The sequence below is a fragment of the Terriglobales bacterium genome (genome assembly GCA_035651655.1).
In the GTDB taxonomy this organism is placed as follows: domain Bacteria; phylum Acidobacteriota; class Terriglobia; order Terriglobales; family Acidobacteriaceae; genus DASRFG01.
Window position 1 is genome coordinate 230,685 of the sequence record DASRFG010000002.1, and the last position, 57,671, is coordinate 288,355.

Below are 57,671 nucleotides of genomic sequence, written 5' to 3' on the forward strand. Positions count from 1 at the left end.
AATAGTGAGAGATCGTAAGAGGTAGTTGGTAGCGCTACCGGGAATCGAACCCGGGTTTGAAGATTGAGAATCTTCCGTCCTAACCCCTAGACGATAGCGCCGCTCAGAAGTAGTGATTATAACAAAGCAGTTGCGGCCGATCGGCGCTCAAAAGTTCGACAAAAGTGTGGCAACGCGGCTCACCACGCGGCAAGCCGGCCGTAATAGATCTTGGTTTCATACTCAAACCCCACTACGCCACCAACCGCGTGCCGCTCAAAAATTTCGCTAAGCGCGCGTAGTGCTTCTTCGTGCCCTGTCTCGCCCTCCACCGGAACATAGGAAGAGGAGAGGAGCCGTCCCTTCAAAGCCGCGAAGTCGAAGCGCTGCCGGTTGGGCAGGATCGCCGACGCAAAAGATCCCGGATGATAGAACTCTGCCAGCACCGGCCCGGTGATCTGACGATGGTCCACGTGTTCGTAGTCTTTTGAGTAGCGCTGCAGCATCTCTTCGTAGGCGGCAAGAAATGGAGTCAGGGTCAGCCGCTCGTTCCATACCAGCACCACCCACCCCCGCGGTTTCAGAATGCGCTCGAATTCCTGGCGCGCCTGGCTGCGATTGAACCAATGGAAGGCCTGTCCGGCGATGACGAAATCCATGCTCTGGGACTCAAGCGAAGTGGCTTCGGCCGTGGCCGCCACGCTGCTGAAATTCGGATATTTGGACAAGAGCCTTTCGCCGGCCTCCCGCATAGCGTCGTTGGGCTCGATCCCAAAAACGCGGTTGCCGTTTTCGAGGAAAAGTTCCGCCAGCTTGCCCGTGCCTGAGCCCACATCGGCAATCCTGGAGTTTTGGGTGAGGCCACAATTCTGGCGCAGACAATCCACCAACTCCGACGGATATCCCGGCCTGTAGCGGATGTAGTTTTCCACCCGATTGGAAAAGCGTTCCGTAGGCCGCAAATCAGGTTTTGGATTGTTCTTAGGCGGTGTTTCCATCTTCAGCAGAATAAATTATTTCAATTCGTCGGGTTGATTGCGGAATCGGGTAATTGGGAAATTGAAGAATGGATCGGTTTGACAACCCGCCCTCCCAGGAGCAGAATCCTACTAGGCGAATAAAAAGCGAAAGTACCTGGTTACTCCCGCCGTCACCCCTGGGAGCGTTGGCCGGATACCCGCTCCAGTTGCCGATTCCGAGGTCCTCATGTCGTCCGCCGTCATATCCGCCGTAGCCGTCCCGCAGCCATTTACTGCTGAAATTCTAACCAAGCCGGCGCCTCATCCGAAACCAGCTCGCGTCATTCAAATCCCAACCGGAGTCACCATTGCATCGCGCCTTAAGCTAAGGCCCGACCCCGCACTGGTGCCCACTGGCATCGCGGAACTTGACGCTCAAATTGGCGGCCTGCCGCGCGGCGCGCTCACCGAAATTTTTGGGCCGACTTCTTCCGGACGAACCAGCCTGCTGCTCGCGTCTTTGGCCGGAGCTACTCGACGCCAGGAAATTTGCGCTCTGGTGGACGCTGGCGATGCCTTCGATCCCCAATCCGCCGTGGCTGCCGGCCTCGATCTCGAGCGGCTGTTGTGGGTACGCTGCGGATCTTCTAGCCAACGCTCCGGTGAAAAATGCCTGGAGCAAACCCTCAAGACTACCGACCTGCTGTTGCAGAGCGGCGGCTTCGGAATGGTGGTGGTGGATTTAGGTGACATCCCGGCGCAGGTCGCGCGCCGTATCCCACTGACCTCATGGTTTCGCTTTCGCCGCGCGGTTGAAAACACTCCGACCGTGCTGCTGGTGCTCGAGCAGGAGCCCTATGCGAAAACTTGTGCGTCGCTGGTTTTAAGAATGAATGCGATGAAGACGCAGCCATTAGCATTCAGCAGTCAGCATTCAGTCACTCAGCAATCGGAAACTGCGGCGGACCAGCCGGCGCATGCGCAAATCCTGCGCGGAATACCCGTACAAGCGGAGGTCGTCCATGCCCGCATTCAGCGCAAACCGGTACGCTCCGCGACTATCGCATTCGAAGCTCGCACAGTCTGGGCAGGTTGAACACTGAGAACTGCGAACTGGGTACTGAGTACTGCCGTCAAAATGTCTTTCGCTTGCATCTTCGTTCCCGATTTTCCTGTGGAGGCGGTGGTGCGCGCCGAACCTCAGTTACGTGAACAGCCGGTAGCGGTGCTGCACGGCACCCCGCCATTAATAAAAGTTTTCGCCGCGAACCAGGCAGCCCGCGATCACGGGGTTGAACTTGGAATGACCAAGCTGCAGGCTGAAATTTGTCCGCAAGTAGCGCTGCGTAGCCGCTCGCCGCTGGCGGAAGCTGCCGCGCACGCCGCGCTGCTGGACTGCGCGCAGTCGTTCTCGCCGAACATTGAGGACACCGCTGACGACACCGTCCTGCTCGACCTCGACGGATTGGAACGCCTGTTCGGCCCCGTGGCCGCGATTGCGCGCGATCTAGCCCGCCGCGCCTCCGATCTGGGCGTGGAAAGTACTGTGGCGGTCGCTTCCAATCCCGACGCTGCCATTTGCGCTGCCCGGGGCTTTCCCGGCGTGACCGTCATTCCTACCGGCAAAGAGGCAGAGCGGCTGGGCGATCTGCCGCTGGAGGTTTTGCTCTCCCTTCGCCAATTTCCCGGCGACTTCGAGCCGTCCGAAATACTAGAGACTTTCGATCGCTGGGGAGTGCGCAACTTTCGCACTCTCGCCGCTTTACCTCAAATTCCGCTCAGCGAACGCATGGGCCAGCAAGGCGTTCGCCTGCAGACACTCGCACGAGGTGCTGCCAAGCGCACGCTGTCATTGGCCGAGCCGCCACTTCACTTTGAAGAAGCCGTAGAGCTGGAGTATCCGGTGGCGCTGCTCGAGCCGCTGGCATTCATCCTCAATCGTATGCTCGAGCAACTCTGCGGACGTCTTGGCGCGCGCGCTCTCGCGACCAACCAGCTGCGTTTAAAGATGGAACTGGAGAGATTGAGCGATGAAATCAATTTACCACCGAGGCACGGAGACACAGAGAAACCAAAGTGTTCTCAAGAAAAACAATTCTCCGTGACTCCGTGTCTCCGTGGTGAAGAGATTTATGACCGCTCGCTCCACTTTCCCGTCCCGATGCTGAACCCGAAAACTTTCATAAAGCTGCTGCAGCTCGAGCTACAGTCGCATCCGCCGGGAGCCCCGGTGGCTAAAATCTGGTTGTCGGCCGAGCCAGTAAAACCTCGCGCTGCGCAGACTGGGCTTTTTCTGCCGCTCACGCCGGAGCCGGAGAAGCTGGCGCTCACTTTGGCGCGCATCAGCGGTGTGGTAGGCGAGGGTCGCTGCGGCGCGCCAGAAATTTTGGACACGCATAGGCCAGAAGCATTTCGCATGCGAAGCTTCGCTCCAGCTGCGCCCAAAACAAATCCGCCGCAGCCAGCATCGTCTCCGTTTCCCATGGCTGCGCTGCGCGTGTTTCGACCGCCGCTGCACGCGTCGGTCATCCTGCACGCCGGCGCCCCGGTGCGGCTGTCCGTCACCATGCACCAAATCCTGCGCGGCGAAATCATGTGGGCCGCTGGCCTTTGGCGCGCTTCTGGCGATTGGTGGACAGAAAATGCCTGGGTCCGCGAGGAATGGGACATCGCGGTTCACAACCAAAATAGCGTCACGCTTTGCCGGCTCTATCGTGACCTGAGAAGTGGGCAGTGGTTCGTCGAGGGAACCTATGACTAAACAGTTTCCGGTTTCGAGTTTCACAACTGGAAACCTGAAACCGAAACTTCGCTACTGAGAACTGACAACTGAGAACTGATGTACATCGAACTCCATTCCCGCTCTGCGTTCAGCTTCCTCGAAGGCGCCTCCTTGCCCGAGGAACTGGCGGGAATGTGTGCCGAACTCGGCATGTCGGCGATGGCGCTGCTCGACCGCGATGGCGTATATGGCGCGCCCCGCTTCCATCTGGCCGCAAAAAAGCTTGGCGTGCGGGCGCACATCGGGGCAGAGATAACCTATTCACCACAGTTTCAAGTTTCAGGTTTCAAGTTTCACAAACAGCCAGCCCGACCCGAAACTCGAAACTTGAAACTTGAAACTCTCCCCCGTCTTCCGTTACTCGTCGCTTCCCGCACCGGCTATCAGAATCTCTGCCGACTGATTACGCGCATGAAAATGCGTGGCCCAAAAGATTCTCCGCCAAACGTCATCGCTGCTTCTGAAAAAGACTTGGCAGAGCATGTCGAAGGCCTCATCTGCCTCACCGGCGACGAGCAAGGGCTCCTCGCAGACGCTCTCGCCCGCGGCGGCATCGACGAGGGTCTCCGTTGCGTCGAGCAGCTAATCGAAATTTTCGGGCACGAGAACGTCTATGTAGAACTGCAGCGGCATTTCCATCGTGAAGAAGAAGCGCGCAACCAGGCTGCTATTGAGATCGCGTCGTCGCTCGGCTTGCCGCTGCTCGCGACCAACGGCGTGTGCTATGGCGCGCGGGTTCGCGGGGTGGGCGATGGCACCCGCAGCCTGGAAGAACGGGAAATTCTCGACGTCTTCACCTGCATTCGCAACCATCGCACTCTGGAGACCGCCGGCCGGCTGCTCGCCCGCAATTCCGAGCGTTACCTGAAGACGCCCGCAGAAATGGCAAATCTTTTTTCCGATCTGCCGCAGGCCATCGCCGCCACCCCAGAGCTTTCTTCGCGTCTCGAATTCACGCTCAACGATCTCGGCTATGAATTCCCGCGCTATCCGGTGCCCGATGGCGACACCATGATGTCATTCCTGCGCAAGCGCACCGAAGAAGGTTTTCGGGCGCGCTACGGCTACGCCGATCAGGACATGCGCCAGCGCGCCAAACGGCAGATCGAGCGCGAGCTCGCGCTGATCGATCGCCTCGAATTGGCGGGATATTTCTTGATTGTCTGGGACATCGTTAGCTTCTGCGGCAAACAAGGCATTCTGGTCCAGGGGCGCGGCTCGGCCGCGAACAGCGCCGTCTGCTACTCGCTCGGTATTACGGCTGTAGATCCTGTCGCCATGGACCTGCTCTTCGAGCGTTTTCTCTCTGAAGAGCGCGGCGAGTGGCCCGACATTGATCTCGACCTGCCCAGCGGCGACCAGCGCGAGCGTGCCATCCAGTACGTGTATCAGCGATATGGCCAGCTCGGCGCCGCGATGACCGCCAACGTCATTACTTATCGCGGACGCATGGCCGCGCGCGAAATGGGCAAAGCACTGGGCTTCGATCCTGAAACGCTCAATCGCCTTTCCCCCCTGGTCGGCTCATGGGAATACAAAGATCCGAACGACACGCTTGAGCGCCAGTTCCGTGATGCCGGCTTCGACCTTCGCCATCCCCGCATGCAGAAATACTTCGAGCTGTGTCTCGCGGTGCAAGATCTGCCTCGCCATTTGGGCCAGCACTCCGGCGGCATGGTGATCTGCCAGGGCCAGCTCGATTCAGTTGTGCCGTTGGAACCAGCCACTATGCCCGGCCGTGTCGTGGTGCAGTGGGACAAAGAGGATTGCGCCGACATGGGCATTATTAAGGTTGACCTCCTTGGCCTGGGAATGATGGCGGTGCTGGAGGATTGTCTCGATCTGATTCCAGCTCACTACGGCGAAGAAGTTGACCTCGCGCACTTGCCGGCAAACGATCCCGAAGTTTACGCCGCGCTCTGTGAGGCTGACACCATCGGCATGTTTCAGATCGAAAGCCGGGCGCAGATGTCCTGCCTGCCACGACTTCGTCCCGCATGCTTTTACGACATTGTTGTGCAGGTGGCGATTATCCGCCCCGGCCCGATCGTCGGCGAAATGGTGAATCCTTATATAAAGCGTCGCCAAGGCCGCGAGGAGATTACTTATCCGCATCCCTCGCTCGAGCCGGTGCTGGCGCGCACTCTTGGTGTGCCGCTTTTCCAGGAGCAGTTGCTGCGCATGGCAATGATTGCCGCGGGATTCACCGGCGGCGAAGCCGAGGAATTACGCCGCGCTTTCGGCTTCAAGCGTTCGGAAGCTCGCATGCGCGATATCGAGGTCAAGCTTCGCCGCGGCATGGAGCACAACGGCATTGCTCCCGACGCGCAGGAGCAGATCATAAATTCAATAACTTCTTTTGCGCTGTATGGATTTCCCGAATCCCACGCTGCCAGCTTCGCGCTGCTGGCCTATGCCAGCGCATATTTGAAATGCCATTACCTGGCGGCCTTTACTGCCGCGCTGCTCAACAATCAGCCGATGGGCTTCTACGCTCCTTCGACCATCGTAAAAGACGCGCAGCGCCACGGACTGAAGATCAGGCCCATTGATGTGATGAAATCAGATTGGCTGTGCACCATAGAAGAAGTTTCGAGTTTCCAGTTTCCAGTTTCGAGTGCAATCCACCACGGAGACGAAACTCGAAACTGTCTTCGCCTTGGCCTCCGTTATTCCAAAGGCCTACGCGAAGAAGCTGCTCAGGGAATTGTGCGCGAACGTCAAAAACGTCCGTTCACTTCCATAGAAAACTTGGTACAGCGGGTGCCCGAATTGCGTCGAAACGAATTGGTGCTGTTGGCGGAAATCGGAGCGCTCAATTCAATAAAAACATCAGAAGAGGTTTCAAGTTTCGAGTTTCACGTTTCCGACCCAAAGAACTCTGTGCCTCCGTGTCTCCGTGGTGCATTGCACTCGAAACTTCACCGCCGAGAAGCTCTGTGGCAAGTCGAGCGCGCGTTGCGGCCCGCCGGCCCCCTGCTTGAAGGTGTTGTCGAACAAATTTCCTCTTCGCCCCTGGCGCGCATGACCGATGAAGAGCGCCTGGTGGCCGATTTTCGCGGCACTGGCATGACGGTCGGACCGCATCCCATGTCGTACCACCGCGCTGAAATGCATGCCCGGGGCGTGCGTGCGGCCATCGACCTCAAACAACTTCCTAACGGTAAATATGTACGCGTGGCCGGCGGCGTAATTGCACGGCAGCGTCCCGGCACGGCCCATGGATTTGTTTTCCTCAGCCTGGAAGACGAGACCGGAGTGGCCAACGCCATCATTACTCCAGATTTGTTCGAAAAGAACCGCATATTGCTGGTGCGCGAGCAGTTTTTGCTGATCGAGGGAAAATTGCAGAACCTGGATAATGTTATCTCCGTCAAAGCCGACCGTGTATTGCCGCTGCGTGTGACCAATGCTCCTACGGAATCACACGATTTTCACTGAGTCATACGTTGCCGACCATCTCACCTTAACCTTTTGCCGGTTCAAATCAGTACTTCGCTCAAGCTTGATTCCGAGAACCCGTTTGTTCGCTACCACATACACTCGCTACCCGATTTGAACTCTTCCCAACCTAAGTAGAGGATCAACAAAAAAATTTTCTATGTCAGGATTTCTCCGGCAATTCCGGTTTATAGTATTCGCATACTCACCGGCCAAACAGTTTTTAGTTGCACAGCAACTTTGGAGCTGTGGCCATATTTCTTTTTATAGGAGTTGCAACATGGCCAAAGCAAGAGCACCCCGTACCGATTCCTCCTCGGTCACCCCGATCAATCGCAAACCGAATTCAGAGTTAAGGAAATCCAATGGAAACAATGGAAACGTAGAGGAAGCGATCCGCACCCGCGCCTATGAATTGTTTCTACAGCGTGGTTGTGAGCACGGACGCGACCAGGAAGACTGGGTCCGTGCCGAGGCCGAAGTACTCCAACGAGTGAATCGTTCTGCTTAACAGGTTGCGGAGCCTGCACCTACACGATTTACGTTACAATTGTGGCGGTTGGTCCTTCCGTCCAGGAGCCTTGTTTGCGCGAAGTATTGTTGATTGATGACAACCCAGCGCAGTTGACTATCCGTGAGTTAGTCCTCCGCGACGCCGGTTTTCCGGTTTCGATTGCCACTACCGTAGAGGGAGCGCTGGCAATCCTCCGCTCCCCGGGCCTTTCCGGTCGGCTGGGGGTCATTGTCACTGACCACGTCATGCCCGGAGCCAGTGGCGCCGATTTCGTTCGCGAGCTGCGCCGGATCAACACCGTGGTTCCGGTAATCGTGGTCACCGGCATGGCCGAGGCAGAGGAGGAGTACGTCGGTCTTAATGTCAAGTTTTTGCAGAAACCGTGCCCGCCTCCGGAACTGATTCAATCAGTGCGCACGGCTCTCGAAATAAGCGCCTGAGTCCGACGCTTCCCTCCCTGGGATATCTTTCCGCTTCTGTGGGCAATTGCGGCCTATTGGATTTGCCTCAACTGATTGTTTTTGAAAGAATAACCTCAGAGTCACTCCCTAATGCCTCAGCTTGGCAGTTATTCGCTGCTTCTCGCCCTGGCGCTTAGTATTTACGCTCTCTTGGCTGGCGCCCTCGCGCTCTGGCGACCCGACGCCCCCTCCGAGCGGTTGGGTGAAACCGCACGCCGTGCCGGCATTGCCACCTTTTTTTCTATCACCCTCGCCGCTTTGGCGCTGGTAACCGCCGCATTTCAAAACGACTTCTCGGTCGCTTACATATTTCACCATAGCAATCGCGATCTTCCCGCGCCCTACAAGTTTGCCGCGCTCTGGTCTGGACAGGAAGGTTCGCTGCTCTTTTGGTCGTGGCTGCTGGCGACTTATGGCTTGGTGCTGCGTTTACGACATCGGCTGGATGCGCGCCTGTTTGCGTACGCATCGGTGATCATTGCCGGGGTGCAGACCTTCTTCTTGCTGCTGGTCAATTTCGCCGCCCACCCGTTTGCCATGATGCAGGGTCAGCTTCCGGCTGACGGTAACGGTCTGAACCCGCTGCTGCAATATCCCGAGATGGTGATCCACCCGCCCATGCTCTATCTCGGCTACGTCGGTTTCACCGTGCCGTTTGCCTTCGCCTTGGCTGCACTCGTTATGCGCTATCCGGGTGAAAAATGGATTCACATTACCCGCCGCTGGACCATGGTGACCTGGGGCTTTCTAACTTGTGGGATCTTTCTCGGCGCGCACTGGGCCTACTCGGTGCTCGGCTGGGGTGGCTACTGGGGTTGGGACCCCGTAGAAAACGCGTCGCTTATGCCGTGGCTAACCGGCACGGCGTTTTTGCATTCTGTGATGATGCAGGAGAAGCGCGGCATGCTGAAGGTGTGGAATATGTGGCTGATTTTTTCCACCTTCATGCTTTCGATCTTCGGTACTTTCCTGACCCGCAGTGGCGTTGTCAGCTCGGTTCATGCGTTTGCTCAATCTTCGATTGGCACCTGGTTCCTCATATTCCTCGGCATCATTCTCGCGGTTTGCACCTTCTTCTTTATGAAGAACCGCTCTCACTTGCGGAGCGAGCACAAGCTGGAATCGTTGGTCTCGCGCGAATCTAGCTTCGTATTCAATAACCTGCTTCTGCTGGTGGCATGTTTTACCGTTTTATGGGGGACCCTCTTTCCCGTACTGTCAGAATGGGTACAGGGACACAAAGTTACCGTCGGTCCGCCATTCTTTAATCGGGTAAATATCCCCGTCGCATTGCTGCTGCTCTTGTTGACCGCCGTCGGCCCGCTCCTTGCCTGGCGCAAGACTTCGCTCGAAAGCCTCAAGCGCAACTTCTCGATTCCCGCCATCGGTGCGCTGCTGGTGGGCGTGCTGCTCATTGCATTCGGCCTTAGGCCATGGAAAGAGAGTTCAGCCTTTTACTCGCTGATGACCATTTGCCTTTCGGCGATGGTGGCCCTCACCGTGTTCTCCGAATTTGTTCGCGGGGGACGCGTGATCTCGCGTCACACCGGACGCAATCTGCTCTCTTCCATCGTCCACCTGGTACACCGCAATACCAGGCGCTACGGCGGATACATCGTGCACTTCGGCGTGGTGGTTGTGATGATTGGCCTAGCGGGCTCCGCCTTTAATCAGGACCGCGAAAAAGAGCTGGGCTACGGCGACCGCATGAGCATCGGCGTATACACCCTGACTTGTCGCTCCTATACTCAGGACGACAAGCCCAATTACAGCAGTGAATGGGCCATCATTGATGTTTCCAAGAACGGTAAGCCGGTGGCCACTATGTTTCCCGAGCGGCGCTTTTACAAAGCCAGCCAGCAGACCTCGACCATGGTGGCAAATCGTTCAACCATGAAGGAAGACCTTTACCTTGTCTATGAGGGCATGAACCAGGACACCGGCCGTCCCATAATCAAAGCCCACCTCAATCCCCTGGTAATGTGGATCTGGGTGGGGCTGCTGGTCATGGTAGCGGGAACCGTGATTGCATTGGTTCCGAATGCTGCGGCCGTGCGCCTGACGGCCACTGCCCCGGTGCGCGTCGCCGCCACCGCGGAGGCGGGTGACTGATGCAGAGATTCCTTGCCATGGGGAAAAATCGCGCGCTGCAGGTTGCTCTGCTCTCGCTTGCGGTGATTGCCCTCATGGGCGCTGGTGATGATGCCCGCTTCAACGATCTCGGACATCGCGTCATGTGCGTGTGCGGCTGCCGTCAGATTCTGCTCGAGTGCAATCACGTGGGCTGCACGTACTCTGACCGTATGCGCGATGAATTAGCGGCGGCAATCAACCGTGGCGACAGCGACGACCTCACTCTGCAAGCCTTCGTCCAGAAATACGGCACCATTGTGCTCGCCGCGCCCACCACCAGCGGCTTCAACCGTGTGGCATGGATTGCGCCCTACATGGCACTGGTGTTCGGCTTGACCGCGGTTGTGGTAGTGATTCGAGGATGGAGAAGACCGACTGCAGGCTCACTCGCGGCCAGGTCTGGCTCCCCCGACCCCGCATTAGATCCATTTCGCAAACAGGCGCGCCGGGAGACTGAATTATGATCTTCGCCGCCTGTTCAGCATTCACATTAGCCGTCCTGGTTTACATTTTCTGGGTACCAGGGGAAGTGATATCCACTCCTGAGAAAACTCGTCTGGCCTATCTTCTTGAACGCAAAGATGTGGTTTACGAGAACCTCCGCGATCTGAATTTCGAATACAACGCTGGCAAGCTGCCGGAGGCGGACTACCAATCCATGAAGTCGTCATTAGAAGATGAAGCCGCCAAGTTGCTGGCCGAAATTTCTGCCCTGGAAGTTATTCCGCACGCCTCCTATGCGATCTCAGGTCGCCAGAAGGGAGCGCGGAATTGAGCCTCGAGGTTTTCATGCCGTCCCCACGGTCGCCAATCCGACCTCTGCTGTTTATAGTCCTGAGCACGTTGCTGCTGGCTGGTCTCGCTGCCGCCGAAGACCTCACTGGGACGGTCACCAATAAGACCACAGGCAAGCCGTCTGCCGGCGATGATGTGGTTCTAATCAAACTGGCGCAGGGCATGGAAGAGGGGGCACGAACCAAGACCAATGCCAAGGGCGAGTTCACGCTGCCGCTGGACAATGCCGCCAATCCTCACCTGGTACGGGTCAATCATCAGGCGGTAAATTACTTCCGCCAGGCTCCCCCGGGAACCAGCGCGGTTGACGTAGAGGTATATGACGTCGCCAAAAAAATCCCCGGTATTGCCACCCCGATTGACATTATGGCGTTCCAGACTGACAAAGGTTTCCTTGAAGTAGTAGAGAAGTTCGTAGTCAGGAACACTTCCACGCCGCCGCGAACGCAGATGAACGAAAACAATTATGAGTTCCAGCTGCCCAACGGCGCAATCGTAGATTCGGGCCTCGCTAAAGGACCCAACGGTCAGCCGGTAAACAGCGCCCCCGTGCCACTTGCGCAGAAAAACCGCTACGCCTTTGCCTTTCCTTTACGTCCCGGCGAAACTCAGTTTCAGGTTTCCTATCACTTGCCTTATAGCGGCCAGGCGCGCATTGAGCCCAAGCTCCTTTCGGCCATGGAGCACTTTGTGGTGATGCTGCCGAAGGAGATGCAATTCAAGCCCGAGGCCGGGAGTTTCCAGTCCATTCCTGATGAGACCGGCGCAAATGTACAGGTGGTCACTGGAGTGCAGCCCAGCCAGCCTCTTGCCTTCACCGTTGCCGGGAACGGCACATTGCACCTTGGAGATGAGCAGGCCCAAGGAGGCGGAGGCGAATCCGGCGCGGCATCGGGCCCGGAAGTTGCCAATAGCCGTCGACCTGGCGGCGGCCTTGGTCCACCCACCGACTCGCCAGATCCGTTGCACCAGTATCGCTGGTTCATCCTCTCCGGCTTTGTTGCGGTGTTGGCTTTCGGTGCGGTGTACATTGCCACCCGCAGTGCCTCTGCTCCTCGTGCGGCTGCCGGTGCGGCCGGAAACGGTGGCGCCGGTTCGCGCTCCGCGGCTCTGCAGCAACCCAATCGCTCCGCTCTGTTGCTGGAAGCTCTAAAAGAAGAAATGTTTGAACTGGAAGTCGAGCGCCAGCAGGGCCGCATCTCCCACCAGGATTACGAAAAGTCCAAGGCTGCTCTCGACCAGACCCTCCAGCGAGCGATCACCCGCAAGAAGTAAGCTCATTGTGGACTCCGGGGCACCGGCCCTTTGCTCCTTCAATGCGAGTTGGCCGTAGCTTCGGTGGAATTACCTGTCACAGCGGTTGACTTTGCAGCGTACGAACATGAGATTTGGACAGGCGTGAGCGCTTGTCTGCAATTGCAGTAGCCTTGTATTTTGGAAAGAGGAAAGGGATGACGTACAAAAGAGGTTTCATCCTCGTGCTCGTCCTTACAGCCGCTTGCGGCTTTGGGCTTACATGGATGGCCATTCACCCAACCAGCATTCGTCATTTGAATCAAAGTCGCGTGCTGCTGTTTATGTTGCTAATCTTTGCGGTTATTCCGATCTATCCCCTCTATAGGCGGTTTAAAGGGATGCATTCATTTCGTTATCTGCTGTTAATCGTGACGATCCTAACCACTACAGCGAGCGTTGTTGCAGAGTACGTCCTTCCCTCCGATGCTGGTTTAAGTGACGCCTTATTTAAAATTGGCACACTGCTGATCGTAACAACCTGCGTGGTCTTCATCTGGAATAGCCTCGTGAAACGACGGCCCGGATCACAATAGCTGGTTTGTACCGATCATGGAACAAGACGAAAAGCTGAATAGAAAAGTCGAGACGTTAAGAGGCATTTACGGTAGCAAAGGCATAGACCTCAATGAAGACGAAGTAAAGGCTCTCGCACATCACTGGGAAGCAATCCGCTTCGTGCTGCCATTCTGTGCTGCCTAATCATTCTTGCGCTTGTGGCGTTCTTAATCTTAGGTTTGTATTGTGAACCTGGCCTTCAATCGCGAACAAAGGCAATACTCCCGCTAATGGCTCAAGGCAATGATAGATTTTAATTGTGAACCGATTCTCTTAAACCGCAATTAAGGGCACCCCACCTCGACGTAATCTCGTCCTCGTTACCAGAGTGACGCTTCTCGAATCCTCATTGTCAGGTATGCTGGTGATGCATCGAGAGCAGCGTGAACTCGCTTCACGCTCCGCAACCTGCGGATAACGCAAGGTGCGTTGAACGCTTTTAACCGCGTTCGATGTGGTGAAGAAAACTTCACAACAGAATCACTCCATCTCGATGCGCTGAAAGGAAGCGCATCAATGTAGCCCATCAACCCTGGTGTCCATACCTGCATCGAGCAGCCTCGGGATCTGCTCTTTGGCTCTTCGCAATTTTCAGAGCTCTTTCTGAGCTCCTCAGTTCCCGCCAACTCCCTTGATTGTTCCGGCATCCTCTTCAGCTGGAGGTTTTATATGGCTCTCCTGGACGTTGGTGTGAAGATGCTAGCGAATCGCATGCCCAAGGTTCTTTCGCCTAAGACACATGCCATCATTGATTACGCCACCGCCGGCGCATTCTTCGTTATGGCGCCCATCCTGTGGAAGCGGAACAGGCGGGCGGCCATTGCGTCGCTGGCCTGCGGCGCGGCTGCAACCACTGCCGCCGTGCTGGCTGACCATCCAGGCGGAGCAGCAAAAATCGTGAATTTCCCCACTCACGGCAAAATGGAAGCCGGATTCTCGGGGGTTGTGGCCTCCCTGCCCAGCTTGCTCGGATTCAGCGGCGAGTGGCCGGCCATCTTCTTCCGCAGCCAGGGTTTGGCGATCGCTGCTATCAACGGCTTGACTGAATTCGAGAGCGAACTCGAAGAAGAAGAGCCTGGCTTCCGCCGTCGAGGCCGCTTCGCCGCCTAAAGCCGGGCAGAACCACGTAGGCACAGGCGCCCTCTCCTGGCTGGGGAACCATAAATCACGTGGGCACAGGCGCCCTCGCCTGTGCGGGCGAGCGTAGCTCGCCTTGAGCCCAGGGCGGATGCTCCTGCGTAAGTCGATGAGTGCATTCACCCAACTCACGTGGGCACAGGCGCCCTCGCCTGTGCGGGCGAGCGTAGCTCGCCACGCCACAAAGCACCCCGGGGAACTGAATCCCCCTCTCCGGCGTATCATCTACATAGTAGACATGGGAAACGCCTTTAAAACCGCATCTCTGCTTACCGCCCTTACTCTGGTTCTGCTGTTTATTGGGGAGTACTTTGGTGGGCGCAACGGCCTGGTCACGGCGCTGATTTTCGCCGCGCTGATCAATTTTGTCTCTTATTTCTTCTCCGACAAGATCTCCCTTGCCATGTATCGTGCGCGGCCAGTGACGCGCGAAGAGTTGCCGCGGGTTTACTCCGTGGTGGAGCGGATCACGCAGCGCGTCGGACTGCCTATGCCGAAGATTTTCGTGATTCCCACCGAGTCGCCCAACGCCTTCGCCACCGGACGCAACCCGTCGCATGCGTCAGTAGCTGTGACGCAAGGCATCCTGGATTTGCTGAATGATGAGGAACTGGAGGGCGTGCTGGCGCATGAACTCGGGCACGTACGCAACCGTGACATCCTCATCAGTTCCGTTGCTGCTACCCTCGCGGGCGCGATTACTTTCCTGGCCCGTATGGGCTATTGGGCCGGACTCTTTGGAGGTTTCGGCGGCCGCGACGACGATCGGAACCGTGGCGGGTTGGGAGCGTTGCTCATGATCATCCTCGCGCCCCTTGCCGCCATGCTGATCCAGTTGGCGGTTTCGCGCTCGCGTGAATACCAGGCCGATGAAACCGGCGCCCACTTCACCGGAAACCCTTACGCTCTCGCTAGTGCGCTGCGCAAGCTGGACGCATACTCACGGCGCGTCCCGATGGTGGCAACGCCTTCTACTGCGCACCTATTCATTATTCAGCCGGTGCTGGGGATGAATCTGGGCAGCTTGTTCTCCACGCATCCACCGATCGCAAAACGGATCGAGCGCCTCACCGGACGGCCGGCAGAATTTACCCAATAATGGTTGTGAAACGCCGTCTGCCCAACACTCTCGTAATCATTCGCCTCGTTAGCGCAGTCTGCTCTCCATAGTAAAATCAAAGCATCCATGTCAACGCAAACCGTCACCGCGTCACGCGCGGCACAACTGGAGAACCTGCTGCGCACGGTCATTCGCGGCAAGGATGATGTGGTCCGCCTGGCGCTGGTGGCGTTGTTTGCCCGCGGCCATCTGCTGATTGAAGGCGTTCCCGGCGTGGGCAAGACCACGCTTGCCCAGGCGCTCGCCCGCGCTATTGACTGCACCTTCCAGCGCGTGCAGTTCACCAGCGACATGCTTCCCAGCGACGTCCTCGGAATTTCCATTTATTCGCCGATGGAACAGAAGTTCGAGTTTCGTCGCGGCCCGGTGTTCACCAACATTCTGCTGGCCGACGAAATCAACCGCACTACTCCGAAGACACAATCCGCCCTACTTGAAGCCATGAACGAAGGGCAGGTCACCGTGGATGGCCACGCCTATTCACTCCCTCAACCTTTCCTGGTGATCGCGACCCAGAATCCCGTGGAGCACCACGGAACTTATCCGCTGCCGGAATCGCAGATGGACCGCTTCCTGATTCGCGCGCGCATGGGTTACCCGGAAGGTGACCATGAGCGCGCGATTTTGCGTTCCGAAGCCGGAGTTTCGCGGCTGGAAGAACTGCAGCCGGTGCTGAGCTCTGCCGACGTGCTCGCTATTCAACACGAAGTCATTCACGTGCACGTGGATGATTCGCTGGTCAGTTACACCCTGGAAATTGTCCGCCGCACCCGTGAATCCGAGTACTTGTCGCTGGGCGTCTCGCCGCGCGGGGCGCTCATGCTCTATCGCGGCGCTCAGGCAATGGCCTTTCTCGAAGGCCGCACCTTCTGCACTCCGGAAGACTTCAAGCCGCTCGTGGTTCCCGTGTTTGCGCATCGCGTGGTGGTGAATGCGCTCTACTCCTCGACTCTAAAGAAGACCGAGCAGGCCGAGCAGGTGCTGCGCGAGATCGTGGATAGCGTGCCCGTACCGGTCTAGTCGTCTGTTCTTTCGCTCACCATCCCAGATGTAGATAATGGCGCGATGTCTATCTTGCGCTTTTTCATGTTGCTCTCGCTGGTGGTCTGGCTGGGCGGAATCATCTTTTTCGCCTTCGTCGTCGCGCCTACGGTCTTTTCGGTTCTCCCCACCCGCCATCTGGCCGGACTGGTGGTCGCCCGCGCGCTTTCAGTCCTTCACTGGATGGGCATCATCTCCGCAGTGGTATTCCTCTGCACTTCCATCGCGTATTCGCGACTGGCGGTCGGCGACCCGCATCCTTTCGCAGCGAGGCACATTCTGGTCATCGTTATGCTGGCGCTGACTCTGATCTCGCAGTTTGGGGTCACACCGCGTCTGCACGCCTTGCGAACATCTATAGGAGAGATAGACGCTGTGCCGCCCGACAATCCGGCGCGAGTCCATTTCAATCAGCTACACGTTTGGTCCACGCGACTTGAAGGAGGAGTGTTTCTGCTGGGATTGATTGTGCTTTATCTCACCGCACGACAACTGTAACTGAGCACGAAGAACTGCTTCCCTCACCCACTATGTCTGATGTGCAAAATATCCCCATCCTGCACAATGTAGTCTTTGCCCTCCAGCCTCAGCGTACCTTTGGCGCGGGCATTCGCTTCGGATCCGGCGTCCAGCAGCGCGTCCCAGCGAATCGTCTCGGCTCGAATGAAATGCTTCTCCAAATCAGAGTGGATCGCTCCTGCCGCCTGAGGGGCGCGGGTATTACGCGGAATGGTCCAGGCGCGGCATTCATCTTCTCCCACCGTAAAAAATGAAATCACGCCAAGCAGCTCGTAGGTCTTGCGCACCAGCCGCACCAGGCCACTTTCTTTCAAACCATAGCTGGAGAGAAACTCAGCCGCATCTTCGTCGTTCATCTCCGCCAGCTCAGCCTCAACTTTGCCGCAAATGGCCGTCGCACCGGCGTTCGGGCGTGAGGCCACCTCGTCCAGTTTGTATTTTGAAATGGCATTCTCCAGTTCGCGACCCAACTCACTCGTCTCGGTTACGTTGAGCACATAAAGGATCGGCTTTTCGCTTAGGAACATGAAGCCGCGCACGCGTTTCTTGTCCTCTGCCGTCATCTCCATCTCTCGTAGAGGCCGCTCGGTTTCAAGGTGGGCTTTGGCGCGTTTCAACAGGTCGAACTCGCGCTCCAGTTCGGCGGAACGCATTTTCTTCAGGTCTTTTTCCACCCGCTCGAGGCGCTTCTCCACTTGACCGAGGTCGCTGACCATCAAATCAAAATCCACATTCTTGATGTCGCGCAGCGGATTGATGTCGCCGACGTGCGGAATCGAAGGATCGTCGAATGCCCGCACTACATGCGCCAGGGCATCTACATTGCGCAAATGGCCAATGTAGGCAGACTCCTTGAGCGCCTCCTGCCCAATTGCGCCCACATCCGCATAATCAATTGCGGCGTGTACCAGTTTGCGCGGATTGTAGAGCGCGGCCAGCCGGTCGAGCCGATCGTCCGGAACTTTCGCCACCCCAATGTGCGCCTCTCTTGGATTAGCGAGCGCGTGTTCGGAGAGCTTTGCCTTGGTAAGAATGCGAAATAGTGATGTCTTGCCTACCTGCGGCAGGCCGATGATGCCAGTTTTCATATGGAGAGAAAATGATAACAGTAGCGCGGTGCCCAAACCCTGGGCTTCCTAAAGATTGAAGTCGCAGGGCGGCTGCTTGCGATAGCCGAGGAGTTCGGCAAAATATTCAATGGCCTAATTACATCTGTTCAAGCTCGCCATGGCTGAACGATCTCGAGTACTGAGTACTGGAACTGCCTCTCTGCTATTCTTGCGCACTACAAACAATGCACCCCATTGCTCTCAGCATTCTGCTGGGCCTCACGGCTGCCCTGGCCAACGTCGCCGGCGGAGCCGTAATCATGCGGCGGCGCTGGGAGCACTCTTTTCTCCGATACTTCGTTGCCCTGGGTGCTGGCTTCATGCTGGCAACCGCGATCGTTGAAATGGTCCCTGAGAGCGTGCGCCTGCGTGGTCTTCGCGCTGGATATCTTGTGCTGCTGGGGTATTTGATCATCCATTTTTTTGAGCACACGGTGACCCCGCACTTTCATTTTGGCGAGGAAACCCACGCCGCCGAATTTGTTCATGCGCACAAAAGTTACTCGGTGCTGCTGGGACTGCTGATCCACACCTTCTTCGACGGCATCGCTATCACCTCCGGCTTTCTTCTCTCCAATGCGCTGGGGTGGATAATCTTTGTCGCCATTTTCTTGCACAAAATTCCGGAAGGCTTCACCGTGGCCTCGGTTATGCTGGCCAGCGGACGAAGCCGAGCTATGGCCTGGGCATCTTCGGTGTTGCTGGGCGCCGCCACCCTGGCTGGAGTATTGGTAATGGCAGTTTTCCGCCATGCGGTTGCTGCTGGCTTGCCGCTCTCAGCCGGGGTCACGATTTACGTAGCGGCTACCGATTTGATGCCCGAGGTCAACAAAGAGCCGGGCGTGCGAATGGCGCTGCTGGTCTTCTTTGGAGTCGGTTTACTGTTCGTTCTTGACAATTTTTTACACGTGCACTGACGTCATTTCAGCTGCCTGCGGTAGTAAAATTATTTTCTGAAGAACATGCACGCGTCATTTCCCCATCCACCCAATCCCCCAGACCCGAAACCTTTCCGGCCCATGGCAGCCGGGGAGCTTCGTGTCCCGCCTAAGCGCCATTTGCTGTCAAGCCGCGTCCGTAATCTCCTTTTCGCAGCTCTGTTCTCGTTGTTTGTGTTTGCAACCAGCCTGGTGTTGGATTACACCCTTTTGGTGCACAAGGATTCGGCGCTGGCCACGGTAGAAATCTCCGACATCTTTGCCGGGCTATTGGCGGGTATTTTATTTTTCAAGATTCTGCAGGCCTGGAGGGCGCAACGGCAGCAAATCCTTAACCGCTTACACACTATTGACGAAATGAACCATCACATTCGCAATGCGTTGCAGGTGATTTCGCTGACCGTCCATGCCAATCCTCAGCACGCCCAAGAGCTCGCCCACATTGATCAGTCGGTCAATCGCATCCAATGGACGCTGCGAGAAATCCTACCCAAGTTCTGAAGGCCACTCCAGAGCTGGCCTGAGCTAGTCCACAGTGTGTTTTGCGGTGTAGCCCTCGCGAGCGATCACTTGGTATTTCAACTCCTTGCCTCGCTCGTCGCGCACCTTCAATGGGGCGCCGTCCGGCGCTACGACCTCAATTTTCAGTTTGCGGTAAGTTCCATCCAGCTTGGGGTTCGTGGGATGGTAGGCCAGCGTGTACTGATTGCGGAGGGAATTTCCGATCTCGCGGAAAATATCCGGTAGCTCGCCTTCGAAACGAGGAAAGAATGCCCTGCCTCCGGTCATGCGAGCGAAAGTGTTCATCTGATTATCGGCCTGGAGATAATCCATCATGGCCTCAGATACGTTCGGATTACTTCCATAGCGGGCGTCAATCCACTCGCGCAATGCTCTCCCAATGCTGACGGGAAAGATGGTCACATTGGGCGTGGCTTTCACTTTCTTCATGATCTGATCCAGCGTGAGTTTGCTGAAGGTATCGCGCCCGGTAGAAACCAGAATAATTTCCTTGCGGCCCTCAATTCGATCCAGCCGATCTAAGGTGTCATAAAGTGCGTCAAAAAGATTGGTCTCACGAAAGCCCGGTATTCGCAACCGGTTCAGCCCGCCGTAAATGGCCCGCTTGTCCTGGGTAAAATCAACCAGGATTTCGGGCTTCATATCGTAAGCAACTACTGCCACCCAGTCATTCGGTTTCAGTGAGTTAGCAAAGTAGTAGGAGGCATTCAGCGCGTCATACATGAATGAATAATTCGTGGCCGCGAATTCCACCAACAGTACTGCCGTTATCGGCGCCTCAGACTGGCTGAAGCTGGTAAGTTTCTGTGGCACCCCGTCTTCCAATATCTTGAAATTCCCTGCCTTAAGCCCGGGAATGAAGTGACCGTCTTTGGTTTGAACCATTGCGTCCAGGGTCACCACCGGTACGTTTACCTGGATGGTGTAATCCGGCATACCCGGAACCTTCTTGGGGGCGGAAGGCGGCGGGGGTGGCGGCGGCTCTTCCTTCTTCTTAGGGATAGCGTAAGGGCCGGTCTCACCCTGAGGGCCCCCCGCTTCAGGAGGGGGTTCGGTCTGCTTCTGCTGGTCGGCGGATGGCGGCTGGGTATTGGGGGTCTGGGTTTGCCCGCCGGCTGCGGTGAGGGCGGTAGCCAAGATCAAGGGGAATAAAGCCCCCCAGGGAACCACAGCAGATAACCTACGGCGAATACCCGGTAAAAACCGGCAAAACTCAGGGGAAAACATGATTGCCTCTGGTATGTGAGTCTCTGTACTATAGATGCAACCTGGCGCGATCTGGTCAATTATCTCGCGTCTGGCCTGCCTCCCTCAACATAAAGACTTTGGCATTTTCCTGAAAAATGCCGGGGAGAGTGGCTGTTCTCAATGAAAAAAATTAGTGTGCGCCTCGTCCTTCCGCTGGTACTTACCTTTACCCTTCTCGGATCTGCGTCTCAAACAAGTGTAGGTCGCGATGCGACCGCCATGAAGGCCAAGATTATCCCCTTGGAGCAAATTCACGCTGGCATGCGCGGTGTCGCGTACACCGTATTCCAAGGCGTCAAACCCGAGCCCATGGATGTTGAAGTTCTTGGCGTGATGAAGAATGTCAATGGTCCGAAGGGCGACATTATCCTTGTCCGTCTGCACGGGACAAAGCCCGAGTACACCGGTGTGGTGGCCGGAATGAGCGGCAGTCCGGTTTACTTCGACGGCAAACTGGCGGGCGCGCTCGCATTTCGCATTGGCGAGTTCTCGAAAGAGCCAATCGCCGGCGTAACTCCAATCCAGGAAATGTTGGAAATCGGCGAGTTAGATACGCGCGAAGCAGCAGGAATGCCAGGTTCAGGCAAAACTGCGAACGTGGTCAGCAAGACCTCCGGCCCGGGATCGAGTTCCGGCACTTCCAGCTACACCAATTACCTGACTCCCATTGATACGCCGCTGGTGTTCAACGGCTTCACGGAAGAAGCCTTCAGGCGTTTCGCGCCCCAGTTCCAAGCTGCCGGCATTGTTCCGGTGATGGGTGCGGGATCATTCAGCGATGCTAAGCAGCCGGAGCCCATCGAGGCCGGTTCCTCCATCAGCGCGGTCCTGGTCCGCGGTGATATGAACATCGCCGCCACCTGCACAGTGACCTACGCGGATGCTTCACATTTACTGGCTTGCGGCCACCCGCTGATGCAGTTCGGCAGAATTGATCTGCCCATGAATAAGGCGCAGGTTCTGGCGACCTTGCCCTCGCCTGCGAACGCCTTCAAAATCGTCAACACTACCGAGGCAGTCGGTTCCTTCGTACAGGATCGTCACACCGGAATCATGGGTGTCTTCGGCAGGAAGCCGGACATGATCCCGGTCACCCTCAGCATCCATGGCATATCGCGTCCCAAGGAATTCCATTACGAAGTTCTCAACAACAGCAAGATCAGCCCCATGGCCATGATGGCCACCGTGTTCAGCGCTCTCCAGGGAGTTAACGAATACGGCGAAGGCACCACTTATCGCATGCAGGGAACCATCAAGGTGAACGGCTACCCCGACGTCGCATTGCGTGACATGTTCGCTCCGGTCGACGGCGGCCAGCCCACAGGTGTGCTGATCGCCCTTTCGCTCGGCGAGCGTTTTGGCCGCATCTTTGACAACTCTTACGAAGTCCCTGAAATCCGCGGCGTGGATTTGAGCTTCGATCTGGTGAATGAGCGCCGCTCTGCGCGCCTGGAAAGCGCTCGCACCGATATGACTGAAGCCCGTCCCGGCGACGAGATTGTAGTCGAGACCGTATTGCGGCCCTACCGCGGTGAACGCATGGTTCGCCAGATTCCGGTACGCGTGCCCACCTCCACACCTAAAGGGGCGCTGCGGATTCTCGTTTCCGATGGCGATACTCTCGATCGCATGCGGCACGGTGGCATGGGCATTGGCCGTCAATTCGATCTCGGTTCCACGGTTGCTATGCTGAATAAAGAGCACTCTAACGATCGCCTGTACGTCTCGTTGCTGGAGGCGAATCCGGAAGCCATGGTCCAGGACAAGGTCATGCCGACCATGCCTCTTTCCGTTATGAACGTGATGGACGGGATGCGTGGCACCCAGGACATGGTGGTACTCGGCGAATCCGCGGTTGATGAAGCTTCAACGCCGCTGGATTACGAAGTGGCGGGCGCGCAGGTAATTACCTTAACTATTAAGTAAGGAAGTTTTGTGGCCGAATGCGCTATCCACGCGTGCAGCCCACCCCGCGTGCATGGTAACCTGAACTTTCCCTGCATCTTCTGATCGAGGTATCAAGTGCGTCATATTTCCCTCTCTCTGGCCGCAGTTATTGTTTTCGTCACGCTTTCATTTGGCGAGGGCACACGCACCTGGGAGCAATCCAGCTTCGACGATTTCGAAAAAGGCACCGCCACCGGCGTCGCCATTCGCAATGATGGTTCGCTCGCGCTGGCGCCTTCCTTCAAGCCCTTGTCCACCACTCCTTCGACTTACATTTGGGCAATTGACACGGACAGTGATGGCAACGTGTACGCCGCCTCCGGCTCGCCCGCTCGTGTGTATCGCATTGCTAAGGACGGAAAAGCTAACCTCATCTTTGCCCCGCACGAACTCCAAGTGCAATCGCTGGTAGTAGACCCGAGCGGGGCCATCTTCGCCGCCACCTCCCCTGATGGCAAGGTTTACAAGATCGTGCATCGCAAAGCCGGTGCCGCCCCCACCGAGGAGACTCCCGCGGAGACCGAGAAGACCGACCGGAGTCAGTCTGCCTCTGCACCGATGCCCGTGGATCGTTCTTACAGCTCCTCGGTGTACTTCAATCCTGAAACCAAGTACATCTGGAACCTGGTTCTCGATAAACAGGGCAACCTGTACGTTGCCACTGGCGATCGTGGGCAGATCTTCCGCGTGGGAAAAGACGGCCAGCACTCGGTGTTCTTTAAGAGTGATGAAGCCCACATTCGGGTAATGGCTTTCGACCCCAAAGGTAATCTGATCGCCGGTTCCGACGGCAGCGGTTTGGTGTATCGCATCTCGCCGCAAGGCGAAGCGTTTGTGCTTTACAGCGCGCCCAAAAAAGAGATCACCGCGCTCGCAGTCGATAGCGCCGGCAACATTTACGCAGCCGGGGCAGGTGAGAAACGCGCGCCTTCCGCCGCTCCCGGCCAGATGCCCGTGACCGGCCCCGTGACCACAATTGGCTCACTCCAAGGCACGATCTCCCTGGGCGGGGCATCGCCTTCTCCCACCCCGGTGTTCTCTACCGCAATCTTTGCCAACACTGGCGGATCGGAGATCTACCGCATCGCGCCCGATGGCGCGCCGTTGCGCATCTGGAGCTCGCGCGATGACCTTGTCTACGCCCTCGCCTTTGATCAGCACGGCACCTTGCTGGCGGGTACAGGCAATAAAGGCCGAATTTATGCCATCAGCGGTGATGATGTTTTTGCCGATTTACTAAAGGCGAGCGCCAATCAGGTAACAGCATTCGCCAAATCGCCGAGCGGCGGGCTTTACGCTTCTACCAGTAATTTTGGAAAGCTGTTCCTGCTCGGACCCGGCCCGGAGACGCAAGGCTCCTACGAGAGTGATGTCTACGATGCGAAGAATTTTTCCCAGTGGGGGCGCGCTCAGATGCGGGCGTCCGGCAGCGTAGATTTTTTTGCTCGCAGCGGGAATGTTGACAATCCTGATCGCAATTGGAGCCCCTGGCAGCGACTTGATCCGCTCAAAGATGTCCCGGTTGGCGTTCCCTCCGCACGCTTCGTGCAGTGGAAGGCGGTCCTGCACGATGGCAAGACAGCGCCTCGCCTCGATTCTGTAGTGCTGAATTATTTGCCTAAGAACGTGGCCCCCGAAATTGAGGAAGTTGGAGTGCAAATCGGCAGCCGCTATCAGCCCACGCCCAAGCCTGTGGGCGCCTCAGCTTCGGGTCAGGGGCCACAGCAGTTCGACTCCAACCCGCCGCCCCCAATTCACGATCGCGGTTCCATTGCGGTGCACTGGAACTCGCGAGATGAGAATGACGATCAGCTTATTTATTCGCTCTACTATCGCGGCGATGGTGACAGTCGCTGGCTCTTGCTGAAAGACCATGTTGAGGACAGGTTCTACTCCTTCGACGCCAGCCTGCTTCCCGACGGCGGTTACAGCATCAAGGTGGTCGCCTCCGATGCTCCTTCGCATTCGCCTAACGAGTCGCTGAGTGCGGAAAAAGAGAGTCCACGCTTTGAAGTGGACACTACGCCGCCCGCAATTCAGGACCTCAAAGCTTTTTACGATGGTGAGCAAGTGCGCGTCAGCTTTCGCGCGGTGGACGGCTTTTCTCCCATTAAGCGCGCCGAGTATTCGGTTGATGCTCAAGACTGGCAATACGTGGAGCCTGTAGGGCAGATCTCCGACTCCCGTGCCGAGAATTACGACTTCATCGTGTCCGGTGCAGAAGCCGTAGCGGCAAACGTAAACGCGGCGCCAAACAAATCCTCTCACGGGCCGCGAGTGGCTACCCAGTTGCAATTTAACGGCGAGTCGCAGGAGCACATCATCGTGGTCCGCGCCTACGACCGTTTTGACAATATGGGCTCCGCCAAATTCGTGCTGCACCCGATCGCTGCTGCCGAGAACGACAAGTCAAATCCACCGAACCCTAACAGTCCACGCATCGCCAAAAAGCAATAAGCGGTTGCCGCTGCTAGAATCGCAACGTGCTCCGGTTCCTTCAGACGGTGGGATGGCTGGCGTGCATCATCTACAGCAGCATCCCGTCTTTCTGGCTGATCATTCATCCCCGGATTGAATATTGGCGTGCCCGTAGCCGCTCGCCATACCGCGTGCTAGTTCCGCTTTGGCTGCTGATGTGGATCATCCTGGGCGCAATCACCTGGCCCTGGCGTCACGTCCAACTGTATCGCACGCCACTCTCGTGGATTCCGGCGGTCGCATTGTTCGCTTGCGGCATCCTGCTTTATCGCGCCGGCGGCAGACGCTTCAGCAGAGAACAACTGGGAGGCCGCCCGGAACTCGAACCGGCGCGTCATGAGCAGCGCCTGGTCACCACCGGCATTCGCTCCCGCGTGCGTCACCCGATTTATCTGGCGCACTTCTGCGAACTCATGGGATGGAGCATCGGTACCGGCTTGGCGGTGTGCTTCGCCCTTACCGTATTTGCCATCATCACCGGAGTTTTCATGCTTCGCGTGGAAGACCGCGAACTCGAGCAGCGCTTCGGTGACGAATATCGCGAATACCGCCGCCGCGTACCTGCTATCCTTCTTTTTTGAACGTGTCAATTTTTTTCTGGTGATTCTTTCCGCGCGTCCACACCTAGTGAACATTAGATCTTCCTGTGCACAACTTCCTGCCCCTAGGGAGAAAGTCTCCAAGTCACTCAGAGATTCAACCGATTCTTACGCCCGTCAAGTGCTTGTAGTTTTGCTGCAGTCAATCGCACATCGCCACTGCGTCCAGCCTGAGTCAGGAGAAAATTGTGAGACAAAAGGTTACGCAGCTCGGGACGTTGCTCTTTGTTCTGATCTTGGCTTCCTGCGGCGGTTCCACCGGCATTACCGCAAACAAGCATAGCGCGGCTTCTGCACCGAAGGCTTCTCCGCCGCCGCCTCCCCCGACGACAGTTGTGAAACTGTACTCCAAGCATGTTTGGGTGGTGGCTCTGGAGAACCACAGCTACGAGGAAGTCGTCGGCAGCTCGTCTGCGCCGTATTTCAATTCCCTGTTCAAGGGTTCATCGGCGAAAGGCGCCATTGCCGACCAGTACTATGCCGATCGGCATTCTTCGTTGTGCGCCATCATGCACTACATCGCTGGCGAAGATGTCTCCGCTGACTCCGCCGGCAAGTGCGACAACTACACCCTCTCCTGCTTCAGCACCAACAACATTATTCGCGAGATGAAGCGCGCGCACCCCACCTGGACCTGGACCAGCGCGCAAGAAGATTTGCCGTACCCTGGCTACGCCGGCCTTTACTCGGGCAGCTACATGCGCCGCCACAACCCGCTCGATTACTTCTCGCCGGAGACCTGCCATTCGCAAAGCAACATGCCGTATCCGCTGTTTATGGCGAACCTGCAGCTGTTCGCCTCTCCCAACTTTATTTACATCACGCCGAATAGCATGGACGACGCCCACAACGGCACGGTCGGCGCAATGGACAAGTGGCTCGCTGCCCATGTGCCGGCGCTACTCGCCCAACCTGCTTTCCAGCCCGACGGCGACGGCCTGATGTTTGTGGTCTTTGACGAGGGCCACGTATCCACTGACAATCGCTGCTCGGCGTCCAAGAGAACAGGCTGCGGCGGCCGCGTGGCCACACTGGTGATCGGGCCGCAGGTGAAGAAGGGCTACCACTCCACCACGTGGTACAACCACGAAAGCCTGCTGCGCACCATGTGCGGCGCCATGCACCTGCTGGGATGTCCGGGAGCAGCCGCCACCGCCCATCCCATGGGCGACATGTTCCTGCAACCCATGTTGTAGACCGAGGGCGTGGGCGCGGGGACTTCTGTCCTCGCGCGCACCGGGTACCCCACCCCCCTCCCCTCTCCCCACAATGGAATCAAAGATTTGGGCTATGTTGACAGCCGAAAGGTAATTATCCCTTGACAACAAGTAGATAGAAAAGCGATAATGGGGTTGTGAAGAAGCGGAACGCAATTGGATGGCTCATTTTCATCCTATTTGTTCTCGTGATGTTTCTGCTGGCGCGTCACGGCGCGGGCTTCTGAGGTCAACCATGAATCGCAGACAGGCTATCCCCAAAGAACTGCGGTACACCGTAGAACAATTCCATCAGGAATTTCCGAACGATGCCGCTTGCCTTGCGCGTGTTATGGAGATGCGCTATCCGGGTCACGTTGCTAAATGTGATTCCGGGGATTGCGCTGGTGCGCTTCGCAAACATCATCGCGTCTCTGGCCGCAGTGCCTACGCTTGCGACTATTGCGGACATCACCTGTACCCGCTTGCGGGAACCATTTTTGAGCACAGCAGCACTTCGTTGCGCTTGTGGTTCTACGCGATGTATCAAATAGGTTCTACTCGTTGCGGAATTTCCGCTAAACAAATTCAACGCGAGACTGGCGTCACCTACAAAACCGCATGGCGGATGTTCAAGCAGATTCGCACTCTGGTGTCGGAGGACATCAGATTGGAGGGTTCCACAGTTGAGGTTGACGAAATGTGCGTCGGTGGCCGCAGCAAGTGGTTGCGGGCAATTGAGAAGCCCAAGACCACCGTTCTCGGAGTGGTACAGCGCAAAAGCGGGCGTGTGATTGCGCGTGTTGCGCCTGACGCAAAGAAACCCACTCTGCATGGATTCATTAAAGAGTTTGTAGTGCCCGGAAGTGTGATATTCAGTGATGAACATCCGTCGTATGATGGCATCGAAGGGCCGAAGTATCGGCATTACCGGATTCGCCATAACGCCCGCGTTTACGTCACTGGCTCGCGGAAACAGATTCACACTCAGACCATCGAAGGACTTTGGAGTTTGGTAAAAAGAGGATTGGGCGGCGTGTACCACTCTGTAAGCAAGAAATACTTGCAGAGCTATCTCAACGAGTATTCTTTCCAGTACAACCGCCGCGAGACCGGGAACCTGATTTTCTTTGCGATTTTGGCGACGGTCGCTGAGCTGGCGTCTCAACCGCCCGTTGCAGCATCCGCTCAAACTCAGACCGTGTGAACGGTCGCGTTTCACTCTCAGTCTTCTTCGCGGGATTCTTGGAGTGATTGGCCATAAACAATTTGTCGGCCCGAAGCGCCTTTGATGCGCTCCAGCTAGGAGTGTATCATGCGGGTCGAAACTCACGCGCCTCCGCTATTAGTGTTGGTCTTCCGCAAGGAGAAGCCATCAATGCCAGACCAAGAAAACCTATTCTCTGCGTATCTCTCGGTTGCCGTATTCTGCGAGAAAATTCTCATGGAAATGGACGGGGCAATTAGCATTATCCGGATTTTCGATAGATTCAACGTTGTTGGTCCGTCTCCTACAATGGGGAACCAAGTCTTGCGATTTCAGATTTTGCTTCTGTTTAGGTCGGGCATTCTAAGGGGTAAGCAATTAGTACGGATACGGCCTCACTCTCCCAGTGGCAGAGATTTACCAGCTATCGAAATTCCTACGCTATTCGAGGGGGATGATGAGCGCGGCAATGTATTGCGTGGCGATCTCAACTTTGTTGTAGATGAGGAGGGGGTGTTCTGGTTCGCAGTCTATCTTAATGACGAGATGGTGACCCGGATGCCTTTGAGGGTGACGTACCAACAATCTGCCACTCCGACGACTGCGTGAGAGGTCCGCTGATGGTGGAAGCAGTACCGATGTACACAGATGGTGCTGGGCCGCCAAATGAAATCCTGACAGGTGACTCCAGCAACTGTCTCAGCTCTCGCTGTAGTTCTGCTTCTGGAAGATGTCCGTTATCATGTTCGGCGAGACGGAGTTCAATGGCGTATGCCAAACGTTGAGCGTCTATCTCCGAATCCTTATGCATATTCCAACTGCGTTGAGCGAACCAATCCTCAAAGTCATCCAGCGACAGCTTGCCGCTGATAAGTTTGGCGATTTGTTCCCGCAGTTCAATCAGTGACATCATGGCAGCAGAGCATCCTATACCAATCCAGCGCATCTCCAAAGAGGAAATGTGCCAGATGTTCAATGACGGTAATTATTGGCAACGAGCCAAAGATGGCGAATTCACGATGATTGTGCTCAAAGATCGACATCCTGCACGCATCGAAGCCGATGAACCATTCTGTACAATGAGCCAACTGGTTTCTTACAGAGATGCCGCGGATTCTGAAATTGTACGCGTCCATCAATATCTCCGAACCAATAAGGCCATTGGAGCGTCCGGGAAACCAGACCCAAAACGTATGTTTGTAGACGGTATTTTGTACCGTCTTAATAAAAAGCAAAAGGGCACCAAAGACTGAGCCCTCATTACCTTTAGATGCCCCGTCACGGCAATTCGACCTTGGCAGAGGCGATACTTGTTGTCAAGGGATAATTACCCCGTTCCGCAACCGGAATGCTATATGCAGGGTGAGGAAGTGGAGGGATATTTGTCAAGTACCGGTTAAACGCGGACTGAACCCAGCATGGGCCTATACTCCTCCCGCCTTCAAGAATGTGTTCTCTTTATGGATGCCTAACTTCATGGTTCTAAAGAGGGGGGAGGAGGGTAGGGACGCACGCGCCATGCCAAAGATCACTGAGCGGTAATTGGGTAATTGCGGAATCGGGCAATCGGGGAATTTAAGAGCAGGTATGCGCGGTGAATGACAGGTCAAAGCGGTGATTGTTCAGGAGGGCAGCCAGATTCTCCTGATTACCCGATCAACCGATCACGCAATTGCCCGATGCTCTCCCTGCTAGTCGTCGTTCTTGGTGGCGGCTACCAGCTCGCCGGTAACGTCTTTGACGAGTTCGCGGCGGGGAGCGGGGGCGGAGCGGGTGCCTCGGGTGTCGAGCACTTGCACGCGGCGCGCAGGCACGGTGATGGGATCGAGCCGCAGGATGTTGCCGTTGCTGACCTGCGCCTGGAAGCGGAACCAGTCGGTACGGAAGAGGCGTCCGGAGGCGTAAAAGGTGACCGAGGCGGCGATGGTGCCTTCGAAGTCCTCGCCGGTGCAGGCCAGAAGCCGCGGTCCGATGTTGTGGGTCCAGGTGGTGCCGCCCAGCAAGGGGTCGTTCACCGGGTGGCGCTCGAAGGGCACGGCGTGGGAGATGCGTCGCCACTGCACCAACTGCAACAGCACCGAAAGCTTGGCCAGGTTGGTGACCACGATGCGAGCTTCCTTGGCGGAGACGCGCTCCAGCTTAATGTGCAGTTCGGGCGACCATTCGCGTTCGAACTCCTCGCGGGCGAGCGCAAGACTTTTGTCGCTAGCCTCGGCGTAGCGCAGGGTGGCGCGTGCCAGCACGATGCTGAGCACGCAGGTAACGACCGTCGCCACCACCGGGATGTAATTAATGATGGTGGTGAGGGGGATATTGAATTGAATGCCGCGCGGAATGAGGTCAAAAAGGTGCATAGAAGAAGATAGTTATGGCTCCGAGATTCTAGGCAGGGCGGACGCGGGCCGCCAGATGCGCATGGTATAGAGCCTTTGGTAATAACTGGGATGGCGGCGATGACGTTGAAGCGGAATGGGTTACGAGGACCGGGCGCGTGAAGATTGGGGCGCCACTATCTGCCGGGCTGGCTCCTAGCTGAGGCTTCCGTACGATCTGCGGGGAGGGCTTCAGCTCCTGTGGATAGACGCGCAGGGGCTAAAGCCCTCTTTTCTGCTTAATTTTTTCGTGGGCCTGAAGGCCCACGCTCCCACGGTAGCTCAGGCTTTCGTATAGGATCGGAATCATTGGGGAGCAATGCTACAGCTCAGGCCTGGGCGTAAGGCGCAATGGAGAACGGGCTCTCCCCGGTGCCGCGAAGGGTATCCAGAAGAGTGTTGATCTCGACGGGCTTGGGGAGCAATTCGAACGAATATCCCTGGGAACGCGCAGTGTGCAGCAGGTCGTTGGTCATCGCCTGGCCGGAGAAGAGGACGATGCGCGTGCCCGGGGAGATCTCGTGAATGGCCTTGGCGGCCTCAATGCCGTTGATGTGGGGCATGACCACGTCAGAAATAATAATGTCCGGGGCGTGGGCCGCGACCTCGCGGATGGCCTCCTGGCCGCCATAGGCGACACGGGACTCGAAGCCGTGTTCGCGCAGAATTTGGGCGACGGTATTGGCCACGTTGGGCTCGTCGTCCACCACCAGGACAGAGTTTTTTACGATTTCTCGGGAAGCTGGGGATGCGAGTTCGACAGCCGATTCGGGAGCCGAATGGTCCTTGCCGGCAAGCCGTTTCTCAATGCGGCGCATCTCGGCGGCAAGCGCCTGCTCTACTCGGCCAGAGCGTCTCTCGCCGTGGGCGACGCGGCTGACGAACGAACGGTCAACATCCAGCCGGCGGGCCACGCGACTGTAGGCGCCTTTGAGTAGCTTGTAACGCTCAAGGTCGCGATTTTGGTTGTTTTCGCTCAAAACTTTCGCTCTGAATTTCGAGTCATAATGGCGGCCTTAAGTTGCTTCGGCCGGCTGTGCAGATACGCGTCCGACGCCCCGCTGGCGGGCCAGAGCTAACTCCTGCGTTAGCTTAAGATACCGCCAAAAAGCCAAGAATGCAAGGGGCGGAGGATTGCAACTTATAGCAAACATTGGGGTTACAAAACGCCATCGCACGACATATTATCACTCGTAATCGACAGCTCATTTCGTGGTTTGTCGCACGGCTTGCGACCAAGCGCTCGCGGCGCGCAGGTGTTCACGCTTTTTGCCGAGGTGCTGACGTCGCAAGTTCAACTTGATCTGCAAGGTTGGCACCAACGATGCCAACTGCTGCAAATGCCCACGGTAGAGCGCGAGTTGCTGTTCCACTTCGACAACGGGAGCGCGGTCAACGGAATTGCCGGCAAACAGATTTTCGCCCAGGCGCAGAAGGGACTGAAGCTCCTGAAAATTTTCGGGTTTGGGTTCAAATTTGGGATCCACGGCGTTTCGGACGCAAGCTTCCAACATTTGATTCAGTGAGCGCAAATTGGTCAGCAGGTCGTGCATTGTCATCCACTCCACTTTGACTGCTTGGCAGGTCCATCTGTTACCGGCGTCGCCGGCGGCGGAAGAGCTGACTGCGTCTTGTTGGGCAGAACAGTGGGACGAGAAACATCTTTCTCCACTTCCAACCATGCGTCGCGAAGAGAGAGAAAGTGGCCTGATTGCTCTTCGAGCAGTTCGGCAGAGCCCTTGATTTGAGCTTCCAAAAGCTTGGCGCGAACCACCGAGTAGAAGCGGTCGAGATTCTGGGCAACCTCACCACCACGCGCGAGGTCCAGAGTGGCCTGGAGTTGGCCGACGATCGCCAGTGCATGGCCGATCTCGGCAGTGCGCCGCTCCACGTCTCCGGAGCGAACGGCGGCGAGCGCGCGCTGCAGATCGCTGATAGCGGCCTCGTAGAGAAGCACTACCAGGCGCGTCGGCGGGGCTCCGCGGACGGCGGATTCCAAGTATGCGCGTCTGGCGTCGAAGGTCATATCAGTGACCCGTTGGATTCAAACCCGCCAGGCTGGCAAGCTGTCCGCTGACGGAAGCCTGTAACAGCGGGAGTTGCCGCAGCATGACGTCAATCTGAACGTACTCTCGAGTCAACAAGTCCTGCTTGGCGGCCATGCGAACTTCAAAGTCGTCAATCTGGCGGGAGATCGAATCCTGAGAATTTTTGATTCCCGCAAGATCGGTGTACAGCAGTCCTGAGGTCGGGTCGTTGAGGACGGTGAGTTCTGCCTTGAGGTGGGTGGCGAATCCAGCCGGCGAGGCCTGCTGAAAGAAGTTCTTGACGTCAGCCGAGTGGTTGGTAAGGGCGTCGTTCAATGCCACGCTATCCACCGTCAGCGTGCCATCATTATTCATGTTCACGCCGATGGACGCGAGGTTCACGATGCCATTGTTGTGATCGATCGCGTAAGAGACGTCAAAGAGTACTTGCGACTGCAAGTTGCTAAGCGAACTGTCCGCGGCCAGTGGTCCCGCGGTATTGGAGATGGGATTATAGGTAAATTGGGCGTTGATCGTCTTAATGAGATTGTTGTAGTTGGTTACAAAATTGTTGATGGCCTGGGTGGCAGTGGAGACGTCGCGGGAGATGGTGATGGTAACCGGAGTGGAGGGCGCGCTGCTCAACAGATTCAGGGTGACGCCTGGTATCGCGCCGGTAATGGTATTGGTGGCGCTGCTGATGGGTACGCTGTCTACGCTTAGGTTGGCGTTGGCGCCAGCTGAGCCGAGGTTGAAAGTGAGGCCGGTGGTATTGGTGCTGTTGTCAATGGTGATGTTGCCAGAATCACCGCTGACATTTGCAACGAAGGTCAGGCGGGTGCCCTTGTCATCCTTGATCACGCTGGCGGTTACACCATAAGAGTGGCTGTTTATATAGGCCGCCAACTTATTCTGAGTATTGTTGCTGCTGTCCACCGTGATGGGAGTTGAATTTGCTCCCACCTGAAGGGTGAAGACGCCGGTGGCAAAGGTGGTTGTGCCGTCTGCCAGTGAGTTGCTGTAGGCAGAGCCAGTGGTGGCCAGGTTCGCGACGACGATGGTATGTGAACCCAGTGCTGCGGATGACAGCACGCTGGCAGTAAGAATGTTGCTTTGGGAAGAGGTGACGGCGCGGGAGTCGAGAGCTCCGGATGCATCGCTCAGCGCGTTGGCATTAGTGAGGAGGTTGGCAAGCAAGTTATTGATGGTGGCCAGGGCGGCAGACTGCAATGCAAGCTGGGCCTGCTGAGCTTTCATCAACGTTTCAGGTAACCGAGCCGTGGCCATGAGCTGATCAACGACGGCGGTCACATCTATGCCATTGCCGGATGCGGCTCCGCTGTTCAGATTGATGGGAAGTGTTGCCATGAATTAATTCCTCATGAGAAAAACTCAAGGGAAGCGGGTGAAAACCCGCTCCCCCGTGAGCTCAGTAGATTACTGGAGCAGCTTGAGTACACTTTGCTGCGCCTGGTTGGCTTGCGCCAGAGCGGAAATACCTGTCTGGTTAAGAATGGAGAACTTGGTGATGTTCGCCACCTCCTGCGCGATGTCGGCAGCTCGAATGCCGTCTTGCGCAGCAGTCAGGTTCTGGGTTTGATTGTTGATGACGGATACCGCGCTCTGCAGGCGGTTGATGCCGGCGCCAATTCCACCTCGTTTGCCGGCAACGTTGGCGATGGCCTGGTTGATGTCGCTCAGTGCGGCCTGGGCGGCTACGTCACTGGTCAGAAGATCAGTGGAGAGAGTCACGTGGTTGGAGCCGTTATCCAGTTCAGAAGAACTGAGCCCTCCCACCGAGACCACGATGGTGCTGGCACCGCCGGACGTGGAGTCGCTGAGGAATATGTTGGTGGTTGCGCCCAGAGAAGCGGTGGGATTGGCGAAGCTGCCCAAGTCCGATGATCCTCCGGTTTCCGTTCCGGTGACCGACAGGTTACCTCGCCCCAGCGGGTCACTGATGGTAAGGAATCCGCCGGTTAATGTTGCCTTGGCGCCCACGGTAGCATCCGAGTTGACGGCGTTCAGCAGGTCGGCAACCGTACTGGTGCCGGTAGCGGTGAAGGTAAAAGTCGCAGCGCCTGCGGAGACAATGAATGTGTCACCGCTGGTAAGTGCAGAAGTCAGGGTCAGCGAGGTCACGGATCCAGTCAGAGTGTTCAGATTCGGACCGGTGGCATCAAGAAAAACTTGTGTGCCGTTGAAAGTTGTCTTCTGTCCGATACGGTCAATTTCTGACTTAATGGCTGTGAACTCAGAGTCCAGCGCGGTGCGCTGGGCGTTGGATACGGTGCCGGTGGAAGCTTCAGTAGCCAGCGTGACGGCGCGGTTAAGCAGGTTGGTGACCTGCGCTAACGCACCATCGGCCACTTGCAGCTTGCCGACGCCGTCATTGGCGTTGCGTGAAGATTGAGTTAGAGCGGTTATGTTCGCTCGTAAGCCGTCGGCAATGGCCAAACCTGCTGCATCGTCTGCGCCGCTGTTGATCCGGGAACCGGATGAGAGGCGGAACAGAGTCTGCTGCAGTCCTGCGCCCGTAATTGCCAATTGGTTCTGTGCGGCAATTGACGGGATGTTATTGAGGATGCTAAGTGCCATATCATCGCTCCTGTTGGGCCTTGAATTTTAGGTCCGGTACCCGCTGGGCCGCCGCCCTGGTTACCCAGAGAGGATCCGTCCTGCCTCACGGAACCGACTGCGTTCAAGTGAATCATCGGCGGGAACGACCGTGGCTTTAACTGATTCAATCCGGTTCCGATATGAAGGGAGATGAGATGTGCTCACCGAGGGCGCGATCAGCGGCCGTCAGCGACTTGGGTTACGTTACTTTCGATTTGGTGCAGGGCGTTCGCGAGCCGGTCGGAGTGCGGGAAAAGCTGCAATGCGCGCACGAGGAGCGCATGACTGCGGTCGTGAGCACGAAGCTGGAAATGAATGGCGGCGGCGCGCAAAAAGCCTTCCGGCGAAGGAGTAGTCTGCTCAAGCTTGCGCTCAGCGGCTTGGGCCGCCTGATTGAGCTGCCCCACAGAAATGTACGCCGTAATGAGCCGGTCATGAAGTTGCGCGCGATCGGGCTCGCGTTGGAGTGCGCGGCGCATTCGCGCCAAGCCCGTCTGGACCTCTCCCAGGCGGAGTTCGGCCAGGCCGAGTTTGCTTTCCAAATTGGCGTCACTCTCAGAGGCCTTCCAGGCGCGGCGAAAACTTCGAGCAGCTGATTCGAAATTCCCCAGATTGAAATTTGCATCGCCCCGGGCTTCACTTATCATCGGGCTCAGGCCACAATGGCGCTCCGCCTTTTCAAGGCAGCCAAGGGCCTGAACATCGTCTCCAAGCTGGATGTGGGACATACCGGCGAACAGCCAGGCGGTAGCATTCTGCGGCTCCAGTTCGCACGCGCGCTGAAAGCACTGCAAGGCTTCCTGGGGACGACCAAAAGTATCAAGTTCAAGCAGCCCTACTTCGATGTGCGCGAGAGCACTGTCCGGCATTTCCTGTATTTTCAGGCGACCCATCTTTAGATACCACTGGTTCTTTTCTGCCAGCTTTGATTGATCGCCGGTGAAGCCGTAGTGGTGGATGCAGAAATTTGCGTCGCCTATCTTTCCGCCACGGCGCAGGATGCTGAGATCAACATTCTCATGAACGCGGCCTATGAACCGGATATCAGGATCGCGGCGAAACAGGCGAACGATTTCTTTTTCGACGTATGCCGGGTAAGCACTGGCGCGTGGCAGCGTGGAAGTGTTTCTCTGTGCACGGCGGTCCCACCCGCGCGCATGCACATTACGGCAATAATGTCGCAAGGGAATGCGATAGCCGCTTACATCGGGGCGCTTCAATAACGCGGGGAGAAGATCCGCGGCGGAAGGATCGAGTTCTTCGTCCGCATCGAGAACCAGCACCCAGTCCGACTGCACCGGTTCAAGCGCCAGGTTTCTGGCGTCGGCGAAGTTCTCTTGCCAGGGAATGGAGATCACCTGAGCTCCCAATTGTCGGGCGACGTCGAAGGTGTCATCAGTAGAGCCGGTGTCAGCAATAATGATTTCTTGAACCAAGTGACGCACGCTCTCCAGGCAGACGGGCAAGTCTGCGGCGGCGTTGCGCACGATCATGGACAAAGCCAGAGCGGGGTTTCCCGTGCGCGAGCGGGTGCGAACTGGCGCAGGCTTTTCGCGAACCTTGGAAGAAAGTGGATGGGCTGGAATAGCCAACTGTTTTTCCCAACGTTCGGCCATTTCCGGTTCGCCAAGCCGGCGGTAGCATTCGGCAAGACAGGAATAAGCGGAGTCGAAGACAAGGTCGCGCGGAAGCGGCTCGCGCACGAAGGTAAACATATGCCGCAGTTGTTCGCGTGCCGCGTTGGCATGGCCTTCGGCGAGCAACTTCCTCCCTTGCTCGATGTAGGCTCGAGCCCGCTCGGCGATCGCCGGACGTCCGACCCCTAATTTCAATAGGTTGGGATGGGAGCGCTCCACTCGGCGAAAGGAACAGATTTCATCGGCAGCAGGCTTGCTCTCGAGCGTTCGTAATTTCTGCAGGACCAGCGCTACTTGCCTGTCCAGGGCTTGCTGCGAAAACCTTTCCAGAATGTGGGCCCTTCCCGCTTCCGCCAGCTGCTGCCATAGCGCGGAATCGGTGTAGAGCCGAATGATCGCGGCGAGAAAATCTTCCCGCGTGTCAGCGATGAGCGCATGTTGGCCATGGGTAAGAGCCATGCCTTCGGCTCCGACCGAGGTGGTGACCAGGGGCAGCCCGTGAGACAGCGCGATCAGATTCTTGGTCTTGATGCCAGTACCCACGCGCAATGGAGAGATAAAGACCCGATGTTCTCCCAGGCAAGGGGCCAGTTCTGGTAAATATCCGCGGACCGCAATTCCTGGCTGGGATGAATATGTGCCGGGCACGTGGTTGCCGACGAGAGAAAGCTGTAGCTCTGGAAGTCGGCGCCGCAGGTCAGGCCAGATGTTTTCTACGAACCATTGCAAGGCATCGCAATTAGCGGCGTTCTCGAAGTTGGCGAGGAAGAGAATATTGTTTCGCTGTTCATACGCGGGTCCGGGAGGGCCTGGCTCGGCCACCATGGGGAGCAAATCAATTTGCAGGAAGGGATCGTGGCCGAGCATGCCGCGACGGTCGTCATCCGAGATAGCCAGTAGCAAATCGGCCTGAGGATAGAGCTCGCACTCGCGCTGTTCATAGTCGCAGGCGCGTTCATAATCTGAGAGCAAACCGGTGAGTCGAGCGAGGCGCATTTCGCGCTCTCCGTGACGATCGTCGGAGAGGATGGCGATTCTAGTTTGCGGGGAAAGTCGCCGAATGTCGGACAGATATTGTTCGGGGATGGACAATCCCACCCAGAACCAGTGGCACAGAAGAGCGATATCAAATTTACCGTCAGACAGTATTTCCGGGAGTGACGGAGTCAATGGGTGGTCGCTTGATAGCCAACCCTGCCTTTCGATACTACCGCTATAAACATTAATCCCGAGATCACGAAGGGCTGGGCTGTAAGCATCGCAGTTCATGCCGTTTCTGCCGATGAAGGTCAACGCGCAATTGTGCTTAAGAAGCGAATTCAATACCTGCATCAAACGGGCATCGGAACCAGTGCGATCGAAATGCGGCAGAACTTCGTGGACGACCAGCACGCGAGTCTGGGCTGCGGAGGCGGCGGGGATGGGACGCGTCTGCGCCGGAAATACGCTGGATTGCTGTTGACGACGTTGGGCTTGCGACCCCATGTCTGAGTAAAACTCAGATGGGTACCGCTCGATCACCGGACTTTGCTGGCGAGCGAGCAGGAAGGTGTTGTCGCCGCGAAGGGAAATGGTCAATCCCATGGCGGCCAGATGGCGTAGTGCGGTGCGCTGATCGCGCCACCAACTATCTTGTGTGCTCAGGTGCAGCACCTCAAACCCAGCGGCCTGTGCCAGACGGCGCACTTCGCCCGCGGTGTACTCGCGGTTGTGGCGGTCGGTGGCGAGCCCATCACGAAAGAACTGGCCGAAAACGTAGGGGCTATCTCCGCGCAAAAGGTGGAGAACGCTCTTGGCGCTGGCAATATTTGGGGTGGTCAAAAGCAGCAGGCCGCGGGCTTTGAGGACGCGATTGATTTCAGCCAGGACGGCGATAGGATCATGGCTGAGGTGCTCGATGATTTCGCTGCAAAGGACGACGTCGAAAAGATGATCAGCATACGGCCAGGGAGTGTGCTGTAAATCGAAGTTATCAACCACGAACGTAAGGTCTTCGGAGTTGTCAGAGGACGGTACTTTGCCGACGTATTGTTTTTCTCCTTCCCAAATGTCAGTACAGCGCACGTCATAACCTTTTTTCCGCAGAACTGGGCTGAGATGATGGAAGCTTGCTCCCAACTCCAACAGCTTCTGCCCGGGAATGGCCGGGGGTAGCAAAGCCAGAGTTGTGAGATAGCGTTGCAGGTGAGTTTCATAATAGGAGCGCGCGTTCTGATCGTCGTCCGCGAAGGGGCGCAGTAATGCTTCGTCGTCCTTGCGCCGTATTGATTCTAAATTCCATGCCGGGCGACAGCGTTCGCGCAGAGCGTCAACCAACGCCCGGTTATCTTCCGGAACCGAGGAGCGGGCCAGTTCAAGAAATGGAAAAGCCTCATGAGGGCGGGATTCGGAAAGCAAGGCACCAAGATTGCCGGCGGCCTGAAGGTTTCCTGGATCCACCTCGAGGGCACGCCGAAAACCCTCCTCGGCGTCCGAAGAATTGCCGGAAGCGAATTGGGCAGCGGCCCAATCGTTCCAACATTCGCTGCTCTCGGCCTCGCCCAAAGCGTGTCCTAGAAGTCGGACAGCTTCGGCCCAGTTCCCTTCCTTAAACTTTTGCAATCCCAGCTGGTGCTTGTCTTGCATCTTCATTTAATCCCGTTCGGCAGTTTGTGGCCGTTGGACCCGGCAAAATCTGCCGAGGTGGGGCGCGTTGCCGTGCTTTACTCCTTCGCCTTCAGCTGCAGATGCAATCAGCGGGCCAGGATAAAAATGAGAAGAGTACGGCAAGGCATGAGGCTGACAGTGAAGGAACCTGGCGTGCTGACCGATGAATATGGGCGAGAGGCAATTCGCCGCTTCTCTGAAGGTGTGCCCTGACGGTTTATATCAATGATTACGCTGACACGCTTGAACAATAAGCCGCTGGCGGTCAACTCCGACCTGGTCAAGTTCGTGGAGCAGGCCCCGGATACGGTAATCACTCTGGTAACCGGGGAAAAGATCGTGGTGCGGGAGAGCACCGAGCAGATCGTAGAGCGAATTGTGCAATTCCGCCGCAGCGTGCTGGCCGGGATCCCGCCATCATGGAATGCGGTGGGGCCGGCAGTGGGACCGGACGCGGCTGAACCCGCCAAGCGGGACGAAGAATCCTGAGAGGAACGACGTGGACAAGGCCAGCGTGGGTGGGGTGGTGCTGGGCCTGAGTGGAATTGTCGGCGGTCTGCTGATCGAGGGCGGCAGCTTGTCGCAGGTGATGCAGCCTACGGCAGCGATGATCGTAGTGGGCGGCACCATGGGCGCGGTTTTGCTGCAATTCCCTTTGCCGGTGGTGTTCTCGGCATTTGGGCGGTTGGTGCAAGTGTTCTTTGAGCCCACGCACAGCCCGCGGGAAACAATTGCCGAACTGGTGCGCTATGGCAACCAAGCCCGGCGGAATGGAATTGTGTCGCTGGATGAGCAGATGGCGAAATCGGAGGACCCGTTCATGAAAAAATCGCTGATGCTGGCGATTGACGGCACCGAGCCCCACGAATTGCGCAAAATGATGGAGTTGGAACTGGATAACCGAGCGGAACGGGAGGAGCAGATCCCACAAGTATTCGAGGCAGCGGGCGGGTTTTCACCGACGATCGGCATCATTGGCGCAGTGCTTGGATTAATCCAGGTGATGCAGCACCTCGACAAGATCAACGAAGTTGGCAAGGGAATCGCGGTGGCATTTGTAGCAACAATCTACGGCGTGGGATTAGCCAATCTTTTTTTCTTGCCTACGGCGGGGAAGTTGAAGATCCGCTTGCGTGAAGAACAAGTCGTGCGGGAGATGACGCTGGAAGGTGTGATTTCCATTCTGGAGGGGATGAACCCGCGGATGCTGGAAACCAAGCTGCTGGGCTTTTTGGCTGAGGCCAAAGGAAAAGAAAAAGAGGAGGAGGGAAGCCGGGAGGAGGTCTCAGTATGAGCAGGAGGAGGCGACATCCGGCGCATGTTAATCACGAACGATGGCTAGTCTCGTATGCCGACTTCATAACCCTGTTGTTTGCGTTTTTCGTGGTCTTGTACTCGTCGTCACAGGTTGATACGAGGAAGATCAGTCGATTATCAGTGGCCATCCAAGCGGCGTTTCAGCAACTCGGGGCGCTACCGGGAAATTCATTAGGACCGCCGATCGATACGGCCAGCTCGCAGCCCATGGACACGTCGCGATTTGTGGAAAAGGCCGAACGCAAGCAGATGCTGGGGCGCTTCGCACGATCCAATATGGGTACTGAAGACCGCTCCCGCCATGAAAATTTTGATGAACTGCGGGGGCAGGTGGAAAAGGCGCTGGCTCCGGAGATTCGGCGCAATGAAGTAGCTTTGCGAATAATTCCAGACGGGCTGGTCATCAGCCTGCGCGAGGTCGGTTTTTTTGATAGCGGATCGGCGAAGATCAAGGCCCGTTCGCAGGACGCGTTCGCACGCATAGCGGAAGTGTTATCGGAACACACATACAATGTGCGCATTGAGGGGCACACGGACAATGTTCCCATTCATACGTCTCAGTTTGATTCCAACTGGGAGCTCTCCACGGCGAGAGCGAGCGACTTGCTAAAGAAACTGGTGGAGCAGTACAAGTTTCCGGCCGAGCGCTTCTCCATCGCCGGCTACGCTGAGTTCCATCCTATAGCCAGTAACGGCACAGCGGAAGGACGGCAATCGAATCGCCGGGTGGACATTGTGGTGTTGAGCTCACCGCCGGCTGAGAAGAAACCCGCAGTGGAGAATGGTTCCGAGCTCTAAGAATAGCGTTGAGCTGCCGGTCAAGAGGCAAGATGGGATTGCGCCCGGGACAAGTCATGCACGCCTTAAGACGTACCAGAGTGAACTGCGTTCCCAGAATGAATAGATTGCCTAAAACCGATTACAGTCTCTCGCGTTACGTGCCGATGAATTGATGTGGCCGGATTCAACCGCCGATGGACCCCGGACCGAACCGAGGTCTGCTCCGGATTTCTCCCCTCTGATAAGCGACCGGCGTGGAGACCTGGGTAACATGCACTTGAACCCACTTGTGTTGATCCTCGGATCGGCTCTGCTTGAGATAACAACCTTGCAAGCACAACCAGCGCTGGGACAGGAAAACATTGCTCCTGAAAGCTGCTATAGCACGACGACAGTTTCAGTTCCCAGCCGCCCCACGAGACCGCATCCGAAACGGTTTTTGGAGGCTCCAGGAGTGAGTAAAACGTTACAGACACGATTGGGACACTAAGGGATTGCGAGTCGTTTGATCAGGGTGGGGTTCTAGACTCGCCAGTCGATGAATCATTTAAGCGAGGTCGCTAAACCATGCGTTTCACCATTGGCAAGAAGCTGGGCATTGGATTCGGCGTCCTAATCAGCTTAAGCGTAATTGCTTCAACGGTTGGCGTGCTGCAGATTCGGAAAATCATCCAACAAGAGAACAAATTCACCTCGCTGCGGTATGTGACCGTGGTCCACGCGGGAAGCGTATCTGAAAACGTTCGGGAGGTTGCAAGCGCCCTGACGAACTACGTATTCCTGGGCTCAGATCCGGCACAGGCTGTGAAATACAAACGGAAGCGCGAAGAGGCCCTGGCTGATCTGGACAAGGATCTGGCTGCGCTCCAAGAGCTCTCCAAGCAGTTCACGACCCAGGAGAACAAGGACCGAGTCTCACAAATTGTCTCTGAAGTTGACCGCTGGAGGCGGCTGCAGCAACAAATCCAAGATAATGCGCTAGCCGGCGCCGAAAATAGAAAACAGGCATTACAGATGCTGCACAACGAGACGCAGCCACTGACCGACAGTCTGATCAACATTGTTACTGAATTGGACAAGAAAAACCAAGAACTTGGAAATCAGGAGGTGGCAGGACTTAGTTCCGCCGAACAATCCACTAGCACAATCTTGATCGTGAGTACCATCATCGTCCTGGTTGTGGGTTGTGTGGTGGCGGTTGCGCTGAGTCGAAGGATCGTGGTGGCGGTTCAGGCAGTGCTGCAAAAAGCAGAATCCATGGCTGCGGGCAATTTGACGGGAGAGGAACTGACTGCCCAATCGGACGATGAGGTTGGAGACCTGGTAAAAGCAATCAACAAGATGCAGCACAGCCTGACGGACATGTTGCAGCAGGTTGCGCAGACGGCGGAGCACGTGGCGAGCGCCGGCGAAGAAATCTCGGCTTCAGCCACCCAGGCGGCTACCAGCTCTGAGACCCAGCAGGACCAGGCCACACAGGTGGCGACCGCCATGCAGGAAATGTCCTCCACTGTACTGCAGGTTTCAGACAACTCAAACAAAGCAGCAGGAGCAGCCAAACAGGCGGCGGAGACTGCAAAATACGGCGGCAAAGTTGTAGACGAAACCCTCACTAAGATGCGTTCCATTGCTGAATCTGTGAGCAGTACAGGAAACAAGATGGGAGAACTCGGCAAGAGCTCGGACCAGATTGGTCACATTATTGGAGTGATTGACGACATTGCTGACCAGACCAACCTGCTGGCGCTCAATGCCGCCATCGAAGCTGCGCGTGCCGGAGAACAGGGGCGCGGCTTTGCGGTAGTGGCCGACGAAGTGCGCAAACTGGCCGAGCGCACCACCACGGCTACGAAGGAGATTGCCCAAATGATTAAGAACGTCCAGTCTGAAACCAAGGTCGCAGTGGAAGCCATGCAGACGGTGACCGGAGAGGTAGAGCACGGAGTCACCAGCACCGCTGAGGCAGGGGAAGCGCTGAAAGAAATCATTCACACCGCCGAGCAGGTGGGAGACATGATCACCCAGATCGCTACCGCCGCGACCGAGCAAGCGAGCGCCACCGAGCAAGTTAATAACAGCATGGACCAGATCGCGAAGCTGGTGAAGGAATCCACCACCGGCTCACAACAATCCGCCAAAGCGTGCCAGGACCTCTCAAATCTCGCGTTAGATCTTCAGTCGCTGGTGGGGCGCTTCCGACTGAACGGCAATGGCAAACCACACAAGTCTTCTCCGACGAAGGTGTCTTCACGCGGCTACGCTGATCAAGCGGTACATGATGAGACGGCGGAACTGGTCAAGTAGGGAGCACCGGCCTGCAGGAGAACATCTTCTAAAAACAAGCGGTCTTACTCAGGAGAGAAAAATGATTGGCAAAACGGAGGTCAAAGGGGACGGAGCTCACAACGCAGCGCGGGCCGGCAGCGAGTTGCTGCAATTGGTGAGCTTCAACGTTGGAGACGAGGAGTTCGGGCTAAATATTTTACAAGTTCAGGAAATCATCAGAATTCCGCAGTTGACGAGGGTCCCGAATTCGGCCGACTTCGTGGACGGAGTCATTAATTTGCGGGGCAAGATCATTCCGGTTGTGGCCCTGCGGAAGCGCTTTGGCATGACTGCGCAGGAAAACGACAAACAGGCGCGCATCGTGGTAGTGGAAGTGAACGGCACAGTGCTGGGGTTCATCGTCGATTCGGTTTCGCAGGTGTTGCGGATTTCGGCAGACACGGTCGAGCCGCCGCCGCGACTCAGTAAGGTTGAACGAGAGTATGTGTCAGGGGTCGGTAAGTTGGATAACCGCCTTCTCATTCTGCTCGATGTTGACCGATTGATGAATGACTCTGAGCAGAAAGTCTGCACCGAAGTTGCTATGGCGCACGCCGCCACCGCGGGAGCCTGAGATTGCCAGGAGCCGAAAGTGAGTAATGAGCTGTCACAAGATCCGACTCTGGTCCATGAGTTCCTCGTGGAATCCGAGGAGCTTTTGCAGCGCATGGATCAGGACCTGATCGCGCTGGAAGGCACGCCGAACGATGCAGAGCTGCTGAACAGAGTATTTCGCGCTTTGCACACCATTAAAGGAACCTCGAGTTTTTTAGGATACGACGCAGTAGTGCGACTGAGTCATCGAGCTGAAGATGTGCTGAACGGGTTGCGGCGGGCAGAATGCCTGCTGTCGCGACGCACCATGGACGCTCTGCTTCAGGCCCGTGATCAGCTTGGCAAGATGTTGGAGGACATTCGCGAAGGCACGCCTCACGAATACTCAATTGAATCCCTCCTGAAGGAGCTAGAGACTGTACAAAAAGCCGAGCCAACCCCCAAAATCGGCGAACTCTTGGTAGCCAATGATGTGGTCACGGAAAAAGTGATCACCAAGGTATTGAAACAGCAGCAGAAACAACCAGAAGATGGCCGCGAAAAACTGGGTGAGCTCCTGGTACAGAAAAACCTAGCCTCGGTGGCGCAAGTAGATGAAGCGCTGGCACAACAAAAACAGCATGCGGAAGCGGCCGCAGCAGCCCAGCAAAGACCACCCGCCGAAACTACTATTTCTTCCCATTCCATGCGTGTAGACGTGCGCAAACTCGATGACCTGATCAACCTTGTCGGCGAGCTGGTTCTGGAAAGAAATCGCTTAATGCGTTTGAGCCGCGATGTGAGCGGCGAGCGGATAAGCCTGAAGGCGCTGGAAGATGGGCTCAGCCAGTGCAGCGCTCGACTGAGCTTCATTACGGAAGAGTTGCAGACCGTCGGTCTGAAGACGCGCATGGTGCCCATTGACACGGTATTCCGAAAGTTTCCGCGGTTGGTGCGTGACATCGCTCACAACCTGGGTAAAGAGATCGAGCTGGAGATGCGGGGACAGGAAACCGAGTTAGATAAAACTATGGTGGAGCTCATCGGTGATCCGCTAGTGCACCTGGTGCGCAATTCCCTGGACCATGGTCTGGAAACGCCGGAGCGACGGGAAATGGCGGGAAAGCCGCGTTGCGGCACTATCCGGCTGGAAGCACGTCAGGAAGGCGAGCAGATCGTCATCAGTATCTCCGACGACGGAGGGGGAATAGACCCTGAGCGTATCGCCAGCAAGGCGGTGGAAAAGGGATTGGTGACCCAGGAGCGTGTGCGGCAAATGGACCGCCGTGAGATTCTGGAATTCATTTTTCTTCCCGGATTCAGCACCGTGGAGAAGGCTGGTGACCTCAGCGGTCGTGGGGTCGGCATGGATGTGGTACGCACCAACTTGAGGAAGTTGAATGGGAGTGCTGAGCTTGAAAGCGAGGTTGGACGCGGCACAACGGTCCTGCTGAAGCTGCCACTTACATTGGCCATTCTCCCAGTACTGCTGGTTCAAGTGGCGGATGAGATCTATGCGCTGCCATTGCGCTCGGTGTTAGAGACGGCGCGGATCAGCTCAGACGAAATCCATCATATAGAAGGTTGCGAAGTCTTGCGGCTGCGTCAAGAGACGTTGCCGTTAGTCCGCTTGCGTAATCTTTTTGAACTTCCTCAGGACACACCGAGTAATGGAGTGCAGCGAGTGGTGATACTGCGCGTAGGAGAACGCAAGCTTGCATTGCTGGTAGATGAACTTGTGGGTCAAGAGTCCACGGTGATCAAGCCTCTGGGGACCTATTTGCGTCATTGTTCTAGCCTGACGGGAGCCACGATAAGCGGAGACGGACGAGTGCGGCTGGTGCTGGACCCAAGCAGCCTGGCCGTATCGGCGCGTTCTTCCATGGTCGGAACACAGCACGGGCCCCGGCCATGAATGCGCCCAATTCCGCTACCCAACCGGGCGTTGCCCCCGGACCCCTCCTGTATAAAATCCGCGACCTGATTTATGAGGCGGCCGGAATCTTCCAACCAGACCACAAACTTCGCTTGTTGGAAGGGGCATGTGCGAAACGGATGAGCGACAAACGGGTCACGAACATACGCAGTTATTACGAAATGCTCACCATGAACAAGGAGAGCGCATCCGAAATGTGCCTGCTGCTCAACGAAATCACCATCGGGGAGACATGTTTTTTCCGGAACCAGCCGCAACTCGACGCACTGCGTCACCTGGTCCTGCCGGCAATCCTTGAACGGAGGGCCAGGCAAAGTTTACGTCACCTGCGGCTCTGGAGCGCAGGTTGCTCCACGGGTGAAGAGCCGTACACGCTGGCCATCCTCCTGCTGGAGGAGAGTGAAGGTTTACTGAAGAACTGTACCTTCGAGATTTGTGCCACCGATTTAAACGATCGTTCTCTGGAGCACGCCCGGCAAGCTGTATATGGGGATTATGCTACCCGTAACCTGACCCCGCGACTGCGCGACAAATACTTCATCGCTACCGGCGACAAATTAAAAGTTAAAGATGCGGTGAAAGACAAAATAAAGTTGTCGCGGTTGAACCTGCTGGATGACAGCAAGATGGTGTTCATGAAAGGAATGGACGTCATTTTCTGCTGCAACGTACTGATTTATTTCGATACCCGATCGAAGAAGCGCGTTTATATGCATTTTTATAACAATCTCCAAGCCGATGGTTACTTGTTTCTGGGGCACTCCGAGTCGATGTTTGGCGTGAGCGACGACTTCCGCCTGGTGCACATGCCATCCACCACCGGATATGTGAAGGCGGAGCGCAAGAAAGCAGGTAAGTGATGCTCATGGAGACCAAGGAAGGACTACGGCAGAAGATTGCATCGTTGCAGGTAATACCCAGCATTCCTGCCGTGGTTCTCCCCTTATTGCACTACCTGGACAAGCCGATTGATCAGCAAGACGTACATTGGGTGGCGCAGTTGATCGGGCAGGACAAGTCCCTTTCTGCGCAAGCGTTGCATATGGCCAACTCAGCCCTGTTTGGGGGGCGACAAAAAATCGACAGCATTCAGGGAGCGGTGATGGCGCTGGGACTTCAACGGATGCGCGATATAACAGTCTCCTGCTGCATGTTTAACATTCTGCCGGCAAGGCCCGGGCAGACTCTGGATCCTGTTGTATTTTGGGAACATTCTTTGGGCTGCGCACTGGTAAGCCGACGTTTGGCGCGGAAGATCGGCTTTGTCGATCCGGAGAAGGCCTACCTTTCCGGCCTGCTGCATGATCTGGGCGTAGTCGCAACTCTGTGGGTTGCTCCCGAGCAGTTTAAGCAAGCTTACGAATTGGCGCGTTCGCAAGAAATTCCGCTTCACGAAGCGGAAAGGAGCGTGCTCGGGATTACGCACAGCGAGAGCGGAGCCCTTCTAGGGGAACGCTGGGGGCTTGGCGCGGAAATCAATGAGGTCCTTGCGCATCACCATCATCCCGAAAACGCTACCCAGTATCAAGCAGAGGTAGCAATTGTAAGTCTCAGCGATTTGCTTTGCCGGATGTGCGAACTGGGATACGGATTTCCGGAGAGCAGAATGGTGCAACTGACCCAAGAAAGTGGTTTCAAGGTTCTGGAGCAGCACTTACCTTCCATTCGCAGCCTGGATTGGGCGCGTCTCACGTTTGAGCTGGACGGATACATGGATGAAGTCAAGAGACTCGTTACGGCGTTCTACCGAGGTTGAATGGCTCCCGATAACCAACTGCATCGTCCGGTTCGAGTGCTGGTGGCAGACGACAGCGGGTTCATGCGCACCGCGATCAAGCGCATGATCGAGTCTGACCCGCAGCTGCAGGTCATGGACGTGGCTAAAGACGGGATGGAGGCGCTGGAAAAAATCCATACTTTGCATCCTGATGTGGTCACACTGGACATCGAAATGCCACGCCTCAATGGTTTGGAAACACTAAAGCAAATCATGCAGACCGAGCCCTGCCAAGTGATCATGATCAGTTCATTGACCCAGGAAGGCGCCGAAACCACTTTCGAATGCCTGGCGGAAGGAGCGTTTGATTACATTCCCAAGCAGCTTTCTTATGTCTCACTGGACATCGTCAAAATTCGCGAAGATCTGGTGGCGAAGATCAAGGCAGCAGCAGGAGAAAAGCGCAGGTTCCGGCCGGCGAGAGCAGCGGCGGCTACTCCCGCGGCGACCGAGGTGCACAGCCGTAGTGTGGCATCGCACGCTACGATGGCCGCGCCACCAAGCCGCCTGACCGCGCACGTGACCCCGGCGGTGATAGCCATCGGTACGTCCACGGGCGGGCCGAAAGCGTTGCAGGAAATCCTGCCACTCCTGCCGGATGATCTCTCAGTAGGAGTGGTCATCGTGCAGCACATGCCGGTGGGTTTTACTGGCCCATTCGCGCGGCGTCTGGATTCCATGTGCAAAATTAAAGTACGGGAGGCGCAGGAAGACGAGCTGATTTCACCGGCGACGGTCCTCATTGGACCTGCCGGCTGGCACCTGACGGTAAAGCGACGCGGCACCTCCCCAGCCAGTGTTCACTTGAGCAAGTTACCGGCAGATAAGCTTCATATCCCATCGGTGGATGTGATGATGCTTTCGGTGGCGGAAGTTTTTGGAGGATCAGCCATGGGGGTGATTCTCACCGGTATGGGCGATGACGGGAAACAAGGAATGGCGGCCATTTACAAAGCAGGCGGTTTGACGGTGGGGCAAGATGAAGCCTCGTGCGCGGTGTACGGGATGCCACGCTCGTGTGCCGAACAAGGCAGCCTGCGCCGGGTGGTGCCGCTGATGCGCGTTCCCGACGAAATCCTGACGGCAACGGGATATGTTCGCAAGAACTAGGAGAATGCGCAGTATGTCAGAAATAATTTTGGTGTGAGCGGAACATGCGCTTCTTGTGAGCGGAACATCCGCGAAGGGTTATAAGTAGCAGCAATGCGCTGTTTGGGATGTTCGTCAACCGGTTTGCAAGCATAATCAAGCTAAACTAGACTGGATTTGCGAGTTGCCTTCCATCAGCCGGGATGGCGGAACTGGCAGACGCAGCGGACTCAAAAGGCACAGAGGGTTTAACTAAACTAACTCTGTGCCTTTGTTTTATTGCGTTTGCGAAATCTGAGCACCCTGATTTAGCAAGGTTTGGTAAGGGTCCGCAGGAGTGCGTTGGGCACAATTTGGGGACAATCTCGGGTACAAGAGACTCTTTCGAGGACACACGATGCGAATTCAGGCCTGCGCTTTTTGTGGTCGAGCGGGCGAGAGGTCAAAGGAAGATGCTATACCCCGCTGGCTGCAAAAAATGTTAAATATATCGCATGGACAGCTGGAAACTCTAAGGTACAAAATTGAGCGCGAGCCGATGATTAAGTTGCGGAGACTGGCCCATCGTAGTCTCCAGGTTCGGTCGTTGCTCGCTGGCAGAATTTGCCGCGCCTGCAATACTGGCTGGATGAGTCGTCTGGAAAATGAGGCGAAGCCACTACTCTGTCGGCTTCTTATCAGCGAGTCCCCTTATTGTCTCACCGGCGTCGAAAAGGCCATTCTGGCTCGCTGGGCTGTCAAAACCGCCTTTGTGCTGGACATAATGGCCATCGAGCGACATATCGTACCTCCCGAGCATTTCCGCGAATTCTACGAAGATCAAAATAGGCTTGCCGACCATCTCATCGTTTTAGCGGGCGATCATCTGCCGTCGAAGAACTTCGGTTGGATCGCCCGCGCCGGTTGGCAGTTAATTGGCCCACAGGCCGAGGTTGAATCGAACATTCCGCGTGTACGAGGTTCGCAGCACAAAACCGTCATGCAGCTCGGTGCGTTACTACTGCTAGTGGCCACATGGAGCATCGCCGATTGGATCCCGAGCCTCAATGAAATGTGGCAAGCCCCGCTATGGATCGCACAACGACATTTTTTGCACTCTTCGAGTAACGCTGTGAATGCGCAAGGGTCACGTGCGGCGATTTACTCATTTGCCAATGAGCTCATAGCCGTCGCGCCGAGCATAGCTGGTGACCCCGATCAGATTAGGGTGCCTCCGTTCGTCAGGTTTCGACTAGCCAGCTGAGGCTCCGTGTTTTTGGCCTTACTGTCCGGATCAGTGTTCCCTTTTTGCAAAAATCGATGACTTCGGGCCGCCTTCCTCGTCCTCGCTGGAAAGGAACCGTAATGATCGCCTTCACTCATCGTGAGTGATCTTCGCGTTGGTTTGCCCCGATCCTACGATCCACTTTTGCTCGCGGAAGAAGTCGAGAATCCGCAACCATCTGATCTTCAAACCATCGCAAACATCTGGAATTTTCGGAACGCCCGGCTTTCTGGATGGGATCTCCCCGGTGATGACCGTCAGCTTTCGCGCACGCGCAACTGCGATCACGAAAGGATCGCCAATGGACCTGCCCTTTTTTGTGTCTACGAGCCGAGGGTAGGTCGTCATGATGTGCTGCACATGTGGCTCAAGCTCTGAGTCGAACGGAACAATCATTCCCGCGTGTGCCTTCACCCACTTGTGTGCGCCATCATCCTTCTTTGAAAGTTCGTTCACCACCTCATCAGACACAAGCAGCACGCCCGCTTCGGCCGCTTCGTGCATCCGGGCCCACAAACCGGGAAACACGTCTTGCGGGTAGTTGCGGACCCACGCATCTAAAAAGGCGCTTGTATCAATACTGTAGGGCACGGTTCTCACGTACTAAATTTCGTAAAGTCGCGCTGAATGGTCGGCAGATGTTTTAGCCTCACCTGCAAGTAATCAGAGACATCGCTCGCAGTGATCCGCTCGCGACCGAAGCTTTCGATTACCAAACTTGTGAACGTCGGCCCTGCGCTCGTGATTGCCAATTCGTGCGGCGGTACAAAGCCACCCTTTTGCTTCAATTTTTGCTGGGCATAAAGTTCTTTGAACTCTGCGCTTTTCTGATCGTAGACCGCCTGTGTCGTCAGGCCGAGTCCAAGCAACCGAACCAATGCAGCCTCTCGACTCCCGCCAAATTGACGCGAAATCTGCTGCAGCTCCGCATCCGACCAGACCATTTCGGCTTTTGGGTGCGCTCTTACGACACTCGTGTTCAGCAGCGCGTCGCCTGGGAACAAAGCTGCACCGGCGACGCGATTACAGAACGCTTCAATGCGAGATGGCGCGTCCTCCTCTGACTCATGAAGATCACATACTCCGCTTTCCCTGAGCAGAATATGCGCAACCTCGTGCAGCAGAGTAAAAATCCGACCGCGAGGCGCGTCCTTGATGTTCGCGACTGCTACGGGTAGCGGCCGCTCGCCGATCGAGAACCCGCGGGCCTCCTCTGAGTCCACACCTGTCGCTTGGAACGTGAGAATGCCGGCTTCCTCAATTCGGGCGCGCCACTCGCGAAATGCCTCGTAGTCCGTAGTCCAGCGACGCTGATCTGGCAGTGTGACGCGCAGCAGCTTCCGCACGATCTCGGCCGCGCTTTCAGAATCCTGCTGAATGGAAATCGACTCGTTGATTACGGGTGGCGCTTCTTCGATCTCCTCGAACAGTTCAATTGCCCATTCACGCCGGTCGTGAGCGCGGCGAATCTCCAGCGTTAGCTCCGGGGTCTGGATTCCGCCAGCTCCCGCCTTGCGTCGGAAATCGTGCATCGCTTCAAAGCGCTTTGGCGGCTCAGGTAGGTAGAAAACAGCCAGCGGCCGTTTGTAGGCAACAGCGAGCGTTCGTAACTGCGCGAACGTGGGTTTTTGGCTCTCCTCTTGCTCACTTTCCCAGGCTTCCAAACGCTCTTTACTGACGCCTGCTTTCTTGGCGGCAGCCTCCAGGCTCAGCCCCGCAGACTCACGGGCCCAGACGAGAACGCTCACATTCGGATTAGCTTGTGCGCGGGCCATTTTGGAGACACCGCCATTCCCCGGTGCTATGCAAACGGGCGCTCGCCGATAATAATATCGGAACGCTCGGGTTATGGCGAAATTGGCAGACGCGGCGTTTTGTCAGGTCGGAGTATGGACACAATTTGGACACAGGGCTCCGGGCGCGGTGCAAGTTGCAAAAGCCAACAACGTCAATTAATGTAATCTCTCCAACGGCTTACCAGTTCGAGCCGGGATGGCGGAACTGGCAGACGCAGCGGACTCAAAATCCGCCGGGCTTCGGCCCTTGGGGGTTCAACTCCCCCTCCCGGCACCACAGATTTCAAGAGTTTAGCCACAATTCCTCGCTCTGCCAACCAGCTCCAATTCTTTTTCAGTGTGCCTAAAGTATGCCCACACTGCGTTTTGTAAATTCTGCCTGCTAATCTTCGTTGGCTAGTCACGCATCGCCTCCATGTTGAAAAGGATCACGCGGCCGGGCTGGGGAGTGGTGGACGACATAATATTTGACGAATGCCGGTACCACCTGGGTACGATAACCACTCCCGGAACAGACGGGAGGATTTACGGAAAGATTTGTGGTTGGAAGGATGGTTGTGGCAGCGAACGCGCGGCTTGAAATTCCCGCGACTCCTGTGACTACGACTTTTGCTCGCAAAGCAAAGATCTGGGCCGTGGTGCGCGTTTCCAGCGGGAATTTTTTGGAAATGTACGACTTCATGGTGTTCGGCTACTATGCGGCGGCGATTGGGAACACGTTCTTCCCGAGCGGCGTCCCATTTGTGTCGTTGATGTTGTCGCTCATGACCTTCGGCGCCGGCTTTCTGATGCGCCCCTTGGGAGCGATCGTCCTGGGAGCGTACACCGATGTGCATGGACGCCGAGCGGGACTGATGTTGACCTTGACGCTCATGTCATTCGGCATCGTCACCATTGCGTGTACGCCGGGGTATGCGACGATAGGACTGCTGGCTCCTCTGCTGATAGTACTTGGTCGTCTGCTGCAGGGGTTTTCGGCTGGTATGGAATTGGGGGGCGTCTCTGTTTACTTATCGGAGATTGCCACTCCCGGACACAAAGGTTTTTACGTAAGCTGGCAGTCGGCCAGCCAGCAAGTGGCAGTGGTTTTCGCAGCTTTGCTCGGCGTAGGGCTCACTTCTATATTGCCGCCACCAAAAATGACAGCCTGGGGATGGCGTATCCCTTTGCTCCTGGGCTGCGCGATCATTCCCCTGCTTTTCGTTCTCCGGCGGTCGCTCCCCGAAACTGACGAATTCAGTGCCCGCAAACATAGACCGAACGTTGCAGAAATCCTTCGTGCGCTCACCGCCAACTGGAGCATCGTGGTCATCGGGATGATGCTGGTGACTATGACGACGGTCTCGTTTTACATGATCACCGCCTACACGCCAACCTTCGCGAACTCGGTACTTCATCTCGCCTCGCTTGACGGTCTGATAGTTACTTTGTGTGTAGGGGCTTCGAATTTGTTTTGGCTGCCGGTGATGGGCTCTCTGTCTGACCGCATTGGACGACGGCCGTTACTCCTCGCTTGCACGTTGCTGATGCTGCTGACGGCGTATCCAGCCATGTTGTGGCTGATCCGCGAACCCTCTTTCTCCAGACTGCTCATCGTAGAACTCTGGCTGTCGTTTCTGTTCGGCAGCTACAACGGCGCGATGGTTGTTTTTTTGACGGAGATCATGCCTGTGAGCGTGCGGACCTCTGGCTTCGCCCTCGCCTATAGTTTGGCAACTGCCATCTTCGGGGGATTCACCCCAGCCATCAGCACCTATTTGATTCACCTCACCGGGAATCGGGCGGTGCCGGGATTGTGGCTCTCCGCGGCAGCAACTTGCAGTTTGCTGGCGGCACTAATGAGCAAACCGGATTCTCAATTACGACCAACATAAAGGTGCCGATGAGGGCGCGTGCGTGGCCTGAGCAAGTGTCAGCCGTCACTTAGCAGGCAGAGGGCGGTGAAGGGATCTTAGTTATGTCTTTTCGCGAGGGATATTCAGATTCACTGCTTGAAGGCATCGGCTGGGTCCAGCCAGCAGTGTTTCCAGAAGGCCTGGTCGGTTAGATGTCCGGCTTGCCATTGCTGGAGACTGGACAAAGTGGCGGCTGCCATGCCGCCATCCTGGGAATCGAAAACAATCACAACCCCAGCCAAATCCGATGCAGCCTGGGACAATTCCGGGAACGCCTTCTTGAACATAGATTTCGCGTATGTAAGCCTGCCGCTTTGGGCCGAGCTATCACTGGCGGCCGACGGCTGCACCCAGATCATTTTCACCTTTTTCCCGCGAAGCGGCTCCCAATTTCCGGGAAAGGTTGAGGTTTCCTCGCGAGTTTGTCGGAAAAGCGGTGGGGTTGAGTTTTCGAAATCGGAAACGCTTGCCGCGTTGCTGGCGGTCGAGCCCGGCAAGTCGAGTTCTGAGCTCAGGACCCAACCTCTGGAAATGCCTGAAATCTGCACGTGTACCCAAGGACCGAGGGTGTCCAGAATCTGAAACTCGTCCTCGGCATCAGCAAGAAGGATGACTTGTGCTCCCGGCTCGGGGCGAGACAAAACCGAAGTGCGCGGAGCTTTGACTACGGCGAGATTATCGGGGCGCGCCTGGTTGTCCAGAATTTCCTGCAGGCTCTTGGCGTGTTCTCGGAGCTGCTGAATGAGTTTTTCATCGGCAATGCTGGTGGTGGGCTCGCGCCTGGGCAGTGAAGGGGTAATCGCTCGGGTAAAGACCGAACCGTTGGGCAATGGACTGGCAGAACCGGCTGCTGATGGCGAGCTCGTCATCGCGGAGGACGAAACCGGAAACTTCTTTTTGTAAGCTTCGCCCTCAGTCGAAGCGGGCTGGTGTCGGTCACTTGGAGCAGCGCTCTGCGGCTTCAATGCTTCGTCGAGCCGATCAAACAAGTCAGATTCGAGGCGTCCGTTCGATTGCAGTACCTGATAGCCCGGGGCTGCCGGCTTGTCACCGATGTACCAGACTGTGATCCTGGCAATCGCGCGTACGCGGGTTTCGTTGGGACCAATCGGGATGACCTGGAGCGAGTACTGGTAATAGCCGCGCTGATATTGATCCAGGGAGTGTTCCGCCGAAAGCACAAAGCCATCCAAGATCGGCAGCTTTCCCCCGGAGTAGGCTTTGAGTTCACGCAGCGACTGCTCTACCTCAATCTTGGAGGCATGGTAGGTTCGCTCTGCAAAACCGTTCTGGCCGACTGCCGCTCCCGGATAAAGTAAAAGCAGCAGCCAGATGTAATTCAGCAGGTAGATTCGTGCAGGATGAGTGATGGAGCACGCACGGCTCACGGGAGCGGCTCCACTTGGTTGCGATGCACCCAACCCCGGTGCCCATCTTCGGTTTCTACTCCATACCAATATGGAGTGAGAATCAGGACAATAACCTCAGCTTGAGCAGGCAGGGACTGCACTGTCGCCGCGCTTTTGAAAGGCGCAGATTTGAGTGGTGTGGCTGCAGATTTAATCCTGCGCTCCACGCGGTGGCGCAGGTCCTCGACTTTCGCTTGCAATTCTTTGATGGAAGAATCATTTGCCGCGGGACTTGTCGGGTCGGGCTCCGCGGCCATCTTCAGTGCTTGCCGTTCAGTTTCGATTTGCGCATGTTTACGTGCCAGTTCCGTGTCTGCTGCTTGTTGCTGCCTCTGCTTTGCCTGCAAGGCCTGCAAATGTTCCTTGATCGCGCCGTACTCAGCCGATTCAACCGCGCCGAGTGAGGCATGCTTGCTATGCCGCGCGTCTATGAATATCGCTTCTATGCTGAGCCTGCTTTTGGCCGGCTCAATGCTCTGAACGACGTAACGCAACGAAATGGTTCCTATATCTCCGCTGTCCTTGAAATATTTGGGAGCAATCACCCGCTCGGCGACCTTGTAGAACACTGTGCCGGGCGCCGGCGCCTCCCTGAATGCCGAGGACGAGGCAGCGGCATGAGCTCCGTATAGGGTCTTTTCTTTTTCGTATGAGTAAGTTCCGTGGATGATCTGGTCCTCAGAGACTTCCTGCACGGCTTTCGATACCTCGGCCTCCGGGGCGTCAACCTGGATCAAAAGGCCATATTCGGAATCGCCGGCGAACAGGTTCGAGGCCAGCGCGATGACCAATGACGGGAAGAGAAAATAACCGGCTAATTGCTTAAGGCGCTTCTGCTTAGGACCCATGTGCACTGGCACTGATAAACGCGTGCCGTAGGAGAGCATAGGTACTCCGGCACGGGATCGAATGTCAAGCCGTAATCCACACGATGGTGTATAAAGCTACTCCGAGAAATGGGGGGCTAAAGCCCCCCTTCTTTCTGGGCCTTTATCGTGGGCCTGAAGGCCCACGCTTCCACGGTGTTCGAGGCTTTTGGAATTTTTTCGACGAGGCTCGACCGCTTCCCACTTATTGGAGACTCTTCGGATGTTCACGTTAACCTAGGCCGCACGCCTTCTTGTAGGCACACGTTCGAAGTGGCTCCCCGCAGCTCCGAATTATTCCGGAACGTTCTGTTTCACGTTCTGCAGGATGGATCGCCCTAACGTGGAAGAGCACGGCTTTAGCCGTGCGGCTAGCAGCCAGAGATGAGGGCTTTAGCCACTGTGGACACGAAATCCGCAGGGGCTAAAGCCCCCCTTCCTTCTGGGCCTTTATCGTGGGCCTGAAGGCCCACGCTTCCACGGTGTTCGAGGCTTTTGAGATTGTTTGCGCCAAGTCTAGACCGCTTCCCACTTGTTGGAGGCTCTTCGGATGTTCAGGTTAACCTAGACCGCACGCATTCTTGTAGGCACACGTGCGAAGTGGCTCCCCGTAACTCCGAGTCATTCCGGAAACTTTTGCTTCACGTCCTGCAGGGTTGCACTAACGTGGAAGAGCACGGCTTTAGCCGTGCGGCCAGCAGCAAGGGATGAGGGCTTTAGCCCCTGTGCACTCGAAATCCGCAGTTGGGCTTGATTTCCGAGTCGGTTTCCACTATAGAGCCATGAAGCTCATTCCATCCGGGAGAGATGAGCACGATGCAGAAGACCGCTCGCAGAGTCAGGGACCGCGCAGCTCGCGAAGCGGCATTGATTGCGGCAGCGTGCAAACTTTTTGCACGGCGCGGATACGAAGTAACCACCACCCGGGAGATCGCGGCAGCAGCAGGTTGTGCAGAAGGGTTGATTCATCGCTACTTCGCCGGAAAAGCTGGGTTGCTGCTGGCCCTGATTCGCTCACGGATCTCCCACGAACTAGCCGATATGACCGTGAAACTGCAGCCGGCTGCTAGTCTTGAGAATGACGTCATGCAACTCGCCGAGTTTGAGATTGACCGTACATGGAAGGAGCGGGACTTCTTCAGGGTAATCATTCCACGCGCCATAGTGGACCCGAAACTGGGCCATGTGATCCGGACAGTAAGTGCCAGTCAGAGGGCCAAGGCGATTGCCGACCGGCTCAACAAATTCGACGAAAGCCGTGCCCTGTCGCATACAGATATGGAAGGCCTGGCTCACTTCATAGGCGTGGTGGGCTTTACTTTTGGTTTTATGCGTCCAGTGGTTCTCGGAGATGATCGTGAGCATGCTAAGCGGCTAGGCCTCAGAATCACAAAAACCCTGATTCG

The 57,671-nt window shown here is 56.4% G+C and carries 49 protein-coding genes, 2 tRNA genes and 1 riboswitch (1 of these 52 only partly in view); of the genes, 35 read left to right on the top strand and 16 right to left on the bottom strand.

All coding sequences use genetic code 11. The features are described from left to right. Positions 1-26: 26 nt before the first annotated feature. Both VFA76_01970 and VFA76_01975 read right to left on the bottom strand, forming a co-directional pair. Positions 27-101: transfer RNA gene (locus VFA76_01970), tRNA-Glu, on the bottom strand. 78 nt (positions 102-179) lie between these two features. Continuing rightward, positions 180-977, bottom strand: coding sequence for a class I SAM-dependent methyltransferase (locus VFA76_01975; GenBank protein HZR30607.1), 798 nt, complete (start codon positions 975-977; stop codon positions 180-182). A gap of 208 nt (positions 978-1,185) precedes the next feature. Between VFA76_01975 and VFA76_01980 the strand changes: the two genes are divergently transcribed. From VFA76_01980 to VFA76_02045, 14 genes are all read left to right on the top strand, one after another. Next, a complete protein-coding gene (locus VFA76_01980) occupies positions 1,186-2,034 on the top strand; it encodes a hypothetical protein (protein HZR30608.1) in 849 nt (282 codons plus the stop codon). Positions 2,035-2,076: 42 nt separating this feature from the next. After that, positions 2,077-3,699, top strand: coding sequence for a DNA polymerase Y family protein (locus VFA76_01985; protein HZR30609.1), 1,623 nt, complete (start codon positions 2,077-2,079; stop codon positions 3,697-3,699). 78 nt (positions 3,700-3,777) lie between these two features. Continuing rightward, a complete protein-coding gene (locus VFA76_01990) occupies positions 3,778-7,161 on the top strand; it encodes an error-prone DNA polymerase (GenBank protein ID HZR30610.1) in 3,384 nt (1,127 codons plus the stop codon). 280 nt (positions 7,162-7,441) lie between these two features. After that, positions 7,442-7,672 (top strand): DUF2934 domain-containing protein, encoded by a 231-nt coding sequence (locus VFA76_01995; protein ID HZR30611.1) that lies wholly within the window; start codon positions 7,442-7,444, stop codon positions 7,670-7,672. A 74-nt stretch (positions 7,673-7,746) separates the two neighbouring features. Then, positions 7,747-8,115, top strand: coding sequence for a response regulator (locus VFA76_02000; protein ID HZR30612.1), 369 nt, complete (start codon positions 7,747-7,749; stop codon positions 8,113-8,115). A 111-nt stretch (positions 8,116-8,226) separates the two neighbouring features. Then, entirely contained in the window at positions 8,227-10,248 is a 2,022-nt protein-coding gene (locus VFA76_02005; GenBank protein HZR30613.1) for a heme lyase CcmF/NrfE family subunit, read from the top strand. Beyond that, positions 10,248-10,733 carry a cytochrome c-type biogenesis protein CcmH gene (locus tag VFA76_02010; GenBank protein ID HZR30614.1) on the top strand — a complete coding sequence of 162 codons (486 nt, stop codon included), beginning with the start codon at positions 10,248-10,250 and terminating at the stop codon, positions 10,731-10,733. The genes VFA76_02005 and VFA76_02010 overlap by 1 nt, the downstream gene beginning before the upstream one ends. After that, a complete protein-coding gene (locus VFA76_02015) occupies positions 10,730-11,044 on the top strand; it encodes a hypothetical protein (protein HZR30615.1) in 315 nt (104 codons plus the stop codon). The genes VFA76_02010 and VFA76_02015 overlap by 4 nt, the downstream gene beginning before the upstream one ends. 14 nt (positions 11,045-11,058) lie before the next feature. Next, positions 11,059-12,339, top strand: a complete 1,281-nt coding sequence (locus tag VFA76_02020; protein ID HZR30616.1) for a carboxypeptidase regulatory-like domain-containing protein — start codon at positions 11,059-11,061, stop codon at positions 12,337-12,339. A gap of 176 nt (positions 12,340-12,515) precedes the next feature. Beyond that, on the top strand, positions 12,516-12,893 hold the full coding sequence (locus VFA76_02025) for a hypothetical protein (GenBank protein HZR30617.1): 378 nt from the start codon (positions 12,516-12,518) through the stop codon (positions 12,891-12,893). A 386-nt stretch (positions 12,894-13,279) separates the two neighbouring features. Beyond that, positions 13,280-13,404, top strand: a riboswitch (SAM-I-IV-variant riboswitch). A gap of 180 nt (positions 13,405-13,584) precedes the next feature. Next, positions 13,585-14,025: a hypothetical protein gene (locus tag VFA76_02030; GenBank protein ID HZR30618.1), complete on the top strand. Its 441-nt coding sequence runs from the start codon at positions 13,585-13,587 to the stop codon at positions 14,023-14,025. Positions 14,026-14,161: 136 nt separating this feature from the next. Continuing rightward, a complete protein-coding gene (locus VFA76_02035; protein HZR30619.1) occupies positions 14,162-15,151 on the top strand; it encodes a zinc metalloprotease HtpX in 990 nt (329 codons plus the stop codon). An 87-nt stretch (positions 15,152-15,238) separates the two neighbouring features. Further along, positions 15,239-16,192, top strand: a complete 954-nt coding sequence (locus VFA76_02040; protein ID HZR30620.1) for a MoxR family ATPase — start codon at positions 15,239-15,241, stop codon at positions 16,190-16,192. 45 nt (positions 16,193-16,237) lie between these two features. Beyond that, positions 16,238-16,711 carry a DUF4149 domain-containing protein gene (locus VFA76_02045; GenBank protein HZR30621.1) on the top strand — a complete coding sequence of 158 codons (474 nt, stop codon included), beginning with the start codon at positions 16,238-16,240 and terminating at the stop codon, positions 16,709-16,711. Positions 16,712-16,734: 23 nt separating this feature from the next. Here VFA76_02045 and ychF read toward each other — a convergent pair whose 3' ends face one another. After that, complete coding sequence (ychF, locus tag VFA76_02050) at positions 16,735-17,820, bottom strand: redox-regulated ATPase YchF (GenBank protein HZR30622.1); 1,086 nt, start codon at positions 17,818-17,820, stop codon at positions 16,735-16,737. A gap of 206 nt (positions 17,821-18,026) precedes the next feature. Between ychF and VFA76_02055 the strand changes: the two genes are divergently transcribed. Beyond that, complete coding sequence (locus VFA76_02055) at positions 18,027-18,758, top strand: ZIP family metal transporter (GenBank protein HZR30623.1); 732 nt, start codon at positions 18,027-18,029, stop codon at positions 18,756-18,758. Positions 18,759-18,803: 45 nt separating this feature from the next. Continuing rightward, positions 18,804-19,280: a hypothetical protein gene (locus tag VFA76_02060; GenBank protein HZR30624.1), complete on the top strand. Its 477-nt coding sequence runs from the start codon at positions 18,804-18,806 to the stop codon at positions 19,278-19,280. Positions 19,281-19,304: 24 nt separating this feature from the next. Here the strand turns inward: VFA76_02060 and VFA76_02065 are convergent, their stop codons facing one another. Further along, a complete protein-coding gene (locus VFA76_02065) occupies positions 19,305-20,528 on the bottom strand; it encodes a VWA domain-containing protein (GenBank protein ID HZR30625.1) in 1,224 nt (407 codons plus the stop codon). Between the two features lie 141 nt (positions 20,529-20,669). On the opposite strand from VFA76_02065, the gene VFA76_02070 reads away from it, so the two are divergent. The 5 genes from VFA76_02070 (at position 20,670) to VFA76_02090 (ending at position 27,976) form a co-directional block, all read left to right on the top strand. Then, positions 20,670-22,475 carry a SpoIVB peptidase S55 domain-containing protein gene (locus VFA76_02070; GenBank protein ID HZR30626.1) on the top strand — a complete coding sequence of 602 codons (1,806 nt, stop codon included), beginning with the start codon at positions 20,670-20,672 and terminating at the stop codon, positions 22,473-22,475. 96 nt (positions 22,476-22,571) lie between these two features. After that, positions 22,572-24,953: a WD40 repeat domain-containing protein gene (locus VFA76_02075; GenBank protein HZR30627.1), complete on the top strand. Its 2,382-nt coding sequence runs from the start codon at positions 22,572-22,574 to the stop codon at positions 24,951-24,953. 26 nt (positions 24,954-24,979) lie between these two features. After that, on the top strand, positions 24,980-25,555 hold the full coding sequence (locus VFA76_02080; protein HZR30628.1) for an isoprenylcysteine carboxylmethyltransferase family protein: 576 nt from the start codon (positions 24,980-24,982) through the stop codon (positions 25,553-25,555). A gap of 206 nt (positions 25,556-25,761) precedes the next feature. Continuing rightward, positions 25,762-26,769: an alkaline phosphatase family protein gene (locus tag VFA76_02085; GenBank protein HZR30629.1), complete on the top strand. Its 1,008-nt coding sequence runs from the start codon at positions 25,762-25,764 to the stop codon at positions 26,767-26,769. A 256-nt stretch (positions 26,770-27,025) separates the two neighbouring features. Continuing rightward, positions 27,026-27,976, top strand: a complete 951-nt coding sequence (locus VFA76_02090) for an IS1595 family transposase (protein HZR30630.1) — start codon at positions 27,026-27,028, stop codon at positions 27,974-27,976. A gap of 535 nt (positions 27,977-28,511) precedes the next feature. Here the strand turns inward: VFA76_02090 and VFA76_02095 are convergent. After that, positions 28,512-28,889, bottom strand: coding sequence for a hypothetical protein (locus tag VFA76_02095; GenBank protein ID HZR30631.1), 378 nt, complete (start codon positions 28,887-28,889; stop codon positions 28,512-28,514). Here VFA76_02095 and VFA76_02100 point away from each other — a divergent pair. Then, positions 28,888-29,229: a hypothetical protein gene (locus VFA76_02100; GenBank protein ID HZR30632.1), complete on the top strand. Its 342-nt coding sequence runs from the start codon at positions 28,888-28,890 to the stop codon at positions 29,227-29,229. The two genes, VFA76_02095 and VFA76_02100, sit on opposite strands and share 2 nt — an antisense overlap. 438 nt (positions 29,230-29,667) lie before the next feature. On the opposite strand, the gene VFA76_02105 is transcribed toward VFA76_02100, so the two are convergent. The 7 genes from VFA76_02105 to VFA76_02135 all read right to left on the bottom strand — a co-directional run bounded on the left by VFA76_02105 (position 29,668) and on the right by VFA76_02135 (position 39,262). Further along, positions 29,668-30,330 carry a hypothetical protein gene (locus VFA76_02105; protein HZR30633.1) on the bottom strand — a complete coding sequence of 221 codons (663 nt, stop codon included), beginning with the start codon at positions 30,328-30,330 and terminating at the stop codon, positions 29,668-29,670. A gap of 347 nt (positions 30,331-30,677) precedes the next feature. Continuing rightward, positions 30,678-31,328 (bottom strand): response regulator, encoded by a 651-nt coding sequence (locus VFA76_02110; protein HZR30634.1) that lies wholly within the window; start codon positions 31,326-31,328, stop codon positions 30,678-30,680. 225 nt (positions 31,329-31,553) lie between these two features. After that, positions 31,554-31,901 carry a hypothetical protein gene (locus VFA76_02115; protein ID HZR30635.1) on the bottom strand — a complete coding sequence of 116 codons (348 nt, stop codon included), beginning with the start codon at positions 31,899-31,901 and terminating at the stop codon, positions 31,554-31,556. 2 nt (positions 31,902-31,903) lie between these two features. Further along, positions 31,904-32,374, bottom strand: a complete 471-nt coding sequence (gene fliS / locus VFA76_02120) for a flagellar export chaperone FliS (protein ID HZR30636.1) — start codon at positions 32,372-32,374, stop codon at positions 31,904-31,906. Between the two features lies 1 nt (position 32,375). Then, positions 32,376-33,743 (bottom strand): flagellar filament capping protein FliD, encoded by a 1,368-nt coding sequence (fliD, locus tag VFA76_02125; GenBank protein ID HZR30637.1) that lies wholly within the window; start codon positions 33,741-33,743, stop codon positions 32,376-32,378. A 69-nt stretch (positions 33,744-33,812) separates the two neighbouring features. Next, a complete protein-coding gene (locus VFA76_02130; protein HZR30638.1) occupies positions 33,813-34,973 on the bottom strand; it encodes a flagellin in 1,161 nt (386 codons plus the stop codon). 197 nt (positions 34,974-35,170) lie between these two features. After that, complete coding sequence (locus tag VFA76_02135; protein ID HZR30639.1) at positions 35,171-39,262, bottom strand: glycosyltransferase; 4,092 nt, start codon at positions 39,260-39,262, stop codon at positions 35,171-35,173. A 240-nt stretch (positions 39,263-39,502) separates the two neighbouring features. On the opposite strand from VFA76_02135, the gene VFA76_02140 reads away from it, so the two are divergent. The 10 genes from VFA76_02140 to VFA76_02185 all read left to right on the top strand — a co-directional run bounded on the left by VFA76_02140 (position 39,503) and on the right by VFA76_02185 (position 50,278). Beyond that, positions 39,503-39,766, top strand: coding sequence for a flagellar FlbD family protein (locus tag VFA76_02140; protein ID HZR30640.1), 264 nt, complete (start codon positions 39,503-39,505; stop codon positions 39,764-39,766). Between the two features lie 10 nt (positions 39,767-39,776). Then, positions 39,777-40,571 (top strand): flagellar motor protein, encoded by a 795-nt coding sequence (locus tag VFA76_02145; protein ID HZR30641.1) that lies wholly within the window; start codon positions 39,777-39,779, stop codon positions 40,569-40,571. Continuing rightward, positions 40,568-41,392 (top strand): flagellar motor protein MotB, encoded by an 825-nt coding sequence (locus tag VFA76_02150; protein HZR30642.1) that lies wholly within the window; start codon positions 40,568-40,570, stop codon positions 41,390-41,392. The genes VFA76_02145 and VFA76_02150 overlap by 4 nt, the downstream gene beginning before the upstream one ends. A gap of 549 nt (positions 41,393-41,941) precedes the next feature. After that, positions 41,942-43,678 carry a HAMP domain-containing methyl-accepting chemotaxis protein gene (locus VFA76_02155; GenBank protein HZR30643.1) on the top strand — a complete coding sequence of 579 codons (1,737 nt, stop codon included), beginning with the start codon at positions 41,942-41,944 and terminating at the stop codon, positions 43,676-43,678. A 61-nt stretch (positions 43,679-43,739) separates the two neighbouring features. Next, positions 43,740-44,273: a chemotaxis protein CheW gene (locus tag VFA76_02160; protein ID HZR30644.1), complete on the top strand. Its 534-nt coding sequence runs from the start codon at positions 43,740-43,742 to the stop codon at positions 44,271-44,273. 18 nt (positions 44,274-44,291) lie between these two features. Further along, entirely contained in the window at positions 44,292-46,148 is a 1,857-nt protein-coding gene (locus tag VFA76_02165; GenBank protein ID HZR30645.1) for a chemotaxis protein CheA, read from the top strand. 140 nt (positions 46,149-46,288) lie between these two features. After that, positions 46,289-47,029 carry a protein-glutamate O-methyltransferase CheR gene (locus VFA76_02170; GenBank protein HZR30646.1) on the top strand — a complete coding sequence of 247 codons (741 nt, stop codon included), beginning with the start codon at positions 46,289-46,291 and terminating at the stop codon, positions 47,027-47,029. Next, positions 47,029-47,925 carry an HDOD domain-containing protein gene (locus tag VFA76_02175; protein ID HZR30647.1) on the top strand — a complete coding sequence of 299 codons (897 nt, stop codon included), beginning with the start codon at positions 47,029-47,031 and terminating at the stop codon, positions 47,923-47,925. Before VFA76_02170 ends, VFA76_02175 begins: the two co-directional genes overlap by 1 nt. Next, positions 47,926-49,056 carry a chemotaxis response regulator protein-glutamate methylesterase gene (locus VFA76_02180; GenBank protein ID HZR30648.1) on the top strand — a complete coding sequence of 377 codons (1,131 nt, stop codon included), beginning with the start codon at positions 47,926-47,928 and terminating at the stop codon, positions 49,054-49,056. 376 nt (positions 49,057-49,432) lie between these two features. After that, positions 49,433-50,278: a hypothetical protein gene (locus VFA76_02185; GenBank protein HZR30649.1), complete on the top strand. Its 846-nt coding sequence runs from the start codon at positions 49,433-49,435 to the stop codon at positions 50,276-50,278. A gap of 111 nt (positions 50,279-50,389) precedes the next feature. Here VFA76_02185 and VFA76_02190 read toward each other — a convergent pair whose 3' ends face one another. Both VFA76_02190 and VFA76_02195 read right to left on the bottom strand, forming a co-directional pair. Next, on the bottom strand, positions 50,390-50,899 hold the full coding sequence (locus VFA76_02190) for a DUF4411 family protein (GenBank protein HZR30650.1): 510 nt from the start codon (positions 50,897-50,899) through the stop codon (positions 50,390-50,392). Further along, positions 50,896-52,074 carry an XRE family transcriptional regulator gene (locus VFA76_02195; protein ID HZR30651.1) on the bottom strand — a complete coding sequence of 393 codons (1,179 nt, stop codon included), beginning with the start codon at positions 52,072-52,074 and terminating at the stop codon, positions 50,896-50,898. The genes VFA76_02190 and VFA76_02195 overlap by 4 nt, the downstream gene beginning before the upstream one ends. A 211-nt stretch (positions 52,075-52,285) precedes the next feature. Between VFA76_02195 and VFA76_02200 the strand changes: the two genes are divergently transcribed. Together VFA76_02200 and VFA76_02205 are read left to right on the top strand one after the other, a co-directional pair. Next, positions 52,286-52,372 (top strand) — tRNA-Leu (locus VFA76_02200). 280 nt (positions 52,373-52,652) lie between these two features. Then, entirely contained in the window at positions 52,653-53,969 is a 1,317-nt protein-coding gene (locus VFA76_02205; protein HZR30652.1) for an MFS transporter, read from the top strand. Positions 53,970-54,079: 110 nt separating this feature from the next. On the opposite strand, the gene VFA76_02210 is transcribed toward VFA76_02205, so the two are convergent. Together VFA76_02210 and VFA76_02215 are read right to left on the bottom strand one after the other, a co-directional pair. Then, on the bottom strand, positions 54,080-55,378 hold the full coding sequence (locus tag VFA76_02210) for a hypothetical protein (protein ID HZR30653.1): 1,299 nt from the start codon (positions 55,376-55,378) through the stop codon (positions 54,080-54,082). Beyond that, complete coding sequence (locus tag VFA76_02215) at positions 55,375-56,286, bottom strand: SH3 domain-containing protein (GenBank protein ID HZR30654.1); 912 nt, start codon at positions 56,284-56,286, stop codon at positions 55,375-55,377. The genes VFA76_02210 and VFA76_02215 overlap by 4 nt, the downstream gene beginning before the upstream one ends. 786 nt (positions 56,287-57,072) lie before the next feature. On the opposite strand from VFA76_02215, the gene VFA76_02220 reads away from it, so the two are divergent. Beyond that, positions 57,073-57,671, top strand: partial view of a helix-turn-helix domain-containing protein gene (locus VFA76_02220; GenBank protein HZR30655.1) — the 5' portion only. 25 nt of this gene lie beyond the right edge of the window; the window shows 599 of its 624 coding nt (coding positions 1-599); the start codon lies at positions 57,073-57,075; its stop codon lies off the right edge, out of view.

Bases quoted from the DNA above. Each gene is read 5' to 3' on its own strand.
- VFA76_01975 (HZR30607.1), bottom strand. From the start codon at position 977: ATGGAAACACCGCCTAAGAACAATCCAAAACCTGATTTGCGGCCTACG.
- VFA76_01980 (HZR30608.1), top strand. From the start codon at position 1,186: ATGTCGTCCGCCGTCATATCCGCCGTAGCCGTCCCGCAGCCATTTACT.
- VFA76_01985 (HZR30609.1), top strand. From the start codon at position 2,077: ATGTCTTTCGCTTGCATCTTCGTTCCCGATTTTCCTGTGGAGGCGGTG.
- VFA76_01990 (HZR30610.1), top strand. From the start codon at position 3,778: ATGTACATCGAACTCCATTCCCGCTCTGCGTTCAGCTTCCTCGAAGGC.
- VFA76_01995 (HZR30611.1), top strand. From the start codon at position 7,442: ATGGCCAAAGCAAGAGCACCCCGTACCGATTCCTCCTCGGTCACCCCG.
- VFA76_02005 (HZR30613.1), top strand. From the start codon at position 8,227: ATGCCTCAGCTTGGCAGTTATTCGCTGCTTCTCGCCCTGGCGCTTAGT.
- VFA76_02010 (HZR30614.1), top strand. From the start codon at position 10,248: ATGCAGAGATTCCTTGCCATGGGGAAAAATCGCGCGCTGCAGGTTGCT.
- VFA76_02015 (HZR30615.1), top strand. From the start codon at position 10,730: ATGATCTTCGCCGCCTGTTCAGCATTCACATTAGCCGTCCTGGTTTAC.
- VFA76_02020 (HZR30616.1), top strand. From the start codon at position 11,059: ATGCCGTCCCCACGGTCGCCAATCCGACCTCTGCTGTTTATAGTCCTG.
- VFA76_02025 (HZR30617.1), top strand. From the start codon at position 12,516: ATGACGTACAAAAGAGGTTTCATCCTCGTGCTCGTCCTTACAGCCGCT.
- VFA76_02030 (HZR30618.1), top strand. From the start codon at position 13,585: ATGGCTCTCCTGGACGTTGGTGTGAAGATGCTAGCGAATCGCATGCCC.
- VFA76_02035 (HZR30619.1), top strand. From the start codon at position 14,162: ATGAGTGCATTCACCCAACTCACGTGGGCACAGGCGCCCTCGCCTGTG.
- VFA76_02040 (HZR30620.1), top strand. From the start codon at position 15,239: ATGTCAACGCAAACCGTCACCGCGTCACGCGCGGCACAACTGGAGAAC.
- VFA76_02045 (HZR30621.1), top strand. From the start codon at position 16,238: ATGTCTATCTTGCGCTTTTTCATGTTGCTCTCGCTGGTGGTCTGGCTG.
- ychF (HZR30622.1), bottom strand. From the start codon at position 17,820: ATGAAAACTGGCATCATCGGCCTGCCGCAGGTAGGCAAGACATCACTA.
- VFA76_02055 (HZR30623.1), top strand. From the start codon at position 18,027: ATGCACCCCATTGCTCTCAGCATTCTGCTGGGCCTCACGGCTGCCCTG.
- VFA76_02060 (HZR30624.1), top strand. From the start codon at position 18,804: ATGCACGCGTCATTTCCCCATCCACCCAATCCCCCAGACCCGAAACCT.
- VFA76_02065 (HZR30625.1), bottom strand. From the start codon at position 20,528: ATGTTTTCCCCTGAGTTTTGCCGGTTTTTACCGGGTATTCGCCGTAGG.
- VFA76_02070 (HZR30626.1), top strand. From the start codon at position 20,670: ATGAAAAAAATTAGTGTGCGCCTCGTCCTTCCGCTGGTACTTACCTTT.
- VFA76_02090 (HZR30630.1), top strand. From the start codon at position 27,026: ATGAATCGCAGACAGGCTATCCCCAAAGAACTGCGGTACACCGTAGAA.
- VFA76_02100 (HZR30632.1), top strand. From the start codon at position 28,888: ATGGCAGCAGAGCATCCTATACCAATCCAGCGCATCTCCAAAGAGGAA.
- VFA76_02095 (HZR30631.1), bottom strand. From the start codon at position 28,889: ATGATGTCACTGATTGAACTGCGGGAACAAATCGCCAAACTTATCAGC.
- VFA76_02105 (HZR30633.1), bottom strand. From the start codon at position 30,330: ATGCACCTTTTTGACCTCATTCCGCGCGGCATTCAATTCAATATCCCC.
- VFA76_02115 (HZR30635.1), bottom strand. From the start codon at position 31,901: ATGCACGACCTGCTGACCAATTTGCGCTCACTGAATCAAATGTTGGAA.
- fliS (HZR30636.1), bottom strand. From the start codon at position 32,374: ATGACCTTCGACGCCAGACGCGCATACTTGGAATCCGCCGTCCGCGGA.
- fliD (HZR30637.1), bottom strand. From the start codon at position 33,743: ATGGCAACACTTCCCATCAATCTGAACAGCGGAGCCGCATCCGGCAAT.
- VFA76_02130 (HZR30638.1), bottom strand. From the start codon at position 34,973: ATGGCACTTAGCATCCTCAATAACATCCCGTCAATTGCCGCACAGAAC.
- VFA76_02135 (HZR30639.1), bottom strand. From the start codon at position 39,262: ATGAAGATGCAAGACAAGCACCAGCTGGGATTGCAAAAGTTTAAGGAA.
- VFA76_02140 (HZR30640.1), top strand. From the start codon at position 39,503: ATGATTACGCTGACACGCTTGAACAATAAGCCGCTGGCGGTCAACTCC.
- VFA76_02150 (HZR30642.1), top strand. From the start codon at position 40,568: ATGAGCAGGAGGAGGCGACATCCGGCGCATGTTAATCACGAACGATGG.
- VFA76_02155 (HZR30643.1), top strand. From the start codon at position 41,942: ATGCGTTTCACCATTGGCAAGAAGCTGGGCATTGGATTCGGCGTCCTA.
- VFA76_02160 (HZR30644.1), top strand. From the start codon at position 43,740: ATGATTGGCAAAACGGAGGTCAAAGGGGACGGAGCTCACAACGCAGCG.
- VFA76_02170 (HZR30646.1), top strand. From the start codon at position 46,289: ATGAGCGACAAACGGGTCACGAACATACGCAGTTATTACGAAATGCTC.
- VFA76_02175 (HZR30647.1), top strand. From the start codon at position 47,029: ATGCTCATGGAGACCAAGGAAGGACTACGGCAGAAGATTGCATCGTTG.
- VFA76_02180 (HZR30648.1), top strand. From the start codon at position 47,926: ATGGCTCCCGATAACCAACTGCATCGTCCGGTTCGAGTGCTGGTGGCA.
- VFA76_02185 (HZR30649.1), top strand. From the start codon at position 49,433: ATGCGAATTCAGGCCTGCGCTTTTTGTGGTCGAGCGGGCGAGAGGTCA.
- VFA76_02195 (HZR30651.1), bottom strand. From the start codon at position 52,074: ATGGCCCGCGCACAAGCTAATCCGAATGTGAGCGTTCTCGTCTGGGCC.
- VFA76_02215 (HZR30654.1), bottom strand. From the start codon at position 56,286: ATGCTCTCCTACGGCACGCGTTTATCAGTGCCAGTGCACATGGGTCCT.